Annotated in this window: 48 protein-coding genes (1 of these 48 only partly in view); 20 read left to right on the forward strand and 28 right to left on the reverse strand. The window is 65.8% G+C overall.

All coding sequences use genetic code 11. From position 1 onward, the window contains the following. The first annotated feature begins 48 nt into the window (after window positions 1-48). From EPB08_RS12650 to EPB08_RS12665, 4 genes are all read left to right on the forward strand, one after another. Window positions 49-579, forward strand: coding sequence for a (2Fe-2S)-binding protein (locus tag EPB08_RS12650; RefSeq protein ID WP_130619475.1), 531 nt, complete (start codon window positions 49-51; stop codon window positions 577-579). Beyond that, window positions 576-2,840, forward strand: coding sequence for a xanthine dehydrogenase family protein molybdopterin-binding subunit (locus EPB08_RS12655; protein ID WP_130619476.1), 2,265 nt, complete (start codon window positions 576-578; stop codon window positions 2,838-2,840). The genes EPB08_RS12650 and EPB08_RS12655 overlap by 4 nt, the downstream gene beginning before the upstream one ends. Window positions 2,841-3,018: 178 nt before the next feature. Then, entirely contained in the window at window positions 3,019-5,262 is a 2,244-nt protein-coding gene (locus tag EPB08_RS12660; protein WP_165418498.1) for a patatin-like phospholipase family protein, read from the forward strand. Window positions 5,263-5,398: 136 nt separating this feature from the next. Continuing rightward, window positions 5,399-5,980: a DUF4136 domain-containing protein gene (locus EPB08_RS12665; protein WP_130619478.1), complete on the forward strand. Its 582-nt coding sequence runs from the start codon at window positions 5,399-5,401 to the stop codon at window positions 5,978-5,980. A gap of 31 nt (window positions 5,981-6,011) precedes the next feature. Here the strand turns inward: EPB08_RS12665 and EPB08_RS12670 are convergent, their stop codons facing one another. The 3 genes from EPB08_RS12670 to EPB08_RS12680 all read right to left on the reverse strand — a co-directional run bounded on the left by EPB08_RS12670 (window position 6,012) and on the right by EPB08_RS12680 (window position 11,564). Continuing rightward, complete coding sequence (locus EPB08_RS12670) at window positions 6,012-8,570, reverse strand: hypothetical protein (RefSeq protein WP_130619479.1); 2,559 nt, start codon at window positions 8,568-8,570, stop codon at window positions 6,012-6,014. Between the two features lie 128 nt (window positions 8,571-8,698). Beyond that, on the reverse strand, window positions 8,699-10,600 hold the full coding sequence (locus tag EPB08_RS12675) for a hypothetical protein (RefSeq protein WP_229238324.1): 1,902 nt from the start codon (window positions 10,598-10,600) through the stop codon (window positions 8,699-8,701). Between the two features lie 79 nt (window positions 10,601-10,679). After that, complete coding sequence (locus tag EPB08_RS12680) at window positions 10,680-11,564, reverse strand: hypothetical protein (protein ID WP_130619481.1); 885 nt, start codon at window positions 11,562-11,564, stop codon at window positions 10,680-10,682. Between the two features lie 414 nt (window positions 11,565-11,978). On the opposite strand from EPB08_RS12680, the gene fusA reads away from it, so the two are divergent. Both fusA and EPB08_RS12690 read left to right on the forward strand, forming a co-directional pair. Then, window positions 11,979-14,018: an elongation factor G gene (gene fusA, locus EPB08_RS12685; RefSeq protein ID WP_130619482.1), complete on the forward strand. Its 2,040-nt coding sequence runs from the start codon at window positions 11,979-11,981 to the stop codon at window positions 14,016-14,018. A 137-nt stretch (window positions 14,019-14,155) separates the two neighbouring features. After that, on the forward strand, window positions 14,156-14,680 hold the full coding sequence (locus EPB08_RS12690; protein WP_130619483.1) for a GreA/GreB family elongation factor: 525 nt from the start codon (window positions 14,156-14,158) through the stop codon (window positions 14,678-14,680). Between the two features lie 941 nt (window positions 14,681-15,621). On the opposite strand, the gene EPB08_RS12695 is transcribed toward EPB08_RS12690, so the two are convergent. Next, window positions 15,622-16,089 carry an SET domain-containing protein gene (locus EPB08_RS12695; RefSeq protein WP_130619484.1) on the reverse strand — a complete coding sequence of 156 codons (468 nt, stop codon included), beginning with the start codon at window positions 16,087-16,089 and terminating at the stop codon, window positions 15,622-15,624. Between the two features lie 193 nt (window positions 16,090-16,282). Between EPB08_RS12695 and EPB08_RS12700 the strand changes: the two genes are divergently transcribed. The 4 genes from EPB08_RS12700 (at window position 16,283) to EPB08_RS12715 (ending at window position 20,119) form a co-directional block, all read left to right on the forward strand. Further along, window positions 16,283-16,765, forward strand: a complete 483-nt coding sequence (locus EPB08_RS12700) for a hypothetical protein (RefSeq protein WP_130619485.1) — start codon at window positions 16,283-16,285, stop codon at window positions 16,763-16,765. A 36-nt stretch (window positions 16,766-16,801) separates the two neighbouring features. Then, window positions 16,802-18,577: an acyl-CoA dehydrogenase C-terminal domain-containing protein gene (locus EPB08_RS12705; RefSeq protein ID WP_130619486.1), complete on the forward strand. Its 1,776-nt coding sequence runs from the start codon at window positions 16,802-16,804 to the stop codon at window positions 18,575-18,577. A 288-nt stretch (window positions 18,578-18,865) separates the two neighbouring features. Further along, window positions 18,866-19,339, forward strand: a complete 474-nt coding sequence (locus EPB08_RS12710; RefSeq protein WP_130619487.1) for a GNAT family N-acetyltransferase — start codon at window positions 18,866-18,868, stop codon at window positions 19,337-19,339. 66 nt (window positions 19,340-19,405) lie between these two features. Then, window positions 19,406-20,119, forward strand: coding sequence for a DUF899 family protein (locus tag EPB08_RS12715; protein WP_130619488.1), 714 nt, complete (start codon window positions 19,406-19,408; stop codon window positions 20,117-20,119). An 8-nt stretch (window positions 20,120-20,127) separates the two neighbouring features. Here the strand turns inward: EPB08_RS12715 and EPB08_RS12720 are convergent, their stop codons facing one another. Both EPB08_RS12720 and EPB08_RS12725 read right to left on the reverse strand, forming a co-directional pair. Next, the gene (locus EPB08_RS12720; protein ID WP_130619489.1) at window positions 20,128-20,529 is read right to left on the reverse strand and encodes an ester cyclase; all 402 of its coding nucleotides are present in this window, start codon (window positions 20,527-20,529) and stop codon (window positions 20,128-20,130) included. 199 nt (window positions 20,530-20,728) lie between these two features. After that, window positions 20,729-21,493 carry a SapC family protein gene (locus EPB08_RS12725; RefSeq protein WP_130619490.1) on the reverse strand — a complete coding sequence of 255 codons (765 nt, stop codon included), beginning with the start codon at window positions 21,491-21,493 and terminating at the stop codon, window positions 20,729-20,731. Window positions 21,494-21,746: 253 nt separating this feature from the next. Between EPB08_RS12725 and EPB08_RS12730 the strand changes: the two genes are divergently transcribed. Next, window positions 21,747-22,349, forward strand: coding sequence for an HNH endonuclease (locus EPB08_RS12730; RefSeq protein WP_130619491.1), 603 nt, complete (start codon window positions 21,747-21,749; stop codon window positions 22,347-22,349). A gap of 15 nt (window positions 22,350-22,364) precedes the next feature. On the opposite strand, the gene EPB08_RS12735 is transcribed toward EPB08_RS12730, so the two are convergent. Next, window positions 22,365-22,787 (reverse strand): low affinity iron permease family protein, encoded by a 423-nt coding sequence (locus EPB08_RS12735; protein WP_130619492.1) that lies wholly within the window; start codon window positions 22,785-22,787, stop codon window positions 22,365-22,367. A 131-nt stretch (window positions 22,788-22,918) separates the two neighbouring features. Between EPB08_RS12735 and dxs the strand changes: the two genes are divergently transcribed. Continuing rightward, window positions 22,919-24,811: a 1-deoxy-D-xylulose-5-phosphate synthase gene (gene dxs, locus EPB08_RS12740; protein WP_130619493.1), complete on the forward strand. Its 1,893-nt coding sequence runs from the start codon at window positions 22,919-22,921 to the stop codon at window positions 24,809-24,811. Window positions 24,812-24,913: 102 nt separating this feature from the next. On the opposite strand, the gene prmC is transcribed toward dxs, so the two are convergent. From prmC to EPB08_RS12755, 3 genes are all read right to left on the reverse strand, one after another. After that, on the reverse strand, window positions 24,914-25,744 hold the full coding sequence (gene prmC / locus EPB08_RS12745; RefSeq protein ID WP_130619494.1) for a peptide chain release factor N(5)-glutamine methyltransferase: 831 nt from the start codon (window positions 25,742-25,744) through the stop codon (window positions 24,914-24,916). A 100-nt stretch (window positions 25,745-25,844) separates the two neighbouring features. Beyond that, entirely contained in the window at window positions 25,845-27,518 is a 1,674-nt protein-coding gene (locus tag EPB08_RS12750) for an FAD-dependent oxidoreductase (protein WP_130619495.1), read from the reverse strand. A gap of 129 nt (window positions 27,519-27,647) precedes the next feature. Then, window positions 27,648-28,595 carry a LysR family transcriptional regulator gene (locus EPB08_RS12755; RefSeq protein ID WP_229238325.1) on the reverse strand — a complete coding sequence of 316 codons (948 nt, stop codon included), beginning with the start codon at window positions 28,593-28,595 and terminating at the stop codon, window positions 27,648-27,650. Between the two features lie 66 nt (window positions 28,596-28,661). Between EPB08_RS12755 and EPB08_RS12760 the strand changes: the two genes are divergently transcribed. From EPB08_RS12760 to EPB08_RS12785, 6 genes are all read left to right on the forward strand, one after another. Next, window positions 28,662-29,891 carry an acyl-CoA dehydrogenase family protein gene (locus EPB08_RS12760; protein ID WP_130619496.1) on the forward strand — a complete coding sequence of 410 codons (1,230 nt, stop codon included), beginning with the start codon at window positions 28,662-28,664 and terminating at the stop codon, window positions 29,889-29,891. After that, a complete protein-coding gene (locus tag EPB08_RS12765; protein WP_130619497.1) occupies window positions 29,888-30,955 on the forward strand; it encodes a phosphotransferase family protein in 1,068 nt (355 codons plus the stop codon). The genes EPB08_RS12760 and EPB08_RS12765 overlap by 4 nt, the downstream gene beginning before the upstream one ends. Window positions 30,956-30,958: 3 nt before the next feature. Continuing rightward, the gene (locus tag EPB08_RS12770) at window positions 30,959-31,648 is read left to right on the forward strand and encodes a histidine phosphatase family protein (RefSeq protein WP_130619498.1); all 690 of its coding nucleotides are present in this window, start codon (window positions 30,959-30,961) and stop codon (window positions 31,646-31,648) included. A gap of 194 nt (window positions 31,649-31,842) precedes the next feature. Further along, the gene (locus EPB08_RS12775; protein WP_130619499.1) at window positions 31,843-32,613 is read left to right on the forward strand and encodes an SDR family oxidoreductase; all 771 of its coding nucleotides are present in this window, start codon (window positions 31,843-31,845) and stop codon (window positions 32,611-32,613) included. A gap of 16 nt (window positions 32,614-32,629) precedes the next feature. Further along, a complete protein-coding gene (locus EPB08_RS12780) occupies window positions 32,630-33,418 on the forward strand; it encodes an SDR family oxidoreductase (protein ID WP_130619500.1) in 789 nt (262 codons plus the stop codon). A gap of 17 nt (window positions 33,419-33,435) precedes the next feature. After that, complete coding sequence (locus EPB08_RS12785; RefSeq protein ID WP_130619501.1) at window positions 33,436-34,452, forward strand: NADP-dependent oxidoreductase; 1,017 nt, start codon at window positions 33,436-33,438, stop codon at window positions 34,450-34,452. 91 nt (window positions 34,453-34,543) lie between these two features. Here the strand turns inward: EPB08_RS12785 and EPB08_RS12790 are convergent, their stop codons facing one another. Continuing rightward, complete coding sequence (locus EPB08_RS12790) at window positions 34,544-35,056, reverse strand: lipocalin family protein (RefSeq protein ID WP_130619502.1); 513 nt, start codon at window positions 35,054-35,056, stop codon at window positions 34,544-34,546. A 141-nt stretch (window positions 35,057-35,197) separates the two neighbouring features. Next, entirely contained in the window at window positions 35,198-37,882 is a 2,685-nt protein-coding gene (locus EPB08_RS12795) for a M1 family metallopeptidase (protein WP_130619503.1), read from the reverse strand. A gap of 227 nt (window positions 37,883-38,109) precedes the next feature. Here EPB08_RS12795 and oxyR point away from each other — a divergent pair, with 227 nt between their 5' ends. After that, a complete protein-coding gene (oxyR, locus tag EPB08_RS12800; RefSeq protein WP_130619504.1) occupies window positions 38,110-39,054 on the forward strand; it encodes a DNA-binding transcriptional regulator OxyR in 945 nt (314 codons plus the stop codon). 6 nt (window positions 39,055-39,060) lie between these two features. After that, window positions 39,061-39,660 (forward strand): hypothetical protein, encoded by a 600-nt coding sequence (locus EPB08_RS12805; protein ID WP_130619505.1) that lies wholly within the window; start codon window positions 39,061-39,063, stop codon window positions 39,658-39,660. 207 nt (window positions 39,661-39,867) lie between these two features. On the opposite strand, the gene EPB08_RS12810 is transcribed toward EPB08_RS12805, so the two are convergent. From EPB08_RS12810 to EPB08_RS12885, 16 genes are all read right to left on the reverse strand, one after another. Further along, window positions 39,868-40,398, reverse strand: a complete 531-nt coding sequence (locus EPB08_RS12810) for an adenine phosphoribosyltransferase (RefSeq protein WP_425598256.1) — start codon at window positions 40,396-40,398, stop codon at window positions 39,868-39,870. Window positions 40,399-40,468: 70 nt separating this feature from the next. Continuing rightward, entirely contained in the window at window positions 40,469-40,747 is a 279-nt protein-coding gene (locus EPB08_RS12815; RefSeq protein WP_130619506.1) for a putative signal transducing protein, read from the reverse strand. A 182-nt stretch (window positions 40,748-40,929) separates the two neighbouring features. Next, entirely contained in the window at window positions 40,930-41,376 is a 447-nt protein-coding gene (locus tag EPB08_RS12820) for an NfeD family protein (RefSeq protein ID WP_130619507.1), read from the reverse strand. Window positions 41,377-41,389: 13 nt separating this feature from the next. Further along, window positions 41,390-42,337, reverse strand: a complete 948-nt coding sequence (locus EPB08_RS12825) for an SPFH domain-containing protein (RefSeq protein ID WP_130619508.1) — start codon at window positions 42,335-42,337, stop codon at window positions 41,390-41,392. 67 nt (window positions 42,338-42,404) lie between these two features. Further along, window positions 42,405-43,787: a sensor histidine kinase gene (locus tag EPB08_RS12830; protein WP_130619509.1), complete on the reverse strand. Its 1,383-nt coding sequence runs from the start codon at window positions 43,785-43,787 to the stop codon at window positions 42,405-42,407. A 28-nt stretch (window positions 43,788-43,815) separates the two neighbouring features. Then, window positions 43,816-44,112 (reverse strand): hypothetical protein, encoded by a 297-nt coding sequence (locus tag EPB08_RS12835; RefSeq protein WP_130619510.1) that lies wholly within the window; start codon window positions 44,110-44,112, stop codon window positions 43,816-43,818. 213 nt (window positions 44,113-44,325) lie between these two features. Next, window positions 44,326-45,663, reverse strand: a complete 1,338-nt coding sequence (locus EPB08_RS12840; protein WP_130619511.1) for a sigma-54-dependent transcriptional regulator — start codon at window positions 45,661-45,663, stop codon at window positions 44,326-44,328. Window positions 45,664-45,918: 255 nt separating this feature from the next. Then, complete coding sequence (locus tag EPB08_RS12845) at window positions 45,919-47,721, reverse strand: DUF885 domain-containing protein (RefSeq protein ID WP_130619512.1); 1,803 nt, start codon at window positions 47,719-47,721, stop codon at window positions 45,919-45,921. A 356-nt stretch (window positions 47,722-48,077) separates the two neighbouring features. Then, window positions 48,078-49,289: an ABC transporter permease gene (locus EPB08_RS12850; RefSeq protein ID WP_130619513.1), complete on the reverse strand. Its 1,212-nt coding sequence runs from the start codon at window positions 49,287-49,289 to the stop codon at window positions 48,078-48,080. A gap of 10 nt (window positions 49,290-49,299) precedes the next feature. Then, entirely contained in the window at window positions 49,300-50,622 is a 1,323-nt protein-coding gene (locus EPB08_RS12855; RefSeq protein WP_130619514.1) for an ABC transporter permease, read from the reverse strand. 41 nt (window positions 50,623-50,663) lie between these two features. Next, window positions 50,664-51,887, reverse strand: coding sequence for an ABC transporter permease (locus EPB08_RS12860; protein WP_130619515.1), 1,224 nt, complete (start codon window positions 51,885-51,887; stop codon window positions 50,664-50,666). Between the two features lie 11 nt (window positions 51,888-51,898). Further along, entirely contained in the window at window positions 51,899-53,203 is a 1,305-nt protein-coding gene (locus tag EPB08_RS12865; RefSeq protein WP_130619516.1) for an ABC transporter permease, read from the reverse strand. Between the two features lie 33 nt (window positions 53,204-53,236). Further along, entirely contained in the window at window positions 53,237-54,466 is a 1,230-nt protein-coding gene (locus EPB08_RS12870) for an ABC transporter permease (protein ID WP_130619517.1), read from the reverse strand. A 305-nt stretch (window positions 54,467-54,771) separates the two neighbouring features. Further along, window positions 54,772-56,085 (reverse strand): ABC transporter permease, encoded by a 1,314-nt coding sequence (locus EPB08_RS12875; RefSeq protein WP_130619882.1) that lies wholly within the window; start codon window positions 56,083-56,085, stop codon window positions 54,772-54,774. Between the two features lie 75 nt (window positions 56,086-56,160). After that, the gene (locus EPB08_RS12880; protein ID WP_130619518.1) at window positions 56,161-57,393 is read right to left on the reverse strand and encodes an ABC transporter permease; all 1,233 of its coding nucleotides are present in this window, start codon (window positions 57,391-57,393) and stop codon (window positions 56,161-56,163) included. A 276-nt stretch (window positions 57,394-57,669) separates the two neighbouring features. After that, window positions 57,670-57,671, reverse strand: partial view of an ABC transporter permease gene (locus EPB08_RS12885; RefSeq protein WP_130619519.1) — a 2-nt sliver only. The gene runs 1,312 nt beyond the window's last position; only 2 of the gene's 1,314 nt are visible here; its start codon lies off the right edge, out of view; its stop codon straddles the right edge of the window (only 2 of its three bases are visible, at window positions 57,670-57,671).

Below are 57,671 nucleotides of genomic sequence, written 5' to 3' on the forward strand. Positions count from 1 at the left end.
GCAGCCAGCAATGCGACAATCAGGGGATCACGAGGGAGAGCTTTACTGATGGCGCACGCGCAAGACCAGATCCTCACGCCCAATCCCACCGGCACTATCGTGCCGGAGAAGATTCGCGAAGGGATCGATCTGGAGATCAACGGCCGGTCCTACCGTCACACCGGCGACGACCAGATGCCGCTGCTGTGGTACCTGCGTGACGTGTTGCGCCTGACCGGCACCAAGTACAGCGGCGAGCATGGCGAAGGCGGCTACGACCTGGTGCTGGTGGACGGCAAGCTCGCCTCGGCCACGTCCCTGCCGATGCTCCATGTCGCCGGCAAGTCGGTCACCACGGTGGAAGGCCTGGCTGGCGCCGACGGCAAGCTGCATCCGCTGCAGCAGGCCTTCATCGACGAGAACGCCATCGGCTGCGGCTATTGCACGCCCGGCTGGCTGATGGCCTCGCTGGATCTGCTCAACCGCCACCCGCAACCCAGCGACAACGAGATCGACCAGTTGCCCAATCTCTGCCGCTGCGGCTGCCAGACGCGCGTACGTCGCGCGATCAAGCGCGTTGCCAACGGAGCACGCGCATGAGCCAGCAACGCGACAACACCATGCAGCCCTCGCGCCGTCGTTTCCTTCAGGTGCTGGCCGGTACGGCCGGCGCGCTCGTCGTCGGCATCCGTATGGCTGAAGCCGCGGACCTGCCGGTACCTCCGTCATTCCTCGGCGACACACTGTATGGCCTGGGTGCCTACGTGCGCATCGACGCCGATGGCAACGTGATCATCGGCGCACGCGATCCTGATACGGGCACGGGCACCGCTACCGCCGTGCCGCGCATCATCGCCGACGAACTCGATGCGGACTGGAGTCGCGTCAGCGTGGTGCCGATGGGCCTGGGCGTGGAAGACGACAACGGCAAGCCGCGCTGGATCTACGGCCACCAGACCAGCGGCCTCGGCGACTCGATTCCGGCAGCCTGGGCCGACCTGCGCCAGATCGGCGCCACGGCTCGCTGGCTGCTGCTGCAGGCCGCGGCGCCGCGCCTTGGCGTGCCGTCGGATCGCCTGCGTTGCGAAGCCGGCCATGTGATCGCGCCGGACGGCCGCAAGCTCGGCTATGGCGAGCTCGCCGAAGCGGCCGCGAAGGTCGCCCCGCCGACCTCGCCCGTACCGCTCAAGACACCCGACCGCTACACCCTGATCGGTCAACCGGCCGGCGACGTCGACGCCCGTGCCATCGTCACCGGCCAGGCCGTGTACGCGCTGGACAGCTACGCCAGCGACACCCTGGTCGCCGTGCTCAGCCACTGCCCGTGGATCGACGGCAGCGTGGAGAGCCTGGACGTGACCGACGCCACTTCCGTGAAGGGCGTGGTGAAGGTCATCCAGCTCAAGCCCGAAGCGGGCATTGCGCTGGGACAGACCGTGCGCGCACCCGCCGTGGCGGTGATCGCCGAGAACACCTGGGCAGCCCTGCAGGGACGCGCCAAGCTCAAGCTGAAGTGGAAGGCCGGTACCCAGAGTGAAAACAGTGCCTGGTTCGAACAGCAGGCGACCGATCTGGTCAATGACAAGAACGCCGCACCCACCACGCGCGTGCGCAACGACGGTGACGTCGATGCCGCCGGCAAGAAAGCCGCGCGCCGCGTCGAGGCCACCTATGTGCAGCCCTGGCTGGCACACGCCACCGCCGAGCCGATGAACTGCCTCGTGCGCGTGGACAAGGACGGCGCCACGCTGGTGGTGCCCACCCAGGCGCCGCAGCAAGCGTGGCAGGTGGTGCAGCGACTCACCGGCCTCTCGCCCTCGCAGATCACCATCAACGTGCCGCGCGTCGGCGGTGGCTACGGCCGTCGCTTTGACCACGACTATGTGGCCGAAGCGGTGATGCTGGCCAAGGAAGTCGACAAGCCGGTCAAACTGATGTGGACGCGCGACGAAGACCTCGCGCAGGACTATTACCGCTCCGCCTGCGTGCACAAGTTCTCCGCCACGCTCGACGGCAAGCGTCAGGTCGTCACCTGGAACCAGCGCATGGCGAGCGCGTCCGCACTCGCGCAGCGCGGCCTGCCGGACAACCGCCTGTGGGTATCCGAGGTCGACGCGCACCAGCTGCCCGCGGGCCTGGTGCCCAACCTGCGCAATGACTGGTATGGCCTGCCCTCGGTGATGCCGCGCGGCTTTGCACGTGGCATGCCGCACGTAAGCAACGCCTTCGCCGTCGAAAGCTTCGTCGACGAAATCGCGCACTCGCTGAAGGAAGACCCGCTGGTCACCCGCCTGCGCATGATCGGCGAGCCGCGACAGATTCCGCTCCGCAACGACCGCGTGCTCGATACGGGACGCCTCGCCAACGTGCTCAAGCTGGTCGCCGACCGCATCGAGTGGAAGAACTGGCTGCGCACCGTGAACGGCCTGGGTATCGCCTGCTGGTACGTGGACGGCGCCTATGTCGCCCACGCCATCGAGACCTCGCTGCAGGGCGATCGCCTCAATATCGAACGCGTGGTGTGCGCGGTCGACGTGGGCCGCGTGATCAATCCGGCAGGGCTGGAAGGCCAGGTCATTGGCGCCACGCTCGATGCGCTGTCCAACGCGCTCAATTTGCAGATCACTTACAAGGACAGCCAGGTCCAGCAGCACAACTGGAAGGACTATCCGCTGGCCAGCATGGCTCAGCTGCCCGACACCACCGAGGTGATCATCGTGCCCGGTGACGGCAATCCTGCCGGAGCCAGCTTCCTCGGCATGCCATCGGCCGCTCCGGCGCTGGCGAACGCCGTGTTCCGCGTCAGCGCGGTGCGCGTGCGTCGATTGCCGCTGCTGAAGGAAATGCTGCGCATGCTGTGATGCGATCGCGGCGTTTCACCGCCGCGATCCGCAGACAGTTTTGTGACGAAAATGTGTAGCGTCTTGCGCACTGCATGACGCTTGTGTGCATGCACACACGTTGCATTCGATATGTCTTACGATGCCGTGCCCGCAGCGAAGTTGGGGTCGCTGCCACCACGCACCCGAAGGACCGTCAATGCGTCTCCGCCTCGCACTGATCGCCTTGCTGTTGCTGTGTACGCCGCTTGTCGTTTCGGCGCAGGCGTCCAGTACCGCCGCGACGACGCCCTGCATCGGCGTGGTGCTCGGTGGTGGCGGTGCACGCGGCGCCGCGCACATTGGCGTGCTCGAAGTGCTGGAGCGCGAACACATCCCGGTCTGCCGCGTAGCCGGCACCAGCATGGGCTCGATCGTCGGCGGACTCTACGCGGCGGGTTACACGCCCGCGGAGATGCACAGCATCATCACCTCGCTGGACTGGAACGACCTGTTCTCGGACGACCCCGCGCGCATGGAAATGCCCATGCGCCGCAAGGACGCCGACTACCGTTACCTGCTCAACTTCGAAGTCGGCTACAAGAACGGCCACATCATCACGCCCGCCGGTGTGGTGCAGGGACAGAAGCTGCTGCTGTTGCTGCGCCGCCTGCTGATCTCCACGTGGAACGTGCACGACTTCGACAACCTGTCCATTCCGTTCCGCGCGGTGGCAACCGACATCGTCGCAGGCAAACCGGTGGTGTTCGGCTCGGGTGACCTGGCGCTCGCCATCCGCTCCAGCATGTCGGTACCAGGTGCGTTCGCGCCCACCAATGTCGACGACCAACTGCTCGTCGATGGCGGTCTGATGGACAACGTGCCCATCGACGTGATGCGCAAGATGGGGGCGCAGAAACTCATCGTCGTCGATGTGGGTTCGCCGCTGCTCAAGCGCGAACAGCTCAGTAATCCCGTGGCGGTGCTCAACCAGATGGTCAGCGCCCTCATGGATGAGAAGACGCAGCGCCAGCTCAACACGCTGGGCCCCAACGACATCCTGATCAAGCCCGAGCTTGGCGACATGAGCGCCAGCGAATTCAATCGCGGCGAGCAAGCGATCGCCATCGGTCGCGCCGCTGCGGAGGCCGCGTTGCCTCGCCTGCGCGAACTGGCGGTCGGCCCGGAGCAATGGCAGCAGTTCGTTGCCAGCCATCGCCAGCGCCAGTTCGATCCCGCACTGATCGCGTTCCTCAAGGTCGATGCCACGCACACGGACACCTCCAAATACGTGGAAGAGCGCCTTGCCAAGGATGTCGGCAAACCGTTCGATCCCGCCAAGCTGGAAGAACAGATCGGCACCATCTATGGCCGCGGCAACTACCAGCAGATCGACTACCACCTGCAGCAGGATGGCGACCAGCAGGGCCTGCTGATCGTGCCGCGCGACAAGCCGTGGGGACCGATCTACGGCAAGGTCGGTTTCCAGCTCGACGACGACTTCCAGGGTCGCAGCGAGTACCTGATCTCCGGCGAGATCAACGCCACCAACATCAACCGCTACGGCGGCGAGTGGCGCAGCACGCTATGGGCCGGTCGCATTGGCGGCCTCGCCAGCGAGTTCTACCAACCGTTCGGACAGGGCGCATCGGCCTACATCATGCCCTCGCTGCTGTTGCGCAACGAGGACTTTCCCCTGTTCGACGACAACGGTGACAAGCAGCTCGCCGAATACCAGATCAAGCGCCGCAGCCTTGGATTGGAAGCGGGCTGGACGCCCACCAGCACATGGCGATGGCTGACGTCGGTCAGCCGCGGCAAGGACAGCGGCGACCTGCGCATCGGCTCGCCCACCGATTTCCCGCCGAGCCAGGCCAGCAACTACAGCGTCATCCGCGTCGGCACTGATTGGGACAGCCTGGACAACGCGCAATTTCCCACCCGCGGCGCACACATCAACCTCTACTACGACATGTACCGCCCCTTCCTGGGCGGCCAGGTGACGGATGACGTTGCGCGACTGGTGGCCGACTGGGTGCCCGACCTGTGGCCCACCGATGGCCGCTATCGCTTGCTGCTGGGCGTGCGCGCGAGCAGCTCGCTCGACAACAAGCCCTACTTCGAGAGCCAGGGTTTCCTCGGCGGATTTCTCAACCTGTCCGGCTATTCGGAACGCTCGCTCTACGGCAATCAGACCGCACTGGCGCGCGCCGTGATCTATCGGCGTACGGGCCAGATGGATGCCCTGTTCTCCACGCCCATCTACATCGGCGCCAGCCTGGAAGCAGGCAATACCTGGCACGACAAGAGCGATGTGCGGCTCGACTCGCTGATCTACGCCGGCAGCATGTTCCTGGGCATCCAGACGCCGCTGGGGCCGCTGTTCCTCGGTTATGGCTACGCCCAGGGCGGACACAACTCGATCTACCTCACGTTCGGTTCGCTGTTGCGTCCGCAGCAGTAACCGATGGCGATGCAGCCAGCACTTACTTAAGTAAGTCAACCTGCCGGTTCGCAATCGCGTGGCCTCCACAAAAGGCCACGCACAATCCGGCGGCCGCCCACCGTTTCGCGTGGGCTATTTGCCATGGAGCCATGCCATGAAACCCCTGCGTCTGTTCGTCATTGCCGTCAGCCTGGTGCTTTGTGCGTGCTCGACCGTCAGCGTCACCAACCAGTGGCGTGATCCCTCGTGGGCCGGGCCGCCGGCATCCAATGTGGTGGTCGTCGGCATCTCGCGCAGCGACACCATGCGGCGCGTGTTCGAGGACACCTTCGCCCAGCAGCTGCAGGCTGCCGGTGTACAGGCTGCCGCCAGCTACACGCAGATTCCGTCCGGCAATGGCGGCGCCGTGCGGCTGCGTGACCTTGTGAAGGGCACGGGAGCGCAGGCTGTGCTGGTGACGCGTGTTGAACGCGTGCAGCAGAAGGTCAGCGTCACCCCGAGCGGCCCGTACTACGGCGGCTTCTACGGTTGGTACGGCGGCGCGTGGGCATCCACGCCCGACATCAACCAGTACGAAGTGGTCACGCTGGAAACCAGCGTGTGGGATGCGCGCAACGAGAAGCTGATCTGGACGGTGACCACCGAGAACGTCGCGACCAACGACATTCCCAAGACCTCCACGCAGCTCGCCCAGACGCTGATTCCGAAGATGAAGGCCGACGGCATCCTGCGTTGATGCTGTAGCGCAAGTCCGGCGGGTTCCCGGCCTAGCGCCGGAACCCGCCACCCATCCGCCCACCGCCGAAGCGCCCGCCACCCGCCGATCCGCGGAACCCGCCCATCTGGCCCTGATAGCGGCTGTTGTAATTGCTGCGTTCGAACTGCTGACGTTGCTGGCGCTGCTGGGGCGGGGCGCTGTCCGCACTGCGGTCACGCGCCATGCGATCACGGTTCGTATCGGCGCTGTCCGGACCATTCACGCGATTGAACTCACCCTTGTTGTCGACCTTCTGCCAACCCTGGTCTTTGTCGTAGCTGTAGACATTGCCATCCTTGCCCGCATAGACCTTGTCGTTGATGTCCACCACGCCGCCGCGGCTGACCTCACCGGTCGCCTTGTCGTAGTGCACGTAGCCGGCGCCGCGCGCATCGCCATTGGCACCTTTTGAATTGAACGCACCCGCGGCACCCGCACCCTGATCGGTGCGACCGGCAACACCCGCCTGTTGCGTGACGCGGCCTGTCTCGGTGTTGGCCACCGTGCGCGTGCCGCCTGCCACGGCATTGCCCGTATACGGATTCACCGCCGCACCGCCCTGCCCGCCGACGACGCGACCGGTCTGCGGGTTATAGCGGATGCCACCTGCCGCAGCCGTCGTGGTGCCGGTGTAGATGTTGGTGTTGCGTCCCGCATAGCCCACGCCGCGTCCGCCGGTGGCTTCGTTGTAATAGCCACCGCGACCTGCGCGGCCGACGTTGCCGGTCCAGGGATTGGCCCAGCCGGCGACCTGCCCCGACACCACCGCGTTGCCCCAGCGTCCATACACGTTCGCTGCGGCGATCGCGCCGCCCCAGTAGCCGGGGTAATAGCCGGGGTAGTAACCCCAATAACCCCACGGCCCCCACCACGGTCCGTACCACGCCGACGCCCATGCCCAGCCCCAGGCATAGCCGAAGCCCCAGCCTGCCCACGGCGTCCAGCCGAACGACACGCCAAAACCATACGTCGCCGGGCAGCCATACCAGATGTCGTTGCCCACCCAGGGATCGCACGCGTAGCCCGTGCCGTAGACCACCACGCCATCACTCACCACGGTGCCGTAATAGCCCGGCGAATAACCCACGTAGACGTCGTTGCCTTCATGCCCGTACACGTACACGTAGGTGACGTAATGCAGCGGCGAGCTGGGCGGAATCGAATAGATCACCGACGGCACTTCCAGCGCCACCGACCACGGTCCATTGGGACTGCCCGCGGTGAACCACACGCCGTTCTGCACGGCGTAGTAGGCGGCGTTGTCCACGCGGATCACCGGGACTTGCGTGTTCCATGCATACGACAGCGACGTGCCCTCGATGGGACGGAACTGCGGTGCACCGTCATAGTCGAGATGAAGCACCACGGTGTGGCTGTCCACGGTCGCCGTCTGCGGGATGCTGTTGGCGATCAGCGCTTCGCGTGCTTCGGGCGTACCTGGAATCGACGCAAGCACGGCACTCTTGGGGCTGTCCGACGGAATGTTGGCGAAATCGGCAGGCAAGGATTCACCGGGCACGTAGCGCCACGGACCATTGGTCGATTCTGCGGTGAACCATCGACCGGAAATCAGCGCGTACCAGGTGAGGCCGTGCGCCTGGTCCACGAACACGTCGGACGCCGTGTTGTCCACATAGGCCAGCTGCGTACCCGGAATGGAGGCGAACTGCGGCTCCCCATCCACCATGATCAATTCCGACGGCTGCGATCGAACGATGATCTCGGGCAGTTGCCCGGAGTCGAGCACTTTCTTCAATGCCTCGGAAGGATTCTCCAGCGTGTCCACCTGCTTGGCATTCACTGGCGCATGCGCGGCCTGGGTAACGGCCGGAGGCGGCGCCTTGGTCAGCGTCCACGGGCCATCCAGCGATGACGCCCGCACCCATCGACCCGCGAACGTGAGGTAGTACTGCGAGCCCACCTGCAGCAGCAGCGAGCGCGTGTTGACGATGCGATTGACGCCGGTCGTCCCCGACGGCTTGCTGGCCGGCGCGCCATCGATCAGCACCAGCAAGGCGGGCTTGAACGAGAAGATGATCTGCGGCGGATCGTTGCGCACCGCCTCGTTCTTCACGTTGCTCTCCTGCTGACTGATCGCCAGCGAAGCTTCCAGCGTGTCGAGATTGGCCACCTGGTGGCTGCGCGCGGCGATCTTGCGCAACACATCGAGATAGCGCGACTGCTCCGCGGCCTGGGTGGGAAACGACACCTTGTCGACCGTGACCTGGGAGAGCGTCACCTGGCGCAGCACCTTGTCCGTCTCGGTGCGCGCGGTCACCCACGCCACGCCATAGGCCATCACGTCATGCGATTTGCCGTCGCTGCCAACCTGCGTGCCGGTCTTCACCGCCACGGCGATGCGCGCCTTGAGCTGGCTGTTCACCCAGCTGTCGATCTGGGGATGGTGCAGCACCATGTGCAGGCCATCGACATCGAAGGTATGCGGCCACTCACGGAAATCGGAGTTGCCCTGGGGTGTCGTCGCCTTGCCACTCTGTTGCGAATAGACCGGAATGCCCGCCAGCAGGGCGAGCGCCAGCATCAGGCCAAGCCAACGCATTGAGCGCATGCTGCACCTCACGGCTGATTGCCATTGTGATGCGCACGAGCATGAACCCCGGACATGGCGCCCGATAGCGCAAAACTTCGCAGCGGCTGCCGCGTAAATTTACCTAAGCGCCTCCGCGCGGCGCGGCGTCAGTGGAACTGGTCGCTCGCCGGCACCCACCCTGTGCTGCTGGAGCGTGCGGGCCCGGTCGGCACGGTTACCGGGTCTAGGTTGGTGCAACCCGGCGGCAGCGGTCCGCCAGCGACGCGAGCGGCGGCGCACTGCGCGCTGTTGTCCAGCTTCACCGTAGCCATGGTCGGCGCACCTGCCGTGGACGGCGCGGGCGGCACCAGCGGATTGGTGGGTGCCAGCTTCATCTTGTCGTAGACCACGTCATCCACCGGCTTGGGCGGCGGGTTGCCGTCGCCGCAGCCAAACAGCGCCACCGGGAACAACGGCATCACCACGCACTCGACGCGTACGCCACGCGGAAGGTTGAAGGTGTGGCGCAATGTGGTCTTCTCCACCGCATGACGCAACGCAGTGTCGATCGAGCTCTCGCCTTCCGGTGTCCAGTCTTTCTCGAAGCGCGTGGCCTGGTAACCGATGTTGGGCGTGCCGTGCGACATGATTTCGGTATTGCCGTGAGGCTTCAGCTGCACATAAGTGCCGGACGCACCCTGCTCGCCCTGGCCTTGCTGCCCGCCCTGGCCATGGCCCTGTCCCGGCGGTATCGAGAGATTGAGTCCATTGCCCTGCGTGGTCGCGGTCGACTGGCTGGAGCCGTTGGGTTGGCCGGGCGTTCCCGAGCTGCTGCCTTGTGGTGTTGCATTGGGCGCACTGCTCACGCCCTGCTCGCCGGCCGACGGGCTGGCCTCGCTGCCGGTGGCGCTGGCTTGTGCGCTGGCCGCGTTCTGCGTTTGCGACGAGGACGGCGACGAGGCCGCGCTCGGTTGGTTCGCGGCTTCCGAAGGCGGCTCGACGGAAATCTGCGGGCGCGCGATGGACGGCTTGCTGTCCACCGCAATGGCCGTAGGCGCGACTGCCTGCAGGCGTGGCGCCTGCGGACGCTCCAGGCTGGGCTGCGGGTTCGGCGGCAGCGGCACCGCTTCCAGCTCGACCTCCGCGACGCGTATGGAGGGTGACTCGACCTTGGGCTGTTCGCGCGGCACCACGGCCGACAACGTGCTCGGCTGCGGCTGCAGGTTCACCGTCGGTGCGGCCTGCGCGGGCAACGGCACGGCCTGCATCTCCGGCTCCGGCGGGGCGACGGGCTCTTCCGCACGAGTCACCGGCGTGATGCTGGGACGCGTGTTGGCTGGCACCGCCTTCTCCATCGCGATCGTGGGCGGCGTGACCACCGGCGCCGACTGCGGCGGCAACTCCTCGATCGCCATCGAGGCCGGCGGCGGCATGGCTTCGCTGCCTTCCACCTGCGGCTTGCGTACGGGCTCGGGCTGGAACTTCGGCGGCGCCGGCTTGGGCGTGGGCGGTGTTTCCAGCGTGACCTGGGGCGGCTCGGGCGCCGCGGGCACCGGCTGCAGCGTTTCCGTGGGTGCGGGCTTGGGCACGCTCACCGGCGGCAGCGGTGCCGCCGTGATGGTCGGCTTGGGCGCGCTGGCCTTGGGTGCCTCCGCGATGACCGGCGTCTGCAGCGCCGGCACCGGCACCGGCACGAGTTCGCTGTTGGTGCGCGTGGACGAACTGCTCTGCTTCGCCGTGCGCGGTGCATTGCTGGCATTGCCACGATGCACGGGCCCCACCTGCCTGGGCGGCGTGCCGCGCACGGGCGGTGGCGGCGGCGGTTCCTCTTTCGGTTTCTCGATCAGGCGCACGACCAGCGGCGTACTCGACTCCTCGCTCTCTTCCATTTCGTACGCTGATCCGAGAACCGCGCCGAAGAGAAACACCAGGTGCACGATCAACGCGCTGACCAAGGCGAGGATGCGCAGCCAGCGTTCACGTGGCTGCTCCGCGCGGCGGCGACGATAGACGAACGCACTCTCCGCCGCCGACTTCGGCGATGGCAGCGTCACAGTCAGCCGGCTCACGGATTCCCTCTCCATGCGCGCAGTGTAGCGGGCACGGCCATTCTGACCACCCCGGGCCGGTGACAGTGGCGTGTCGGCATTAGTGGCCTGCCGGGTTTTCCGGCTGCGGCGATCGTTCGCGCATCTCCGCATCCACCGAGCGTGCGGCCGTATCGACCGGGCATCCCTGCGGCAGCGGCTTGTTGGCGCGATAGATCGCGATGCAATCGTTCACGCTGGGCGGCTTGGGTTCCGGCATGTCGGGGGCAAGCGTGCTGGCTGGCGCCATGTTCAGTCGCATGTCGCCACTGCGCCCGGATGGCCCCCGGGGGGGATTGCCACTACCGCAACCGCCCGCCAGCGCGGCCAGTACGACCGTGCACTTCACCCGCACGCCGGGCGCCACATGGAACGTATGGGAAACGGTGGTCTTGTCGACCGCCCGCTTGAGCGCATCGTCCACGGAGCTGTTGCCGCGCACCGGCGTCCAGTCGTTGTCGAAGCGCGTCGCCTGGTAAGTCACCGGGCTGTCGTGCTTCATCACCTGGCTGTCACCTTGCGGCATGCGCTGAACGTAATCGGGCGCGGGCGCTGCGGACGCACTCGACGAAGAAGTGGGAAGGTGCGGCTGGCCCGTGGCGTCAAACAGCTGCGGCGGCGGTGCCACGGTCGAAGGCGGTGCCGGCGCCGGCTCGGGCAAGGTCACCGTCATCGCCTGTTTCGCCGGTGGCTCGCGCACCACCGGCCTGGGCGGCGGAGGTGGCGGAGGCGGCGCCAGCTCCGGCGGCGCCGAGGGAGCGGCCCGCGGGGCGGCCGGAATCAGGCGTACTTGCAGCGCGTCGCGGCGCCCGTGCCGTGCTTCCTCCAACGCACGCAGGCGCAGCTCATGCCAGGTAAGCACACCGAACAACACGTGCAGCACCAGCACCAGGCCGAGCGCCACCCACCGGCGCCCCCGATCGGGCGGCGCCTGACGCCAGCGCATCTGATGCAACAGCGCGCGTGTGGAGCCATCGAGGGGCGCCAGTCCACGAGCCTGGGGCTCGGGCGGCGTCCAGCGATGGTGTTCGACCTGCTCGGTACGTTCGATGGGGATTCCCTTCTCAGCGACGGGACAACCGCATGGCCAGGCTCCGTCCGGCCACGCGAGGGGGAGACTTCAGGTGACAAGCGGGAGGCGCTCGGGTTCCCCTTCCCCGCACTGCAACTTGACCCCGCCGTGCAATGGGGAAACCCTAGTGCGACGGCCTCCCCGGCCGTATCCGCCATGACCGCCCCCGCGTCCTGCACGCCTGGACGACCATGACGGCCCGCCATCGTCAGCCGCTTGCGCGGCTTCGTGCGGCGCCGCAGGTCATCGTCGGCACGAGCCCGCGCCTCGTCAGAGGAGGGTCGCATCGTGTCGTACAACACGGAAAACATCCGCAACATCGCCCTTGCCGGACATTCCAGCTCAGGCAAGACCACGCTGTTCGAAGCGCTGCTGCATGCCGGTGGCGTCATCCAGGCCCAGGGATCGGTGGAACGCGGCACCACGCAGTCCGATACCGACGTACAGGAAAAATCGCGCGGCCACTCCATCGACTCGGCCATCGCCTCCCTCGATGTGAACGGTTGCCACATCAACCTCATCGATACCGCCGGCTATGCGGATTTCCGCGGCCCTACCCTGTCCACCTTTGCGGCAGTGGAAACTGTTGCCGTGGTGGTCAATGCCTGCAACGGCATCGAGTACGGCACGCGTCGCATGATGGAGCGTGCCGGTGAGCGACGTCTCGCCCGCATCCTGGTCGTCAACAAGATCGACTTCGAGGGCGCCCGCCTCAGCGCCTTGGTTGATGCGCTACGCGAGGAGTTCGGCACGCAATGCCTGCCCGTGAACCTGCCCGGGCAAGGCGGCAAGCTGGTGCGCGACTGTTTCTTCCACAGCGAAGGCCAGACCGATTTCTCCTCGTTGGCCGAAGCGCACCAGCGCATCGTCGACCAGGTGGTGGAGATCAACGAATCGGTGATGGGCCACTATCTCGATTCCGGCGAAGACGACCTCAGCCCGCAGGAACTGCACGATGCCTTCGAGCAATGCCTGCGCGAAGGACACCTCATCCCGATCTGCTTCGTCAGCGCGCGCACGGGCGCCGGCGTGAAGGAATTCCTCGAACTCGCCGAGCGCTTGCTGCCCAATCCCTCCGAAGGCAACTCGCCGCCCTTCCTCAATGGCGAGAACGAGGAGATCACCGTCAACGCGGATCCCGAGCAGCACGTGATCGCCGACGTATTCAAGATCGTCAACGACCCCTTCGTGGGCAAGCTGGGCATTTTCCGCGTCTGGCAGGGCACCATTCGCAAGGACACCCAACTGTTCATCGACGACAGCAAGAAAGCCTTCAAGGTGGGCCACCTGTTCCGCCTGCGCGGCAAGACGCATGAGGAAATCGACCACGCCATTCCTGGCGACATCGCCGCCATCGCCAAGGTGGAAGAGATCCATTTCGACGCGGTGCTGCACGACTCCCACGATGAAGACCGCATCCACCTCGCGCCGATACCCGTGCCGCAACCGATGTTCGGCCTGGCGCTGGAACCGAGGCACAAGGGACAGGAGCAGAAGCTCTCGCAGGCGCTCGGAAGGTTGGCCGAAGAGGATCCCTGCTTCCGCGTGGAGCACCACAAGGAGCTCAACGAGACCGTGATTCGCGGCCTCTCGGACCTGCACCTGAAAATCATGCTCGAACGCATGAAAGAGCGCTATGGCGTCGAGGTGAATACGCATCCACCGCGCATCGCCTATCGCGAAACCATCGCGGGCCGTGCGGAAGGCCACCATCGCCACAAGAAGCAGACCGGCGGCGCCGGCCAGTTCGGCGAAGTGTTCCTGCGCGTGGAGCCGCTCGATCGCGGCGCCGGCTTTGAATTCATCGACGCGGTGAAAGGCGGCGTCATTCCCGGCCAGTTCCTGCCCGCCATCGAGAAAGGCGTGCGCCAGGCGCTGGAAAGCGGTGCGGTCGCCGGCTATCCCATCCAGGATCTGCGCGTCACGGTATACGACGGCAAGTATCACCCTGTGGATTCGAAGGAAGTGGCCTTCGTCAGCGCTGGCAAGAAAGCCTTCCTCGACGCGGTGGGTAAGGCGCGGCCGATCGTGCTCGAGCCCATCGTCGATGTCGAAGTGGCCATTCCCGAGGGGAGCGTGGGCGACGTGACCGGCGGACTGGCCGGCAAGCGCGCGCGCATCATGGGCACCGATTCGCTGCGTGGCGGCGAGCTGGTGATCAAGGCGCAGGCACCACTTGCCGAACTCACCGACTATCCCTCGGAACTGAAGGCGATGACCGGCGGCCGGGGCCGCTACAGTCTCGACCTCAGCCATTACGAACCCGTGCCTCCTCCGGTGCAGAAGCAGCTGGCCGAAGCATGGAAGCCGCACGTGGAAGAAGACTGACCCGCACCCACCCGATCGACGTGCGTGGCAGATGCCACGCACCGCCGGGGTGCCTGCGCACCGCTTGATGCGCGGCGACAACGCCGCCATGTCACTCAATGAATGTGCGCCGGAACCTCTGGCGCAGGAGGCACGATATGAGCCGCTCCTTCGTCAAGGACGCGGACGAGTCCGCTGGCGACCGGTTGCCGGACCTCCCGCTCAGCGAACACGCCAACTACGTGACACCACGTGGCATTTCCCAGTTGCGGGCGCGCCTGGTCGCCGCACGCGAGCGGCGCGACGCGTTGCGCGTCGACGCCGAAACACTGCCCCAGCAGAGCGAACTGGCGGCCCTCGAGCGCAAGCTGCGCTGGCTCAACGCGCGTGTGGGCAGCGCCATCGAAGTGGACTTGTCACAGCAGCCGCGCGATCGCGTGGCGTTCGGTGCGCTGGTAACCGTGGACAGCGACGAAGGCGAGGCGCGCTATCGGATCGTGGGCGAGGACGAGGCTGACGTGGAGCACGGACTGGTGAGCTATGTATCGCCGCTGGCGGTGGCCTTGCTCGGTGCCCGAGTGGGTGATGAAGTCGTTTGGCAGCGGCCGGCAGGCGACCTCACGGTGGAGATCGTCGCCATCGAGTATCCCGACGACGAGCGCGACACCCAGGCTCCGTTGTAGGAGCGCACCCTGTGCGCGGGGCCTCTCGCCTCGGTCTGGATTTTTGTGTTTCTTTAGAGAGCAGTGTTTGGCCTTGGGTAGGCACGCTGCCGCCAGCGTGCCACCCACGCGGCGGGCGTTTCGATCTCCTGCCGGCGCTCGAGTCACTTTTCTTTTGCTGGCCCAAAAGAAAAGTAACCCAAAGAAAACGGCCTTTAGAGCCAAGGCTCATAGCGTGGTGTGGGATACAAGCCTGAAGAAGTCCGGAGCCCGGATTGCGACCGCCTTCGCCAATAGCTGGCGGCTACACCGCAACGCGCCAATGCGCTGAGGACTTAAAGCCGCGCCCGCTTCGCTCCCTCTCCCCTCCGGGGAGAGGGCTGGGGTGAGGGGCGGGTGCTAGCCACAACGTCGCCTATGGAACGCCCCTGTAGGAGCGCACCCAGTGCTCGACCGCGGCGTGGGGCATCACCTCTACGGTCGCGCACTGGGTGCGCTCCCACAACGAACGACGACTCCCAAAGTCTCCGCGACGCGATGTGCCGCGCAGTGGCACGAGCCGTCAAACCTCCTCTGTGTGGCGGTGAGGGGTGGACGATCAGGCCCCGCAGGGGTGCCCGACAGGACGTCGGGCACTTTTCGTCCGGGCAGGAGCCCGGTCGAAAAGTCCGACCGCCCCTCACGGACTGGCTGGGCGCAGCCCGGCCAGCGCCACGCGGGGTGCCGTTCTCTTTGGTTACTTTCTGACGCGAAGCTAATCCCTGTGGGACTTGGGCAAGCAAGAGAAAGTGACCCGGGCCGCGGCAGCGGTCCGGAAGCCCGCGGCAGGCGAGCAAGCTCGCGGGAGCGCCAGATCAGGAGCGAAAGTCACTGGACTCCTGCCTTCGCAGGAGTGACGAATCGGAAAGACTGAGGCCAAAGGCAATCGCGCACTGGGTGCGCTCCTACAGGAGCGGTAACGCTCAGCGCTTGGCCTTCAGCAACGTCCCCGTGCAGTTCTTCGAACCGCACAGGCACTTCCACAACTTCTTCAGGCGCGCCGTATGCGGCACATCCAGCGTGATGCCGTAGTCGTAGGTCAGCTCTTCGCCGGGCTTGATGTTGCGGATCGCCTCGATCAGCACGCGATCCTTGCGCGGATCGCCATTCTCGGCCTCTTCGATCAACGCCTGGCAGTTCGGATCGCAGCTGTGGTTGATCCAGCGCGCCGTGTTGCCCTTGCGGTTGGCATCGATCAGGTAATAGTCGTTGAGCGTGAACAGGAAGGTGTGTCCCGTCTCGCCACCGTCGCCGTACAGCACGTCTGCTTCGACGTGGGTCATCAACGTGCCCTTGTACTCGATGATTTCCTCACCCTTCTTGATCGGGGCGACGGCGAACACGCCATTGCCGTGGATGGGAGAGCGGCGGGCAACGATACGTCGGGTCATGAGCAAACCAGATGGTCAGGGGAGCAGGCGATGATGCCTGTTGCGCTGCGCCATGTGAACCTCCCGGCCACCACGGACGTTCGTCACGCGGTCGTGATCGCAGCCAGATTGAGATCACCGGGACGATGACCTACCCCGTGACAGAGGGCTCGGTCATCCTGCTAAGATTCAAACAATCGTTTGAGGTGAATCCATGGGACGACTGCTTCGCTATGTAGCGCTCGGAGCTCTGGTGGCCGGATTGGTGGCTTGCGGGCCGCCAAAGAAAAGCGTGTTTCCGCCCACGGTGAGCATCCAGGAGATGACCACGCGGCCCGACGGCCAGTGGCGCCTCACCGTTCGCATCCAGAACAACAGCTACGGCAGCATGGATTTCAGCTCGCTCGACGGTGAACTGAAGGTCGCGGAGCTGGTGCCGGTGCGCCTGCACAGCCGCTTCGACCTGGACATCCCTCCGTTTGCGGCCGACGTCACCCAGATCGACGTCCTCCCCACCCCGGAAATGACGGCCACGCTGAAGACCGCGGCGGCCAAGGGCAGCGCAGGCAGCGTGCCCTACAGCGTGATCGGCAGTGCGCACGCCAAGCCGGAACAGGAAGACAAGGCGCGCGATTTCTCTTTCCACGGCAACGACTGGCTTTCGCCGGTGCCGGGCATCCCTAACACCTGGCGCTGAACACCGCGCCCGCATCATCAACGAAGGAACTTCGCCATGACGATCTACAAGGCCCCTCTCGACGACCAGCGCTTCACCCTTTTCGACGTGCTCGGTGCCGAAGCCGTTCTCACCAAGCTGCAGGGTGGCGACGGCCACACGCGGGACCTGCTGGACGCCGTGCTGGAGGAAGCCGGTCGACTGAGCGAAGCGGTGCTTGCGCCGTTCAACGCCAGCGGTGACCAGGAAGGCTGCGTCTACGACAAAGCCACGCAGACGGTGACCACGCCCAAGGGCTTCAAGGAAGCGTTCAAGGCCTTCGCCGAAGGTGGCTGGACCGGCCTCACCCAGGGCGAACACTTCGGCGGCCAGGGCCTGCCGAACGTGATGGGCACCGCGACCACCGAGATCTTCCAGTCGGGCAACCTGTCGTGGAGCCTGTACCCGCTGCTGTCCGAAGGCGCCTGCCACGCGATGGAGCTGCACGGCACCGAAGAGCAGCAGCACACCTACCTCAAGCCCATCGTTGAAGGCCGCTGGACCGGCACGATGTGCCTCACCGAGCCGCAGGCCGGTTCGGACCTGGGCCTGCTGAAGACGCGCGCCGAACCCGGCGAGAACGGCAGCTATCAGATCACCGGCACCAAGATCTTCATCAGCGCCGGCGAGCATGACCTGGCCGAAAACATCATCCACCTCGTGCTGGCCCGCCTGCCCGACGCACCGGCCGGCAGTCGCGGCATCTCGATGTTCATCGTGCCGAAGTTCAAGGTGAATGCCGATGGTTCGCTGGGCGAGCGCAACCGCGTCGCCGCCGGCGCCATCGAGCACAAGATGGGCCTGAAGGGCTCGGCCACCTGCGTGATGAACTTCGACGCCGCCGAGGGCTACCTGATCGGCCAGCCGCACAAGGGCCTGGCCGCGATGTTCACCATGATGAATGCCGCGCGCCTCGGCGTGGGCGTGCAGGGCCTGGCGCTGTCCGAGCGTGCGCTGCAGAACAGCCTCAACTATGCACGCGAGCGCCTGCAGGGTCGTTCGCTGTCGGGCGTGAAGTTCCCCGAGAAGCCGGCCGACAACCTGCTGGTGCAGCCGGACGTGCGCCGCATGCTGCTGACCCAGCGCGCCCTGGTGGAAGCTTCGCGCACGCTGCTGCTGTACACCTCGCTGCAGACCGACATCGAAGCGCGCGGCGCCGATGAAGCCACCCGCAAGACGGCCAGCGACCTCGTCGCCTTCCTGATCCCGATCGCCAAGGGCGTGGTGACTGAACTCGCGCAGGAGTGCACCAAGGAAGCGCTGCAGGTGTACGGCGGCCACGGTTACATCGGTGAGAACGGCGTGGAGCAGTTCGTCCGCGACGCCCGCATCATCACGCTGTACGAAGGCACCACCGGCATCCAGGCGGCCGACCTGCTGGGTCGCAAGATCCTCCAGTTGCAGGGCGCGGGCTTCAAGGTGTTCGCCAAGGAAATCCAGGCGTTCTGCCAGCAGCACATGCAGGATCCGGCGCTCGCCGGCCTGATCGCCCCGCTGGCGACCTACACCAAGGAATGGGCGGACCTCACCCTGTCCCTGGCCCAGCGTGTGATGGCCAACCCGGAAGAACTCGGCGCCGCCGCCAGCGACTACCTGTACTACTCCGGCTACATCACGCTCGCCTACATGTGGGCACGCAACGTCGCCGCTCTGGCCAACGGCAGCCAGCAGGAGTCGTTCAAGCAGGCCAAGCGCGACAGCGCGAAGTTCTACTTCGCGCGCATCCTGCCGCGTTGCCTGATGCACAAGGCGGCCATCGAGGCCGGCGTGGACACCCTCCCCGCCATTGCCTGATGACGAGAGGCCCTCTCACCGAGAGGGCCTTTTTTTGAGGCCAAATCTCCTGTAGGAGCGCACCCTGTGCGCGACCGCAGAGGCGGGGCAACCGCCACGCCCGATCGTCGCGGGCGCGAAACAGGTCTGCCGGATCAAGATATGTCGCTTCCTGGCGAGGCAAATCTCCGCCCCAGTCGCGCACAGGGTGCGCTCCCACAGCCTGGGGGAGATGAGCCAGGCACTACCCGCAAGGCCGCGACTGGGTGTAGAAACGGCACACCCTTCTCGCTAGTCCGGGCAGCCCGCATGAGCGACGCCACGTACCTGATTCGTCTCGCCGAGGACGATGACGATTTCATCCTGGGGCTGGTGCCTCGCTTCGTGGATTTCACCCTGCCGCCATGGCGGCGACGCCATGAATGCATCGAGGGCATCCGCAACGATCTGTTGCGCCACCTCGAGGAACAACCGGCGAACAGCTTCCTGTTCGTTGCCGAAGACGACGACGGCGAACCGGTGGGCTTCGTCCACCTGCAGAAGACCCAGGATTACTTCACGGGCCGCAGCAACTGCCACATCTCCGACCTGGCTGTCGAGAAGGACTACGAAGGCCGCGGCGTCGGTCGCGCACTGCTCGAACATGCCGAGGCGTGGGCACGGGAGCACCGCTGCCAACTGGTGACGCTCGCCGTGTTTCCCGGCAATGAAAGGGCACGCGCGATCTACGAGAACGCCGGCTATGCCGCCGACCTGCTGAGGCTGGCCAAACCGGTACGCTGATACGCGTCACCATGTACAGGGGCGCCTGACCGCGGCGCACGCGGCCGCTGCCAGAGGTGGAGTGCCATGAGCCAGCCTTTGCATGCCGTCCGATTCCCCGCCGAAAGCGCTGCCTACCGCAGCGCGCGTGACCGCCTGCTGCTCGCCGAGATGGCCCTGCGCCGCCAGATGGAAGACGTCGCCGCCTTGAGGCGCGCGTTGCCCCTGGGTGGCCCGGTGCCGGTGGACTACTTCTTCGACGACGAAGGCGACACGCCGATCGATGCCGACGTCGAGCGCCAACGGCGGCTCTCCGATCTGTTCGCGGACGGCAAGGACAGCCTGGTCGTCTACAGCTTCATGTTCGGCCCGACGATGGCGCAGCCCTGCCCCTCGTGTTCGTCCATCCTCGATGCGCTCGACGGCGAAATGCCCCACCTGCGCCAGCGCACCAACGTGGCGGTGGTGGCCAAATCGCCCGTATCACGCATCAGGCATTTCGCACGCGAACGCGGCTGGCGCCACCTGCACCTGCTGTCATCCGCGCACAACACGTACAACGCCGACTACCACGGCGAAACCGCCGATGGCCGACAGATACCTGCGCTCAACGTGTTCGTGAGGCGCGATGGGCAGATCCACCACACCTGGTGCAGCGAACTGATGTTCGTGGCATGCGAACCCGGCCAGGATCCACGCCATGTCGACGTCATCTGGCCGCTGTGGAACCTGCTCGACTGCACTCCGGAAGGACGCGGCGCCGACTGGCGGCCCAGCCTGCGGTACGACAGGGCAGCCTGAACTGCCGGCTAGGCGGGCGGCAACCCCAGCTGATGGAACATCAGGGCGGCATCGCGAGCGCCCCAACGACGCTCGATGTGGCCTTCCTTCACCACGAACCACTCCATGGCGACCATCTCGTAGTCGCGCCCGGTCACCGGGCCACCGCGAAACGAGCCCACCGACCGGCCACGCTCGGTGTAGCGCACGGCCACCGTGTCGCCTTCGGCCACCACGCCATCCACTTCCAGGCTCGTCTGGAAGCAGCGCATGAGGTCATTCCATATGGGTCTTGCCACATCCAGCCCACCCCAGCCCAGCGCACCGTGAATCAGGGCATCCGCGGCAAACAGCTCGCACACCGCGTCCAGGTCGGCGCGGTTGAACGCATCCACATAGTCCAGAACGACCCGCTTGTTCTGCTCCGACATACCGTTGCCCCATAGGGAAACCGCGGATGCACTGCACGCGCCCAGGGTGAAGACGCCGAGGTCCCGCGAGGGATCAGCATATCGCCTGAGCATGCTTGGAGGATGTGAGGACGGCCTCATCGAGGCGGTCCGCCAGCACGGCGCCTTGCGCGCCATGGGGTAGCGCCGCGGCATCGATCGATGCCGCGGCGCCGGAACATCAGTTCTTGAGCGCGGAGGTCGCTTCTTCGGCCTGCTCACGCTGGCTGAGGCGCATCGACACGCGATCGATGTTGCTCAGCGACAGCAGGTGGGCGTAGATCCAGCCGAACACGCCTTCCTTCAGGAACTCCTGCGTGGTCTTCTCGTCGAGCTGGCGCAGCTTTTCTTCGCTGACCACGAACAGGCCGTTGAGGTTGATGGCCTTGCCATCCTTCTCCAGGCGGATGTTGCGCGGCTCGAGCAGGTCGTGCTTGCGCAGCTGCTCCATGAACCACTGCGTGCGCGACACGTGCTGCTGGAATTCGCCGAGGAAACGCACGGCGTTGGCCAGCATGTCGGAATCGCTGCCGTCTTCCTTGAAGAGACGGTCGCCCTCGGAGGTGCCGAAACCTTCATAGGCTTCGTCGAGGAACACGGTGAAGTCGTCGCCTTCCGCACCGGCCGGCTTCTCGGCCAGCACAAACGGATAGCGGCGCACGAACGCCGGGATGTAGATGTTCTGTTCCCACACGCCATCGGCGTCGACGAACAGGTTTTCGTTCTGGCGCAGACCCAGCAGGGCCATCGGACCTGCGTCGGCCACCGACTGGCCACCGAACAGGATCGGCAGGTCGCGCGCGGCAGCGGCGAATTCCACGCCGGTCAGCGGCACCGAGTGCACGGTCCGGGCGAACTTCAGGTTCGGGATCGGCTTGATGCGCAGATCCTTGTGGTCATTGCGGTTGAGCGGAACGGGACGCTCGTAGAAAAGAACTTCAGCCACGATTACTACCTCTCCCTGCCGTGCCGGGGTCGCCACCCAGGCTCCCCCTCCCAAACCCGGCCCCGGGTCTACAGATGAACAAACACTATATCAGCGCCTGAGGCCCGGAGAACACCCTTGCTCAGGATCGGTTCTCCCTGCCCGGACAACCATTTGCGTGTGTTCTGTAACGAAATTGGTCTATGCTGGACTCGTTACGAGCATCGTTGCAGCGCCTGAACGTTCATTCCCCTGGGTTGAAGGACGGTTTTGCATGCTGATGGAAGTACCTGGCCGCGTCGTCGATCTTCATTCGACCCGCGTGCTTTCGCTGGATGCCGCCGGCCGGATTCTGGACTGGATTAGCTGGCAGGAGGCGGTCTGCCTTTATGTTCGCGACGCCGTAGCCTGGACCCTGGGCGATCCCTGCCTCACCGTCCATGGCGGCCACAATCGCGCCACCGGACTGCAAAGCCAGCTTTCCCTGCACCCCATCATCGCCAGCACCGGGCACTGCCGTGAGCACGCCATCGATCCGGCGCCGGCACTGACCAATACCGCCCTGTTCGCCCGCGACCGCTACCTCTGCCTGTATTGCGGCGACCGCTTCAGCCGCGGCGAACTGACTCGCGACCATGTGCTGCCGATCTCCAAGCGCGGCAAGGACACCTGGGAAAACGTGGTCAGCGCCTGCCTGGCCTGCAACCTCAAGAAGGCCAACCGCACCCCGCAGCAGGCCAACATGCCGCTGCTGGCCGTTCCCTACCGGCCGAGCTGGGTGGAGCACCTGATCCTGTCCAACCGCAATATCCTGGTCGACCAGATGGAGTTTCTGGTGAGCCACCTGCCGCGCGACCGTCGGGAGCACATGGCCTGACCACGCCATGCGGGTTCAGGACCGGGCCCGTTGTTCCGCCCCCTCAAGCTCCCGCTCGATGTCATCGGCCACGGTCGAGGCAGCTTCATGGGCCAACCGGCAGTAATGGCGCCGGATGCGGTCCAGCGCGACATCGTCCAACTCTTCCAGGTTCAGCAAGGCGTTATGCGCGGACGAGCTGCGGATCAGCTCGTCCAGCTTGATCTGAAGGGCCACGGAATCCCGGTTCTGGGTGTTCTGGATCAGGAACACCATCAGGAAGGTGACGATGGTGGTGCCTGTATTGATCACCAGCTGCCAGGTATCGCCGAAGTGGAACATGGGGCCGGTGACCGCCCAGGCCACCACGACCAGCACCGCCAGCACGAACGCCGTCGGCCGGCCCGACCAGCGGGCCACGGCTTCGGCAAAGCGCGGGAACAGCCTGTGCGCACTCATGTGACGAACCCTCGGCGGACAACCCTCGGGCAGCCTCGCGTCCCCCATGTCTGCGCCATGTGCATGGATCAACAGCAAGTTTTCACTTGATCGCCCTTGCCCCGCCCTCCCTCAGGGCCAACAATATGCCGATGACCGACCTGTCCCGCTTCCCCCATCTGGCGACCATTGAGACGCCGGCAGACCTGCGACGCATCTCCGACGAGGAGCTGCCTGCCGTCGCCGACGAGCTGCGCCAGTACCTGATCGAAGCCGTGGCCAGCTCCGGTGGCCATTTCGGCGCCGGCCTGGGCGTGGTGGAGCTGACGGTGGCCTTGCACCACGTGTTCGACACGCCGAACGATCGCCTGGTCTGGGACGTGGGCCACCAGTGCTACCCGCACAAGATCCTGACCGGTCGCCGGGACCGCATCACCACGATCAAGAAGAAGGACGGCCTGGCGCCCTTCCCGCGGCGCGAGGAAAGCGAGTACGACACCTTTGGCGTCGGCCACTCCTCCACCTCGATCTCGGCCGCGCTGGGCATGGCCATCGCCGCGCAGCGCAAGGGCGACCCGCGCAAGTTCGTGGCGGTGATCGGCGACGGCGCGATGACCGCCGGGATGGCGTTCGAGGCGCTGAACCATGGCGGCGACGTGGAGCCGAACATGCTGGTCGTGTTTAACGACAACGGCATGTCGATCAGCGAGAACGTGGGCGCGCTGACCAAGATGGCCGCGCGCGCCATGTCCAGCCGCCGCCTCAACGCGCTGCGCGAACGCGCCAAGCGTGCGATCCCCAAGCAGTCGCTGTTCGGCCGCTTCTTCAAGCGCTGGGAAGAACACGCCAAGGGCATGTTCGTGCCGAGCACGCTGTTCGAGGAACTGGGCTTCCACTACACCGGGCCGATCGACGGCCACAACGTCCCGCAACTGCTGGCCGCGCTGCGCACGGTGAAGGACCTGCCCGGCCCGCAGCTGCTGCACGTCATCACCACCAAGGGCAAGGGCTACGCGCCCGCCGAGCAGGCGCAGATCGAATACCACGCGGTGGGCCCATTCGATCCGCAGGCCGGCCTGGTGAAGAAGTCCGGCCCGTCCAAGCCGACCTATACCGACATCTTCAGCGACTGGCTGTGCGACCAGGCGGCCGCCGACGAGCGCCTGCTGGGCATCACGCCCGCCATGCGCGAAGGCTCCGGCCTGGTTCGATTCTCCAAGGAATACCCGCAGCGCTACTTCGACGTGGCGATCGCCGAGCAGCACGCGGTGACGCTGGCGGCCGGCATGGCCTGCGAGGGCGCCAAGCCGGTGGTGGCGATCTACTCCACCTTCCTGCAGCGCGCCTATGACCAGGCGATCCACGACGTGGCGTTGCAGAACCTCGACGTCACCTTCGCCATCGACCGCGCTGGCGTGGTCGGTCCGGACGGCGCGACGCATGCGGGCAGCTTCGACCTGACCTTCATGCGTTGCCTGCCGAACATGATGATCATGGCGCCGGCGGACGAAAACGAGTGCCGCATGATGTTGAGCACCGGCTTCCAGTTCAACGGACCGGCCGCCGTGCGTTATCCGCGCGGCACCGGCATGGGCGTGCCGCTCGGCAAGGGCCTGGAAACGCTGCCGATCGGCAAGGCCGAAATGCGTCGCCGCGGTCGCGGCCTCGCGCTGCTGAGCTTCGGCGCGATGCTGGCGCCGGCCGCCGAGATCGCTGCCGAATTCGACGCCACGCTGGTCAACATGCGTTTCGTGAAGCCGCTGGACGAGGCGATGATTCTCGAGCTGGCGAAGACGCACGACGCCTTCGTCACCCTGGAAGACAACGCCATCGCCGGTGGCGCGGGCAGTGGCGTGGCCGAGTGCCTCGCGGCGCACGGCATCGTCAAGCCGATCCTTCACCTGGGCCTGCCCGACGCGTACCTCGAACACGGCAGCCGCGAGGAAGTGCTGACCATGGCAGGCCTGGACCTGCCCAGCATCCGCAATGCGATCCGCGCGCGATTTCCCCAGCTGACGATGGCGAGCGTCGCCAGCGCGAGCTGACGCTACCCGGCTGCGCTCCCGGCTGTAGGAGCGCACCCTGTGCACGACCGCAACACAGGGCATCCTCTTTGAGGTCGCGCACTGGGTGCGCTCCTGCAACGATCAATCAAGGGGGCGGCGGCCACCGGAAACGCGATCGCGCTGTTCCAGGTCCTGCGCAGTGAAGACCTCCCGATAACCCGCCTGCTCCAGCAGCGCGCGCACCGCCGCGCCCTGGTTCCAGCCATGCTCCATCAGCAGCCAGCCATCCGGCTTGAGATGCGTCACCGCGTCACCGACGATGCGGCGAATGTCATCCAATCCGTCGTCGCCCGATGCCAACGCGCTGGCGGGTTCGAAACGCAGGTCACCCTGACCGAGATGCGGATCGTCCGCTTCGATGTAGGGCGGATTCGACGCGATCACATCGAACACCTGGCCGTGCAACGGCGATAACCAATCGCCCTGCGCGAACGCGACGTTGGCAATACCCAGCCTCGCGGCATTGCGTTGCGCCACGGCCAGTGCTGCCTCGCTGGCATCGGTGGCCAGCACCTGTGCGCTCTTGCACTCATGGGCGACGGCGAGTGCGATGGCACCGCTGCCGGTGCCCAGGTCAGCTACGCGTACCGGCACGGAGACAGGCAGACGGTCCAGCGCCAGTTCCACCAGCAACTCGGTTTCAGGCCGGGGAATCAGCGTCGCGGGCGTCACTTCCAGGTCGAGCGACCAGAAACCACGATGGCCCGTGATATAGGCCACCGGTTCGCCACCGGCGCGACGTTGCACCAGCGCATCGAACGCCGTCGCATGCGCGGCTTCCAGCTCGTCGTCCGCATGCGCGATCAGCCAGCTGCGGGGCTTGCCAAGCACGTGCACCAGCAACAGTTCCGCCTCGAGTCGATCGCCAAGCGCAGCCGCCGCACTGGCGAGAGCGTGGCGCACCTCAGCCACGACGCGACACCTGATGGACGGTGCTGAATCGATATGAGGTGGGCGACATGACGGCTTCCCGGGTCGAAAGGCCGACAGTGTAGTGCCTGCGCACGTGCGCTCAGACAGCTTCCGGATGCAGGTAGTGGTGCACCGCCTGGATCACCACCGAACCCTCGCCGACCCCGGAGGCCACGCGCTTGACCGAGCCGGCGCGCACGTCGCCCACGGCGTAGATGCCCGGCCGGGTGGTGGCATACGGCGATTCGAGCAGATGTCCTTCGGCGCAACGACCGGTCAGCACGAAACCCTTCTCGTCCAGCGCAAGGCAGTCCCTCAGCCAGTCGGTGTTCGGCTCCGCGCCGATCATCACGAACATGTTGCCCGCCTCGCACGCCGTGAGCTCACCGCTGTCGCGGTTGCGCCAGACGATCTGCTGCAGGCGGGGATCGCCGTTGAGCCCCACCACTTCGCTGCGCGCATGCAGCGTGATGGAAGGCGACTGCGCGATGCGCTGCACGAGGTAGTCGGACATGGTGGCTGCCAGACCGTTGGCACGCACCAGCACATGGACGTGCCTGGCGATGCGCGACAGGAAGACCGCCGCCTGCCCCGCCGAATTGCCGCCACCTACCACCACGACTTCTTCGTTCGCGCACAACTGCCCTTCCATCGCCGTCGCCGCGTAGTGGATGCCTTCGCCTTCGAAGCGCGCATAGCCGGGCACATCCAGTTTGCGGTAGCGCGCGCCAGTGGCGACGATGACGACCCGCGCAGTGACCATCTGCCCATCGTCCAGCCGCAACCGGTAGGGCTGCGCGCTGCAGTCGACACTCGCCGCCTGCCGGGACACGGCCAGACGCGCACCGAACTTCTGCGCCTGCGCCTGCGCGCGCCCCGCCAGTGCCTGGCCTGAGATGCCGGTGGGAAAGCCCAGGTAGTTTTCGATCTTCGACGACGTACCGGCCTGCCCGCCCGGCGCCATGCCTTCGAGCACGATGGTTGAGAGTCCCTCGGATGCCGCATACACGGCCGCGGCAAGGCCCGCCGGCCCGGCGCCCACGACGGCCACGTCGTATATGTGATCCGCGTCGATGACTTCGGTGAGCCCGAGTTCATCCGCCAGCTCGGCCGTGCTGGGGTTCTGCAGGAAGCATCGCTCGGGACAGATCACCACGGGCAACTGCTCGCGACGAAGCTGGAAGCATTCGATGAAACCTTCGGCATCGGGATCGAGCTCGGTATCGATCAACCGATGCGGATAGCCATTGCGCACGAGGAAGCGCTCGATGCGCAGCGTGTCCGCGCTATGCCCCGGCCCCACCACCACGACGCCGCCATAACCCATGCGGATCAGGCCCACGCGCCGCAGGATGAAGGCACGCATGATGATCTCGCTGATATCCGCCTCGGCGGCCACCATGCGGTGGAAATCCGCGGCGTGCACGCGGATCACGCGGCTGTCCATCGCAGCGCGCGCCGATGCCATGACGGCTCGACGATTGAACATGTTCATCTCGCCGCTGAACTGGCGCGCGGAGTACATGGTGAAGACGTTGGGATGACCATGCTTGTCGAGATCGAAAATCTCGACGAGGCCATCCAGCACCAGGAAAAAATCCACGCCACGTTCGCCGCGCTGGAACAGCACGGTGCCTGCCGCCACATGCTCCTCATGCCCGTACGGGGCGATGCGTTGCACCATGGACGGATCCAGGCGCGGAAACATCTGCTCCTTGCGGTTCATCGGATCCGTCGGGTCGTAGACGACCTCGGGCGCAGACTGCTCGGACATGCGAAACCTCGTCATGGCATCGGCCCGGCGTGGCGCTGCCAGGCGCTTCCTGGAGTCATCTCGGCGCGTGCAGCGGGGCTGCGCACGGCGCTCTTCGCATCGTGCGCCCGCTGGCGTGTCGCTCGCAAGTCAGGTCGAAGACGCCTGCATGGCACCCGTAATCGACTTGACGAGGCGTTCACGAAACCAGGCATGCGCCGGGTCGTCGTCCTTGGATTCGTGCCAGTAGGCCAGGATCGGTATCGCCCTGATGCGTATCGGCAGCGGTTGCAACGCCATGGGCAGCACGGGCTTCAGATGCTCGGCATAAGCCTTCGGCACGGTCAGCAGGAGATCGCTGGCGACGACGATCTGGCATGCCGCGAAATAGTGCTGCGCCACCATGCGGATCTCGCGGAACAGGCCGTTTTGGCCGAGCAGGGTATCCAGCGCGTTTGCCTCGCCCAGCGGCGAGACGATGACGTGTTGCGCGACGAGGTAGTCCGCCCGCGACAGTTGCCGGGCGAACGGGTGATCCCGACGCATCGCCACCACCAGCGTGTCGTCGAGCAGATGCTGGTGCGCGATGCGCGGACCGGCACGCAGGGGGCGATCGACCATGAAATCCAGCGAGCCGCCGCTCAACTCACGTTCCATCTCGTCGGCTGCCACGCGGCGGCTGACCAGGCGTACGCCGGGCGCCTCGCGACCGATCTCCGCCACCAGCCGCGGCAGGGCGATGGACTCCAGGATGTCGCGAAAGCCGATCGCGAATTCCATCTGCAGGCTTGCCGGAGTGAACGTGGCCTGCGTGTGCGCGCTGGCCAGCAGTCCCTTCAGGTGCGACTGCACCGCGGGCATCATCGCGCGCACCTTGTCGGTGGGCAGCAGCCGGTTGCCCTGCCGCACGAACAGAGGGTCTCCCAGCTGATCGCGCAGTCGCCCCAATGCGTGGGTGACCGCCGGCTGGGTCAGGTGCAGGGCGCGTGCCGCGGCACTCACGCCGCCATGGGTATAGATGGCGTCGAGCACGCGGAACAGGTTGAGATCGATGCGGTCCATATCGGCAAGGCATTCATGGAATTGATGACCTGCCATAAAGCATATTCATTTCAATCATTGGATGTCACCGGCGTAGGCTGCGACGGAATCAGGAGAACCGTTATGGACTTCACCGTTTCCGATCGCACCCAGGCATTGGCCGAACGCCTCAACCGCTTCATGCGCGAGGAGATCGCCCCCGCCGAGGCCGTCTATGCCGCCCAGCTCAGCGGCAGCGCCGACCACCGCGACTGGCGCCAGCCCGTGGTGATGGAGCAGCTGAAGGCCAAGGCACGCGCCGCTGGCCTGTGGAACCTGTTCCTGCCGGATCTCGAAGGCGGGCCGTGCCTGAGCAATCTCGAGTACGCGCCGCTGGCCGAGATCATGGGCCACTCGTTCATCGCGCCCGAGGTGTTCAATTGCAGCGCGCCGGACACCGGCAACATGGAAGTGCTGCATCGCTACGGCTCTCGCGCACAGCGCGAACGCTGGCTGCAACCGCTGCTCGACGGCGAGATCCGCTCCGGCTTCGCGATGACCGAGCCGGACGTGGCCTCCTCCGACGCCACCAACATGCAGGCCACCGCGCGCATCGAAGGCGACGAGGTAGTGCTCGATGGCCGCAAGTGGTGGACCACCGGACTCGGCCATCCGCACTGCCGCTTCGTGATCTTCATGGGCCTGAGCGACGCGGAGGCCGAACCGCATCGCCGCCACAGCATGGTGATCTGTCCGCTGGACGCACCGGGCGTGCATATCGAGCGCATGCTGCCGGTGTTCCACGATTACGACGAACCCTCGGGCCACGGCGAACTCAGCTTCAGCCATGTGCGCCTGCCGGTGGAGAACATCATCCTCGGCCCGGGACGCGGCTTCGAGATCGCGCAGGGTCGCCTCGGTCCCGGTCGCGTGCATCACTGCATGCGCGCCCTGGGCGCAGCGGAACGCGCCTTGTCCCTGCTCTGCCAGCGTGCGCAATCGCGCGTCGCGTTCGGCAAGCCCTTGCTCAAGCTCGGCGGCAACGCGGACATCGTCGCGAACCTGCGCATGGCGATCGAGCAGGCGCGGTTGCTCACGTTGAAGACGGCGTGGACGCTCGACACCCAGGGCCCGAAGGCGGCGCTCAGCCTGATCTCCCAGATCAAGGTGGTGGTACCCGCCGTGGCGCAACAGGCCGCCGATGCAGCCATCCAGATCCACGGCGGCGCCGGCCTCAGTGACGATTTCCCGCTGACCCAGCTGTTTGCCTACGCACGCGTGCTGCGCCTCGCGGACGGCCCCGACGAAGTGCATCGCGCCGTCATCGCCAAGCTCGAAGCCAAGGCGCAGCTCGCACGGGAGCACCACGCATGACCGCCATCCCCGACCAGGCCCGCGCGGTACGCGAAGAGGATGCGTTCGACGTCGCGCGCGTCGACGCGTTCCTCAAGCAACACATCGATGGCCTCGACGGGGTGCCGACGGTGAAGCAGTTTCCCGGCGGCGCCTCCAACCTCACCTATTTGCTCAGCTACGCGAACCGCGAACTGGTGCTGCGTCGCCCGCCGCGCGGTGCGAAGGCCAAATCCGCGCACGACATGCTGCGCGAGGCGCGCGTGATGGACGCGCTGAAGCCGAGCTATCCCTACGTGCCAGCGATCCTCGCGCGTTGCGACGACGCGGAAGTGATCGGCCAGGATTTCTATGTGATGGAGCGCCTCAATGGCACCATCCTGCGCCGCGACCTGCCGCCCGAACTGGGGCTGGACCACGACGGCGTGCACCAGCTCTGCCTCGGCTTCGTGGATCGGTTGATCGACCTGCATCGCGTCGATACGCAGCAACCGGCCTTGCGCGAACTCGGCAAGGGCGAGGGTTACATCGCGCGCCAGGTGGCCGGCTGGAACGAACGCTGGCGACAGGCGGCGACTGATGGCTCCGACCCCTGTGAGGATGTGATGGCCTGGCTGGCCGCAAGCCAGCCGCCTCATGACAACGCGAGCTGCGTGATCCACAACGACTACCGCTTCGACAACGTCGTGCTGGCACCGGACAACCCGCTGGACATCATCGGCGTGCTGGACTGGGAAATGGCTACCATCGGCGATCCGTTGATGGATCTCGGCGGCTCGCTGGCCTATTGGGTGCAGGCGGACGACGACAAGGTGTTCCAGTCGTTTCGTCGCCAGCCCACGCATGAGGCCGGCACGCTCACTCGCGCGGAAGTCGTTGCGTATTACGGCGAGCGCAGCGGCCTGGATGTCTCGCGCTTCGGCTTCTACGAAGTGTTCGGCCTGTTCCGCCTGATGGTGATCATCCAGCAGATCTACCGACGCTACGCGCTGGGCCAGACCACCAATCCGCAATTCGCCGGCTTTGGCGACGCCGCGCGTTACATGGGCATGCGCTGCCGTCGCCTGATTGCGGCCGAAGGCTGAGCCATGGCTGAGCTGTTGTTGATACGCCACGGCCAGGCCAGCTTCAGCGCCGAGGACTATGACCAGCTGTCGCCGGTGGGCGAACGGCAATCCGTACTGCTGGGCGAGTGGCTGGCCGAGTGCGGGCCGATGCCGGAGCAGATCGCGATCGGGCCACGTGTGCGGCACCGCGATACCGCCGAGCATTGCCTGCGCGCCGCGGGCGTGTCACCGCCTTCACTGCTGCTGCAAGGACTGGACGAAGTCGACCACCACGAGCTGCTTGCACGCCTGCGCCCGGACCTCGCCGCGCCGGGCGCACTGCGCGCCGCCGTGAAGCAGAGCGACGATCCGCACCGCGCCTTCCAGCGCCTGTTCGTCGAAGCACTCGATCGCTGGTCGAGCGGCGAATACGACGCCGAGTACAGCTGCAGCTGGGCCACGTTTCGCACTAACGTACTCGCCGCGTTGCAGACCCTGGCCGAGCATCCGGCCCGGACCATCTGGGCGTTCACCTCCGGCGGCCCTATCGCCGTGATCGCCAGCGCCCTGCTGGATACGCCGCCGGCGCAGGCGTTCCGCCTGAGCTGGCCGCTGGTGAACACCGGCGTGACGCGGGTTCGGCTAGGTTCGCGCACATCGACGCTGGTGACCTACAACGCGTGGCCACACCTGGAACGCACAGGCGAGGCCGGGCTGATGACATTGCGATGAGCCTCACCTTTCCTCCTCGCCCAACCTCCCGTCATTCCCGCGAAAGCCGGAGGCGCTTTATAACAGCCGAAGGCTGGTCATCCAGTGTCTTTCCCGTCACAACGGTCGGCAAGGGCGCGCGCCAAGTCGCTGGATTCCGGCTTTCGCCGGAATGACGACTCACCAATCTTTAGCAGTTCCAAGGAAACTCACCCATGACCGCACCGAATCCGTTCGACCTCACCGGCAAGATCGCCATCGTCACCGGCGCGAGCCGCGGCATCGGCGAGGAAATCGCAAAACTGCTGGCCGCACAGGGTGCGCACGTGGTCGTCTCTAGCCGCAAGCAGGCCGACTGCCAGGCAGTGGTCGACGCGATCGCGGCCGCGGGCGGCTCCGCCGAAGCCATCGCCTGCCATATCGGCGAGATGGAGCAGATCGCATCGCTGTACGAACAGGTGGAAAGCAGGCATGGGCGCCTCGACATCCTCGTCAACAACGCCGCCACCAATCCGTTCTTCGGTCACATCCTCGACACCGAGCCGTCGGTGTTCCAGAAGACGATCGACGTCAACATCCGCGGTTACTTCTACATGTCCACGCATGGCGCGCGCCTGATGGTGAAGAACGGTGGCGGCTCGATAATCAACGTCGCCTCGGTGAACGGTGTGGTGCCCGGTTTCCAGCAGGCCATCTATTCGATCACCAAGGCCGCCGTCATCTCGATGACCAAGGCGTTTGCGGTGGAATGTGCCGAACAGGGCGTGCGCTGCAACGCGCTGCTGCCGGGCCTGACCGACACCAAGTTCGCCTCGGTACTGGTGAACACACCGGCCATCCTCAAGCAGGCGCTGGCACACGTGCCGATGCGCCGCGTGGCCCAGCCGTCCGAGATGGCCGGCGCCGCGTTGTATCTCGCCTCCGATGCCGCTTCGTACACCACCGGCTCGGTGTTGAACGTCGATGGCGGCTATCTCAGCGTTTGAACCCAGGGGAACAGGCATGACTTCACCGCAACACCTGCGCGCTGCCGGCAAGCGCGCCTTCATCACCGGTGCCGCGGGCGGCCTGGGTTCGGCCATGGCGCGCATGCTGGCCCGCCACGGCGCCAAGGTGTTCCTCACTGACCTCGACGGCGATGCTGCTTCGGCGCTGGCCGACGAGATCAACCGCGAGGCGGGCAGCCAGGTCGCCTGGTCCGCACCGCAGGATGTCCGCGACGAATCGAACTGGGAACGCCTGCTGGCGGAGGCTGCGCTGGCGATGGGTGGCATCTCGGTACTGGTGAACAACGCCGGCATCGGCTCGCTGGGCGCGATCGGTGCCATCGAGCTGAAGGAGTGGCGTCGCGTGATGGGCGTCAACGTGGAAAGCGTGATGCTTGGCTGCAAGCATGCGATGCCCTATCTGCGCGACGCGCAGCCCGCCTCCATCATCAACATCTCCTCGCTGGCCGCCTTCAAGGTTGATCCGGATTACACGGCCTACAACACCTCCAAGGCGGCGGTCGCAATGCTCACCAAGTCCGTGGCCGTGGACTGCGCGCGGCAGAAGATCGACGTGCGCTGCAATTCGATCCACCCCGCGTTCATTCGCACCGGCATCATTACGCCCTTCTTCGACGCCCTTGGCGAAGACGAAGCCACGCGCAAGCTGGTGCGCGGCATTCCCCTGCGTCGACTCGGCGATCCCGACGATGTCGCCTACGCGGTCCTTTATCTCGCTTCCGACGAAAGCCGCTACGTCACTGCCGCCGAGCTGGTGCTCGATGGCGGCGCGTGCGCTGTCTGATCCACGGAGTTATCGCCATGACTTACACGAACCGCCAACTGCTGTTGAAGACCCGCCCGGAAGGCCTCGTCAGCCAGGACAACTTCGAGCTGCGCGAAACGGCCACGCCTGAACTCCAGGACGGCCAGGCGCTGGTGCGCGTGCTGTACCTGTCGATGGATCCCACCAACCGGGTGTGGATGAGCGACGTGCCCCAGTACATGCCGCCGGTCGCCATCGGCGAAGTGATGCGCGGCATCGGCATCGGCCGTGTCGTCGCCTCCAAGGCCAGCCACTACGCCGTGGGCGATCTCGTGCAGGGCCTCGTCGGCTGGCAGGACTACGCCGTGCTGGACGAAGGCAAGAAGGACTACTGGGCGAAACTGCCGCCCAAGCCGCCGGTCGCATTGCCCACCCTGCTCGGCGCCTGCGGCTTCAGCGGCATCACCGCGCATTACGGCCTCACCGAGATCGCACCGGTGCAGGCCGGCGAAACCCTGGTGGTGTCGGCCGCAGCCGGCTCGGTGGGTTCCATCGCCGGCCAGATCGGCAAGCTGCGCGGTGCGCGCGTGGTCGGCATCGCCGGTGGCGCGGAGAAGTGCCGCCACCTGGTCGATGACCTCGGCTTCGATGCCGCTGTCGACTACAAGGCTGAGGACTTCAAGCAGCAACTCGCGGCAGCCACGCCTGACGGCGTGCACGTGAACTTCGAAAACGTCGGTGGCCCGGTGATGCGCGCGGTGCTTTCGCGCATGGTCAACGGCGGTCGCGTCGCGTTGTGCGGACTCATCGCCAACTACGCCAGCGGCGGCAAACCTTCCGACGACTACAGCGTCATCATCGTCAAGCGCCTCACCGTCCGCGGCTTCCTCGCCTTCGATTACAAGAACCAGCAAGGTGCCGTGCAGGACCTGGTCGGCTGGGTGATGAGCGGGAAGATCAAGGCAGGCGAAACCGTCGCCGATGGCCTGGAAAACGCACCTACCGTGCTCAATCGGCTGTTCGATGGCAGCCACACGGGCAAGCTGGTGTTGCGCGTGAGCGAAGACGGCTGAGCTACGGCGCGACGCGTGACCCGGAGCATGAAGTCGCCTCCGGGTTACGCAAGCATTCGACTCGGCGTCCGCCCCGCTTGCGCGGGCACGATCAGCTCACCCGACCTGTCATGACCAGCTTGTCGACCGTATAGCCGCGCAGCACCGCGCGGTCGCACAGCTCGTCGAACAATGACTTTTCCATGCGCGGCGTGCGCGAGAGTATCCAGAGGTATTTCCGGCTTGGACTGCCGACCACGGCCCAGCCGTAGTCGGGATCGAGGTCGATCACCCAGTAGTCGGCCCACACGAACGGCACCCAGGCGAGCCAGGCCGGCGCGAAGCGCACCTCCAGCGATCCCGCCCCACTCTTTCCCGGGCGTGCCAGGCCTTCGGCGACATCGGCGACGTCGCGGCGCGTGCGGCATACGTTGCGTACATCGAGCTTGCCATCGGTGCGCAGCGTGTAATCGGCGGTCACGTGATCGATGCATTGCCGCTGGAAATACATCGGCAAATGCGCGATCTCGTGCCAGTGTCCGGCGTAGCGCGCGAGATCGATCTGCGCGATCGGCTGGTTGACCAGGCCGCGGGCCAGCGAAGGTACGGTCGTTGCAGCGGACATGCATCGGCTCCCGAGCGTCGGCAAGCTTCGATATAGGGGACCCACGGTCGGCACGGCGTGACGGCCACACCAGCACGCAGGCTTGCCCATAAAAAAACGCCGGACGATTCGCATCGCCCGGCGTTTCGTTTCAGCAGCGCATCAGCGCAGGATCGATGCGGCGTCCTGCTTCTGCACCAGCGAGTGGCACAGCACGGTCGACTCGGTGGTCTGGGCCAGGCCGCGTTCGGCACCGCTCACCTGCTTGGCGCGATCCTTGAAGAACGCCTGCAGGCGATCCGCCTCGTCCTGCGAGCAGCCACCGCCGCCCACGAGTTCCGGCAGACGGCCACCGGAGAAGCTGCCCGTGCGCTCCACGATCTTGTCGTAGTTGGTGGTCGCCCACTGCCACGAGTCGTCGCGCTCCTTGCGGGTATCGCGGCCGCCGCGCAGCAGCATGCCCATCTCGCCCACCTTCACCTTCTTGTCGAGGGCGAAGTCACGCACCTGGTTGGCCTGCGACGCATCGTTCACTTCGCTCAGGCCAGCGAGCATGGCATTGCGCAGCGCCGGATCGCTGGTCTGCGGCAGTTCGGCGATCAGGGCATCCACGGCGGGCTTGCCGCGTTCCTGCACGGCAACGCCGAGTGCGGCGCCGAGCAGATCCGAATCGGCCGCGGCGAGGTCGAGGCGACCATCGGCCTTGCGCTTGAGCGCGGCGTCGCCCTGCTTGAGCAGTTCGGCGCGCACTTCCGGCAGCTTCACCGTCAGCGCGAGTTCGTCGGCCAGCGTGCTACGCATCAGCGAGTCGGTGTCCGCCTCGTTCGCCTTGCGGTGGTAGCCCAGCTGCTGCATGCGCGGCAGGTAGGCGGCCTTGGCCCACGCGGCAAGCTTGGCGCGCTGTGCGTCGGTCTGCGCCAGGTTGCGGTTGATCCAGTTGAAGCTGGTCAGCGGCGCGGTGGCCACCTCGCGCGTCTTGGACGAGGTCAGCGGCTTGAGCGCGGCGAGCACGTCGCCGGCATCGAGATCGCCGTGCTTGAAGCTGGCGTACACCGCATCGGCGTAAGCGAGCTGCTCGGCATCGTCGAGCTTGTTGATCTGCTTGCCGAGGTTGGCCAGGTCGTTCTTGGCCATCGCGAAGCGGTAGTAGCCGCTGCCATTGGCATTCGGCAGCACCCACGTACCCTTGCTCGCGCCTTCGAGCACCATGCTGCCCTCGGCCTTGTCGAACAGTTCGCAGCTCACCTTGGTGCCGCTGGCGGTAGCGAAGCGCACGCACATCGGCACGCCCCACACCTGCTTGTCGTCACCCTTGCTGCCTACCGGCAGGTAGCGGTTCTGGGTGAGGTGCAGCACGGTCTTGCCGTTTTCCTCGGTCAGCTTGGTCTGCACATAGGGCACGCCCGGCTGGTTGAGGAAGCTCTTGAACGCCTGCTTGAAGTCGTTGCCCTTGTCGGCAGCCTTGGCGATGGCGTCGATCAGGTCGTCGGCGGTGGCGTTGCCGTACTTGTGATCCTGGATGTAGGCGCGCATGCCCTTCTGGAACACGGGCTCGCTCACATAGCCTTCGAACATGCCCAGCACCGCGGCACCCTTCTGGTAGGTGATGCCGTCGAACGCGGTCTCGATGTCGCCGTTGCCGGTGATCGGCTGGCGGATCTTGCGCGTGGTGACCAGGCTGTCGCCGTTCATCGCGCCCTGCGCGCCACGCACGCGGTCGAGGTCGGCGCGGTATTCCGGGTGCACCTTCTGCGTCACCTTCTGCTGCATCCAGGTGGCGAAGGCTTCGTTGAGCCACAGGTCGTCCCACCAGGCCAGCGTCACGGTGTCGCCGGTCCACTGGTGGGCCAGCTCATGCGCGGTGACGTTGAACGAACCGCGCACGTAGTTGGCCGGGGAATCCGGATCGAGCAGCAGCAGCCAGTCGCGGAAGGTGACCAGGCCCGGGTTCTCCATCGCACCCGCGGAGAAGTCCGGCGCAGCGAGCAGGTCGAGCTTGTCCCACGGATAGCCGAAGCCGTAGTAGTCCTCGAGCGTGTGGATGATGCTCGGCGTTTCGCCCAGCACGTGCTGCATGCGATGGCCTTCGCCCTGCGCGGCAATGCCACGCAGTTCCAGGTTGCCTTCGCGATAGGCGGTGGCCGAGATGTCCGGACCCTTCACCACGTCCCACGGACCCACGCCGAACGCGACGAGGTAGGTCGGCAGCGGCTTGGTGGTGGAGAAGGTCAGCTTCTTCCAGCCGTCGCCGGCCTTCTCTTCCTTCACCTGCTTGGTGTTGGCCACGCCCACTTCATCGTTGGGGATGGTCAGGCGGATGTCGAACGGCGTCTTGAAGCCGGGTTCGTCGAAACCGGGGAACGCGAAGCGCGCGCTGATCGGCTCCATCTGCGTCATCGCATACGGCTGGCCCTTGTGGCTGACCTTGTACAGGCCCTGCAGCTGCTGGTTGAGCGGCGCGGTGTATTCGAACGCCAGCGTCAGCTCCTGCGCCTTCAGCGTGCTGCCGAAGTCGATGCGCACCACGCCTTCCTGCGGCGCCACTTCCACGTACTTGGCCGCGTGCTTCTTGCCGGCGGCGTCGGTCACGGTCACCTTGCTGACCTTCAGCTCACGGCCGTGCAGCCACAGGTGGTCGGACGCCTGGTCCAGCTTCACCTTGATGGTGGTGGTGCCGGAAAAATCCTGCTGGCGCGGGTCGACCTTGAAATCGAGCTGGTACGACTCCGGCTGGGCCCAGCCCGGCAGCTTGCCATGCGGCTGGTCATCGGCGCCCGGCGCGGCCAGGGCGGCGGCACAACAGGTCGCGAGAGCGGTGAGGACAAAAGGACGAACGAGACGACGCATGCGGGTACTCCCCTGGGACAGACATAAACGTTGACGCTAGGCTGAGCCATGACGAACGACCCAGTGCCAGAAGGCATGGTGTCCCAGCCTTCACCCCAGAACGAGACGCATCTCACCAGCGAAAGCATCAAGGCCGGGCAAGCCTGACCGGGAACAGCACTATTGCCCAAGACGATGGATGACACCAAAATCATAGGCACCACCTATGAAATACGTGGACGTCCGACATGAACCTGCGTGACCTGCATTACCTCGTGGCCCTGGCCGAGCATCGCCACTTCGGCCGCGCGGCCGAAGCGAGCTTCGTGAGCCAGCCCACGCTGTCCACGCAGATCAAGAAACTGGAGGACGAGCTGGGCGTCGCGCTGGTCGAGCGCACGCCGCGCAAGGTGCTGCTGACCGAGACCGGCCGTGAGATCGCCCGCCGCGCGCGTGGCGTACTGTCGGAGATCGACGAGATCAAGGCGATCGCGCAGCGCACGCGCGATCCGGAGTCGGGCACGCTGCGCCTGGGCATCTTTCCCACGCTCGGCCCCTACCTGCTGCCGCACCTCGTGCCGCTGGTCCGCAAGCATTTCCCCCGGCTGGAGCTGCTGCTGGTCGAGGAGAAGACCGAGCAGGTGATACGCATGCTGCGCGAAGGGTCGCTCGACGTGGGCATCCTCGCCCTGCCCCTGCACGAAGACAGCCTGCATGCGGAATTCCTGTTCGAGGAGCCCTTCGTGCTCGCCGTGCCCGAGGATCATCCGTTGGCGCACAAGCAGAAGCGCCTGAAGCTGGACGACCTCGAAGACGAAAGCCTGCTGTTGCTGGAAGACGGCCACTGCATGCGCGACCAGGCGCTGGAGGTATGCCAGCTGGCCGGCGCCGGCGAGCGCTCGGGCTTTCGCGCCACCAGCCTGGAAACGTTGCGACAGATGGTGGCGGCGAACGTCGGCATCACCTTGCTGCCGACGCTGGCGATCAAGCCGCCGGTGGCGCGCACCGACAACGTGCACCTGCTGGAATTCGCCGGTCATCCGCCGAGCCGGCGGATCGCGCTGGTGTGGCGCAAGAGTTCGTCGATGGCGACCTTCCTCAAGCGCTTTGCCGACGTGATCCACGCGTTGCCCGCCGACCTGCTGCAGCCAAACGTGGCGGATGCGCAGCCCGCCAGGCGCAGCGGGAAATAGCGAGGCATGCAGCGCTTCCTGCTGATCGCCGTAATGGTGATCGTGGCCATGGGTGCGGCGCACTGGTGGCGCCATCGCCCGCTCGCGACTTCACCCGGCGTGCTCGCGCCCGATACTCCCGAACAGATCGACCTCGACGACGGTGCAACGCTGCAGCGCGGCGACATCACGCTGAAGACGCGGGCCCATTTCGCGCTCACCGCGCGCGTGCTGTCACGCGAGGACTATCGACTCGATGCCGGCGCCAGCCTCGCACCGGTCGATCTCGCGCTGGGCTGGGGCCGCATGTCGGATACTCAGGTGCTGCACGACATCACGATCAGCCAGGAAAACCGCTACTATCACTGGCATGTCGAGCACTTTCCGATTCCGCAGCGAGAGATCGAGACCTCCAGCGCCAACATGCACATGATCCCCGCTGACGATGTGGTGCGACAGGAACTGGAACGCGTCCGCACCGGCGAGATCGTGCACCTCGAAGGTTTCCTCGTCGACGCCAGCCGTCCCGACGGCTGGCACTGGCGTACATCCATGACACGCGAAGACACCGGCAACGGTGCGTGCGAACTGGTCTACGTCGAAAGCCTGGAACCCGTAACGCCCTGATCGCCCTTCCTGTAGGAGCGCACCCAGTGCGCGAAAAGCCTACGAAGCCATGATCCCAGCGACGCGATGACAACCGTCGGCGACAACACCACGGTCCGCTTTTCCTGTGGGAGCGCACCCTGTGCGCGACAAGCCTTCGGAGCGGTGACACCGATGCGCTGCGGTCGCGCACAGGGTGCGCTCCCACAACGAAGATCGAAGCCGCTCTCAGTAACGCAACAAAGCCTCCAACGGCGCACCATCCCGCCAACGCGCCCTGCCCTGCAGTGCCGCCAGTTCGATCACCACGCTGGCACCGACCAGCTGCGCACCGAGCTTTTCCACCAACGCGCGCGCCGCGGCAAGCGTGCCACCCGTGGCCAGCACGTCGTCGACCAGCAGAACGCGTTCATTCGCATGCAAGGCATCGTTGCGCGCTTCCAGGCGATCCACGCCGTATTCCAGTTCGTAGTCGACCGCAACCACCGGAGGCGGCAGCTTGCCGGGCTTGCGCAGCGGCACGAAGCCGGCGTGCAGCTTCTGCGCCAGCGCGGCGCCGAAGATGAAACCGCGCGATTCGATGCCGCATACCGCCTGCACGCCACTGCCCAGCCAGGGTTCGGCCAAAGCGTCGATACAACGGGCGAAACCACCGGCGTCGGCCAACAGCGGCGTGATATCGCGAAACACCACGCCCGGTTTCGGGAAATCCGGCACGGCGCGGATCAGTGATTCGATCTGTTGCAGGGAAATGTCCAAGGACGGCTCCGATGTCCGCGCGCCACGGCGCTGTTCATCGCTCACGATACCGCCCGCGACGACGAAAGACTCAGCCGAAGGCCGGCTGTGGCGCGTCCGGATCCTGGTCGGGATCGCTCAGTGCAAGCCGCGCCTCGACCAGGTCGCGTTCCACTTCGCGCACCACCCGTTCTGCCGCCGCAAGGCTCGCCTCGGGCACCAGCACGGCGACGTAATCCAATGCCGGCAGCTGGCCCACTGCACCGGTGAGGTATTCGCCGGAAACGAAGGCGGGGATCTCCGCGCGCTCCAGCGCGTCCTTCATCAGGTGGGCGTCGATGAGGCTTTCGGCTCGGTAGGCGATGCGCATGGGGCCACGCTAGCGCTGAAGGGTACGAGGAGCAAGTTCAGGCGTAGGGCGTGTCGGGCAGGTGAAGACACGAAGACCGTCTCCTGTAGGAGCGCACCCAGCGCGCGATAAGCCGACGGAACGGTGAAGACGAACCGCCACGGTCGCGCACTGGGTGCGCTCCTACAGTGATCTGAGGTGGCTCAGTCGATCGCCCGCACCAGCAAGGTGGTGCCATCGACACCCACGACCTCCACCATGCTGCCCACGGGCAAATCCGGGCCACTCACCAGCCACAGGCTGTCGCCCACCTTGGCCTTGCCGCGTCCGTTGACGATCGGCTCGGCCAGCACGTAGCGGTGGCCGATCTTCTGCTCGCCGCGGCGATTGAGCTGTGCGTTGCCCGGCTCGTCGTGCATGAACCGCGGGCGCAGCCAGTACCAGTAGGCGGCACAGGAGAGGAAGGCCAGCACGGCGAACGACACCGCCTGCGCCAGTGCGGACAGCCCCGGCAGCGCCAGCACGACCACCCCGGTCACACCGGCCGCGACGCCTATCCACAGCATGAAGTAACCCGGCAGGATCACCTCGACGGCGATCAGCACCAGGGCGAGGATCCACCACCAGTAGTGCAATGCGACCTGCTCCATCGCGCGGCTCCGCTCAACGCACCGGCGGCGGCACGCGGCGCGTGTCGCCCTGCTGCTGGCCCAGCGATTCCTTCGCCAGTTCGGCGATGCCCGCCAGCGAACCGAGGATGCCGGTGGCTTCCATCGGCAGCAGCAGCATCTTCTGGTTGGGCGAGTTGGCCATTTCCTTCAGCGCCTCGACGTACTTGTTGGCGACGAAGTAGTTCAGCGCATTGATGTTGCCGTTGGCGATCGCGTCCGACACCAGCTTGGTCGCCTGCGCCTCGGCCTCGGCCAGGCGGATGCGTGCCTCGGCTTCGCGGAACGCGGCTTCCTTCTTGCCTTCGGCCGCCAGGATCGCCGACTGCTTTTCGCCGTCGGCCTTGAGCACGGCGGCCTGGCGGAAGCCTTCGGCTTCGAGGATGTTGGCGCGCTTCTCACGCTCGGCCTTCATCTGGCGGGCCATCGAATCGACCAGGTCGCGCGGCGGAGCGATGTCCTTGATCTCGATGCGGTTGACCTTCACGCCCCACGGATGCGTGGCTTCATCCACCACGGTCAGCAGCTTGGCATTGATGGCGTCGCGCTGACTCAGCGATTCGTCCAGATCCATCGAGCCGAGCACGGTACGGATATTGGTCATCACCAGTGCCAGCGCGGCCTGTTCGAGGTTTGCCACCTCGTACGCGGCCTTGGCGGCATCGAGCACCTGGTAGAACACCACGCCGTCCACGCGAACCACGGCGTTGTCCTTGGTGATGACGTCCTGGGACGGCACGTCCAGGACCTGCTCCATCATGTTCATCTTGCGGCCGATGCCGTAGATGAAGGGCATCAGGAAATGCAGGCCCGGCGTCAGCGTGCGCGTGTAGCGGCCGAAGCGCTCCACGGTCCATTCGTAACCCTGCGGCACGATGCGCACCAGTTTGGCGAGCACGATCACCGCAACAACAACGACGACTAAAGCGAAAAGCTGACCCACGGCCCTGTCTCCTGATCCATGAAAACTTGCTGGAGTATAGGCGAGCAGCGTCGCCCGGGATAACGGCTCAGCGCGGTCCCAATGGCAGCATCAGGCTGACGCGCAATCCGCCGTCCTCGCGATTGGCCAGCGCGATGCGGCCGCCATGCGCTTCCACGATCTCGCGCGCCAGCGCCAGGCCCAGGCCGGTGCCGGAACGCTTGGTGGAATAAAACGGCAGCAGCGCCTGGGCCAGCACGGTCTCGCTCATGCCGGGGCCGCGGTCAGCCACCTCGATGCGCATGTCGCGACCGATCGCGTGCAGCGACAACGAGACGCCGTCATCCGCACTACCCGACTCGTGTGCGTTCTTGATCAGGTTGATCAGCACCTGCTCGATCTGACCGGCATCGAACCAGCCCGGCTGCTCGGGGAGGGAGCCATGCAGCTCGAACTTGCAGTGCAGCGACAGGCCGTCGAGGAACGGCTTCCATTGAATCGCCACCGGCTGCGGCGCGGGCAGCTTGGCGAAGCTGGCATAGCCGGCGATGAAGCCGTGCAGGTGACGGGCACGCTCGCCGATGGTGGCGAACACGCCCGGCAGGCGGGTGGTGTCGCCGCGGCGCGCCAGCTCGGCGCCCGAGTGCGCCAGCGAGGAAATCGGCGCCAGCGAATTGTTGAGCTCGTGGCTGATCACGCGGATCACGCGCTTCCACGTCGCCACTTCCTGGCGCGACAGTTCGCGCGTCATGCGGCGGAACAACTGCAGGCGGTGCGGACGCCCCTGCAGGCGGAAACTGCGTTGCGACAGATGGAAGGTTTCTTCGCCGCCATCCATTTCCACGGTGAGCAACGCATCCTCGCCACCCTCGACGGCGCGGCGCAGCGCTTCCGGGCTGCCGCTCAGTAGCTCGATGAAACTCAGCCCATGCAGCGTGCGGCCTTCGTTGAACAGATGGCGTGCCGCGATATTGGCGTAGGTCACGCGCCCGCTCGCATCGGTAAGCACCAGTGCGACCGGTGTGTTCTGCACCACCGTGTCCAGCAGCAGCTCGCGTTGCGCCAGGTTCTGCCGCTGCTCGCGCAGGGTCTGGCCCAGCGCGTTGTGCATGCGGATCAGCTCGCCCAGTTCGTCGCGCCGCGTGGCCGCGATGGAGAAGCTGAAGTCGCCGTCGCGATAGCTTGCCACCGCGCCTTCCAGCGCACGCAGCAGCTTGGTGATCGGGGCCATCACGTAATGGCCCAGCCACAGCGACAGCGGCAGCAGCAAGGCGACCGAAATGATCAGCGCGCTGTAGAAGCCGAAATGCGCCGGGGCGCCGAGGTTGATGCTGAGGTCATGCTTCATCCAGACCAGCAGCTGGGGCAGCGGCCATTCCGTGACGCCGGCATAGACCAGCGCGCCGGACAGTCCGGCGAGGCCAAGCAGCAGAACCATGCGCGACTCGAGCGATCCCAGGCCACGCAGCATCAACAGGCTTCCTTGAGGTCAATCAGCATCAATGACACGTACCGGCTCCCATGGGCGCGCAATTGACGTTGGGTCCGTGGCCATTGTTGATGATCACCCGGATCGGTGACTGGTCCGGCGGAGCCTTGTCCCTGGCGGGCTGATCGTTGAAGTTGAAACGCTGGGCGTCGCTGGCGGCGGTGCTCAGGGCATCGTGGTAGGCGCCTGGCGTGCTGCTCGCGGTGGCCGGAAGCGTGCTCCAGCGATCGCTTGGCGGTGCAACGCCCTGCGCCGCCGCGCTGGCGCACAGCAGGCTGGTCACGAGCAACAGATGTCGATAGCGCATGGTGCGGACTCCATCGGCATACGCCACATCATCCTCGGCCTGCAGCCCCACGGCAATCGTGACGGATGGCGACTGCGCCGAGACCTGTGGGAGCGCACCCTGTGCGCGACAGCAGCGCTGAGGCGCATCCATTTGCCCGGCTAGCGCAACGGCCGCTTCGCTCCGTCGGCTGTCGCGCACAGGGTGCGCTCCCACAACGGGACGGGGCGGGTGCTACGCCTGTGCCAGGCCGTAACGCTCCATGCGGCGGTACAGCGCCTGCCGCGACAGCCCCAGGGCCTGCGCGGCACGGCTGACCACACCGCCGGCCTGCTCCAGCGCGGCCTCCACCGACTCGCGGGTGGGCTCATCGAGGTTGCGGTTGGCGGCCGGGGCGAGCTGCGGCAGATTGAGTTGTTCGGGCGTGATGCGGCCGTCGCCCGCCAGCAGCGCGGCGCGCTCGATGGCGTTCTTCAGCTCGCGCACGTTGCCGGGCCAGGAATAGGCCAGCAGCGATTCGCGCGCGGGTTCGGTGAGTTCGGCGCGGCCACCCAGGAAGAAGTCGGCCAGCGGCAGGATGTCGTCCACGCGCTCGGCGAGCGGCGGCAGGTTCACTTCGATGACGTTGAGGCGGTAATACAGGTCTTCGCGGAACGTGCCCGCGCGGATCATCGCCTTGAGGTCGGCATTGGTGGCGCTGAGCACGCGCACCTTCACGTGACGCGTACGGCCCGAACCCAGGCGCTCGAATTGCCCGGTCTCCAGCACACGCAGCAGCTTCACCTGGCCGGACAGCGGCAGGTTGCCGATCTCGTCCAGGAACAGCGTGCCGCCATCGGCCAGTTCGAAGCGTCCTTCGCGCGCCTTGTTGGCGCCGGTATAAGCACCGGCCTCGGCACCGAACAGCTCGGCTTCGATCAATTCACCCGGCAACGCGCCGCAGTTCACCGCGATGAACGCACCACGCTTCACCGCCGAGTTCGCGTGCACGATGGCCGCGATACGCTCCTTGCCGGCGCCGTTGGGGCCGGTGATGAGCACGGGGACATCCGAACGCGCCACCTGGCAGGCCAGGTCCAGCGTACGGGCCATGGCCTCGGAGGCGAACACGAGGCTGTCGAGATCGTAGCGACGCTGCAGGTCCTCGCGGCGCTTGCGGCGCTCGTTGCGGGCGCGCGTGACCTCGCGGGTAGACTCGGACAGCTCCAGCAGGTTCTCCACGGTGGCCAGCAGCTTGGCGTCGTCCCACGGCTTGGCGAGATAGTCGGCGGCGCCGGCCTTCACCAGTTCCACCGCCGTCTCCAGGTGCGTCCATGCCGTGAGCAGGATCACCGGGAGGTCGGTATGGCGCTGGCGCATGGCGCGGAACAGCGCGATGCCCTCCTCGCCCGAGGTGGTGTCGGCGGTGAAGTTCATGTCCTGGATCACCACGTCGATCCGCTCGCGCTCAAGCATCGCCAGGCCTTCCTCAGGCGTCAGCGCGATCAGCGGGCGGATTTCGTGCAGGGACAGCGCCAGCGAGAGCGCCTCGCCCACGGCCGGGTTGTCGTCGATGATCAGTACGGTTCGCATTCGTCGCTTGCACATGTAGGCGTGGATGCAGCTCCACGCCAAAAGGTTGCCATCTTTCGATGAATTCGTCTCGAAAGCCCGAATACCCCCTCTCCCCTTCGGGGAGAGGGCTGGGGTGAGGGGCCAATCTTGCGGGAACGCAGGATCAAAGCGCGCTCCGGCTTATCACCATCGCGAGCACCCGCCCCTCACCTCGATCCTCTCTCCCACGGGACTACCTTCGGGTCGCCCAAAGGGGAGAGGAAGCAGAGCGCGTCAGCTCTTGGCCGGGTGCGCCGGCGCCTTGCCGGCCTTCACGTCGGCAATCCAGGCGTCAGTACGCGCTTCCAGCACGTCCAGCGGCAGCGCGCCGCCGTTGAGGATCTCGTCGTGGAAGGAGCGGATGTCGAACTTGTCGCCCAGCTCCTTCTTGGCGCGCTCACGCAGCTCCAGGATCTTCAGCTGGCCCATCTTGTAGGCCAGCGCCTGGCCCGGCCAGGTGATGTAACGGTCGGTTTCAGCCTGCACGTCCGGCTCGTCCTCGCTGGAGTGCTGGTGGAAGAAGTCCACCATCTGCTGGCGCGACCAGTGCTTGTAGTGCACGCCGGTGTCGAGCACGAGGCGGTCGGCGCGCAGCAGTTCGTCGGACAGGCGGCCGTAGTCGGACAGCGGATCCTTGTAGAAGCCGATGTCCTTGCCCAGGCGCTCGGCATACAGCGCCCAGCCCTCGATGTAGGCGTTGTAGCCCGCCTGCTGGCGGAACGGCGGCAGGCCCGGCAGCGTCTGCGCGATCGAAATCTGCATGTGATGGCCCGGCACACCTTCGTGATAGGAGGTGGACTCGATGGTCAGCACACTGCGGTTGGCGAAGTCGCTCGTATTGACGAACACCTTGCCCGGACGCGAACCGTCCGGCGTGCCCTGCTGGTATTCGGCGGCAGCGGCTTCCTTCTCGCGGAAGGCTTCCACCGGCACCACTTCCACCTTGGTCTTGGGCAGCAGGCCGAACAGCTTGGGCAGCTCCGGCTGCATGCCGGCGATGTAGCCGCGATAACGGTTGAGGATGTCCTCGCGCGAGGTCGCGTGGGTCTTCGGGTTGGTCTTCAGCGATTCGCGGAAGCTGGCCAGGTCCTTGAAGCCCTGCGACTTGGCGATCGCGGTCATCTCGTCCTCGATGCGCTTCACTTCGGACAGGCCGATCTCGTGGATGCGCTCCGGGCTTTCCTTGGTGGTGGTCATCTGCTCCGCCTGGAAGCGATAGATCGCCTCGCCGTTGGGCAGCTGCCACACGCCGGGTTCGCTACGGCCGTGCGGCGCGTAATCCTTCGCCACGAACTGGCTGAGCTTCTGGTAGGCCGGACGCACCTGCTGGTCGATCGTCGCCAGGATGGCGTCATGCAGGCGCTTCTGGTCGGCCGCGGACACCGTCTTCGGGAAGTGCTTCAGCGGCTCGGCGAACACGTTGTCCATGCCGGCGGGCTTTGCGATGCTGTCGATCTGCACCACCACCTTATCCAGCAGGTATTTGGGCGGCATCATGCCGTCCTTCAGGCCCTGGCGTGCCACGTCGGTGACCTGGTCCAGCAGCTTGGGCATGGCCTTCAGGCGGGCCAGGTAGTCGTCGTATTCCTTGGCGTTGTCGAACGGGATCGAGCTCACGAAGCCGGCCAGGCGCAGGTGGACACCGCTCATCTGTTCCAGCGGCATCTCGTCGATCTTCAGCTCATGCGCCTTCAGCGCGTCCTGCAGCTGGCGGACCATCAGCTGCTGGTTGAGCTTGTCCTCTTCCGAGAAGCCGGTGGTGTCGATGGCCTGGAAGCGGGTGAGGAAATCCTTGGTCTTGACGTACTCGGCCTGCTGGTTGGCCAGCGAGGCATCGCTCCAGCGATCGTTGTAGCGCAGGTCGCCCAGGATCGTGGCGAATTCCGGCGAGGTCTCCAGCGAGTGCTGCCACTGCTCGGCCAGCAGCGCATTGAGTGCCTTCACGCGGGTGGGCACATCCGCCGTAGCGGCGTGGACTGACGCCACACAGGCCACCGACAGCAGGCCTGACACGAGCATTCGCGGTCCGATCTTCATGGATTGATCCTTAGAGCCTGTTTAATGTCTCCGCGTGGCCCGCGCCGGGAGCTGTTTGCGCGCAGACCAAGGAAGAACGATGGAGTGTACGTCCGTACACGACTGAGTGATGACGCCGGACTGTGGGCAAACAGACCCGGCCCGACAGGGTTGTCCAACCCGCGCCCCCAGCGAGTGGCTCGCGGCTTGACCTGACCACCAGTCAGGCGCGGCGCCACAAACCACTCGCTGGGGGCGCAGGGTGAACAACGCGGGCTACGTGGAGACATTAAACAGGCTCTTAGGGTGGAGAGGCGTCTATTCTGCACGGGTCCGGGCACGGTGCCCGTGCCGGACCGCATGGATAGGCGTTCAGGCTAGACCGAGCGGGTGGCTACCACCGGGGGAACCGAGGCCGCGCGCAGGGCGGGCCCCAGCACCGCCGCCTGCCCCAGCAGCCACAGCACGACGGCGCCCACCGGCAGGTAGAACATCGGCAAACGCGGCAGCTCGTAGAACTTCATCAACGCCAGGTTGAGCGCGATGGCCAGCAGCATGCCGATCACGATGCCGCCACTGACGATGAGGAAATTCTCGGTCTGGAAGTAACGCAGGATATCGTGCTTCGTGGCGCCGATGGCCCGGCGGATGCCGATCTGCTTGCGTCGCTGCTGCACCCAGAAGCTGGCGAGGCCGACGATGCCCATCGCCGTCACCAGCAGCAGCGCGACGATCACGCCCACCAGCATGCCGGCCATGATTCGGCTGGGGCGGAAAAAGTCGTCACGCAGGTCCGACACCGCACGACTCTGCTTGAGGTCGAGCACCGCCTCAGGCGCAGCGCTTTGCGCCGCCGCCCGCGCATCGCGCACCACGCGCGCCAGATCGGCGGGAGCCGCACGCAACACATAAGTGCCCTTCAACACCTTGCCGGGTGCCATCGGTGCGAACACCGACCACTCCGCCGCACCGGCGCCGCGATAACCGCCGGGATCAGGCCGGGCCAGATGCGCCAGCACGCCGACCACCCTGAAGTGGAACTTGTCGGTCACCCAGAATTCCTTGCCCAGTGCCGGTTCACCCGGCCACAACTTGTCGGCCAGTGCGCGGGTGATCCATACCGGCGTGTCCGGCATGACCCAGACCTCGCCCGCCTGGAAATCCTCGGGCTGGAAGGGGCGGCCTTCGGCAAGCCTGAGGCCGAGCGTCTCGGCGGAACCGGGACCGCCCAGGTAGAAGTGCGGCACCGCCACGTAATGCTCGCGATCGAGGCTGACGCCGTTGTCGCCGGCGCGATCGGAGAACGGCACCGTGTTCACCACGGCGACCGATTGCACGCCGGGCACGGCACGCAATGCCGCCATCATGCGCGCGTTGAGATCGGTGCTGTTGCAGTCGTCGCAATCGAGCTTGATGAGGGCCAGCGAGGATTCGTCCACGCCGCTATCGATGTGCATCAGGCTCATGCGCGCGGCGATCAGGAAGCAGGCGTTGCACAGCACCGCGCACGCGAGCGCGATCTCCATCGCGATGAGCAAGGTGGCAAGGCGATGGCGGCGCAGCGCAGCAAGAATGGGAGCAAAGTGCATCGTCATCGCCTCACAGGGTCTTCAGCTGCCAGGCCGGTGCCACGCGGCACGCCCGATAGGCCGGCAACACGCCGGCAAGCAGGCTCACGACTAGCGACGCCAGGAACGTGAGAAGGAACATCGGCACGTCGAGGCGCGCCAGATCCGCATACGCCACGGGTTGCTGCCGAATGAGCCACAGTCCCAGCAGGGTGAGCAGCAGGCCAAACAGGCCACCGACCAGGCCGATCACGCCCGACTCCACCATGCACTGCGCGAACACCGCGGCGCGGCTGGCGCCGAGTGCGCGACGCACGCCGATCTCGCCGCTGCGGCGCAGGAACTTCGCCAGCAGCAGGCCAACCGTGTTGAACAGGCAGATGGCGAGGAAGGCGAACGACAACCAGGTCTGCAGGCGCACGTCGGCGGGCACCACGCCATTGAAATCGAGCCACTCCATCAGGCTGCGCATGCGCGTGTTCCCCGCATGCGTGAAACGCCCCATCGCTTTCTGCTGGGCGGCGTAGTCGGCCACGAAACGACGGTAGTCGGCGACCTTGGCCGGACTGTCGATCTGCACCCACAGCGACAGCCACACGCAGGGCGCATTCTGCAAATGGCCCATGCGTTCGGGCAGGCTCCAGCAGGTGAACTGCCAGAAGCTGCCGTCGTTGATCTCCAGGCCCGTGAAGAACGGCGTGATGACATCCTGCGGCTTGCCGTAGAAATCGGCGGTGTCGCCATTGGAGAAGCGCCCGCCGGCTACCGTGTAGAACTGCGGCGAAGGACGCCACGGCTTGAGCACGCCGACGATGCGCACGTCGGTATTGCGCAGGCGCAACGTCCGGCCGACGCTGTTGGCGCCGGCAAACAGCTTCTGGTTGAGATCGTCGGTGATCACCGCGACGCGCGCCCGCGACTCATCCTCCTGCGCACTCCACCCGCCGCCGTACTGGAACGGCACGTCGAACATCGGGAAGAAGTCCGCCGTGGTCGACAGCATCATGCTCATGACCGGTGGCGTGCCGCTCGCGGGGTCGCTGAGCTTCAGCTGGCTTTCCACCACCAGCGCCTGGCGATCGGCGCGATGCGCGCGCCACATGTCCACCGCCGACTGGTAGTCGAGCTTGTCGACCGGCTCCTTGTCGTCCGTGTTCTTGGGGATGGCATCCACCTGCGGGTAGTAGATGTGCTGGCTGCGGCCCGGCAACGGATCGCCGGACAGCAGGTGCGTGACCGTCAGCGTCGTCATGCTCGCGCCGATGCCCACGGCGATGGCCAGCACCATCAGCGAGGTAAGAACCCTGTTGCGCGCCAGGCTACGAAACGCCAGGTCGAGGTAGTACCCAAACATCCACTGCACTCCTTGTGTCATCCCCATCAGGGGTTGCCGGGTCACACCGACCGCGTTGCCACCACCGGCGGCACCGCTGCCGCACGCATCGCCGGCCCGAGCACGGCCAGCTGGCCGATCACCCACAGCGACAACGCGCCCACCGGGAAATAGATCGCCGGCAACCGCGGCAATTCGTAATGCACCATCAGCGCCAGGTTGATGCCGTAGGCCAGCACCATGCCGACCGCGATGCCGATGGTGGCGAGCAGGAAGTTCTCGGTCTGGAAGTAGTTGAGGATGTTGCGGCGCGTGGCACCCAGCGCGCGCCGCACGCCGATCTGCCGGCGACGCTGCGCCACCCAGAAGCTGCCCAGGCCGACGATGCCCAGGGCGGTCACCACCAGCAGCGCCAGGCACACGCCCACCAGCAGGCCGGCCATCGCGCGATCGTCCTGGAAGAACTCGTGGCGTACGTCATCCATCGTGCGCTTCTTGAGCACGACGCGATGCGGGTTGATTTCCTTGAGCTTGGCCAATGCCGCGGCCAGCACGCGATCACGGTCCTGCGGCGTGGCGGTGCGTATCACGTATTCGCCGTGTGCCATGCGCATCGGCAGGATCATGCTGTAGCTCTTGGCCGATTCATCCCAGATGGACGGCCGTATCAACTCCTTGACCACACCGACCACGGTCAGCGGGTAATCCGAGATATAGAACTGCTTGCCCAGCGCCTGCTGCCCCGGCCACAGGCGCTCCGCCATCTTCTGCGTGATCAGCACGACGTGCGGCATCGACTTTGCGTCCTTGGCCGCCGCGGCACGCACCACCTGGTCGAAGTCCAGGTATTCGTCAGGCAGCAGGTCACGCCCCGCGATCAGCTGCACGCCGAACGTGGGCACGATGTTTTCGCCGGAGTACAGGGTGGCGCTGAGCGTCTCGGACTTCTGCGTGGTATCGAGCTTGATGCCCGAATTGGACGACGAGTTGCCGAAGGGCACCTGCCTCACCGAAGCCACCTGGGAGACGCCGGGAATCTGGCGCAAGGCAGCGAGGTCGGTCAGCGTCCGCGACTTCTGGTCGCTGGTCGCACCGATATCGGCCAGCTGGATGTCCAGCAAACGGTGCTCATCGACGCCGCTGGGCATGTTCATGCGGTCCAGTCGCTGGCTGATGATGAATACCGCGTTGCACACGATCGCACAGGTCAGTGCGATCTCGATGATCACCAGGAAGGCGGTGATCTTGTGCCGACGCAGGGTCGAGAGAATCGGAAGAATGTCCATGGTGATCGTCCTCACTGACTCTTCAGCTGCAGCGCGGGGGTGATCTGGCAGGCGCGCCAGGCTGGCAACAGACCTGCCAGCAAGGTCGAACCGATGGCCAGCAGGAACGTGGTCAGCAACATCGAAACGTCCAGGTGTGCGAGCGCCGCGTATTCGGACGGTTCCCGACGCACCAGCCACAGGCCGATCATGGCGAGCAGCAAGCCGCCGATGCCGCCGGCAAGCCCTATCACGCCCGACTCCACCAGCAACTGCGCGAACACTTCGCGCTTGGACGCACCCAGTGCGCGACGCACGCCGAGCTCTCCCGCGCGGCGCAGGAACTTCGCCAGCATCAGGCCCACCGTGTTGACCAGGCACACGAGCAGGAAGCCGAACGCCAGCCAGGTCTGCAGGCGCACGTCGCCCGGCACCACCTTGTTGATGTCCAGCCACTCCATCAGGCCGGGCAGGCGCACGTTCACCGGGCGCAGGAAGCGGCCAAGCTGCTTCTGCTCCTGCGAGTAGTGCGTGAGGTATTCCTTGTATGCGGCCACCTTGCCGGCGTCGCCCAACTGCACCCAGAACTGCAGCCACACACACGGCTGCGTTTCCGCGTGTTCCTCGTCACCACCGCCCGTGCCCCAGCAATCGGTCGAGCCGTTGTGGTCGAAGCGCAGGTCACGCGAGGTGGTCAGCGGCACGAACACCTCTTCGGTGTTGGCGTAGTCGTCCATGTTGAGGTCGTAGAAGTGCGGGCTGGGGCGCCAGCTGTCGAGCACGCCGATCACGCGGAAGGGGGTGTCCTTCATGCGCAGGGTCTGGCCGGTGCTGTCCTTGCCACCGAACAGCTTGTCGTTGAGCGTGCGCGAGATCACCACCACGCGTGCGCGTGCATCGTCGTCTGCCTCACTCCAGCCACGGCCATACTTGAACGGCGTCTGGAACATCGCGAAGAAATCGCTGCTGGTATAGCGCGCATCGCTGTAGAACGGGTCGAGGCTCGACTGGGCCGGCTGCACGGGCACCGCGCCACCGGTCATCAAGGCCTGCCGGTCCCCGCGCTTGGCGTGGAGCAGGTTCATGCCATCGATCCAGGTGACCTGGCGGGGCGGCTCCTTGCCCTCCTGGTAGCTGTCCATGTCGCGCGGATCGAGCTGCGGATAGAAAAGCGTGCCGCTGCTGCCCGGCATCGGATCACCCGACAGCACGTGCAACACGGTCAGCGTCGTCATGCTGGCGCCGATGCCCAGGGCGATGGCCAGCACCATCAGCGCCGTCAGGGCCCTGTTGCGTCGCAGGCTGCGTAGCGCGAGATCCAGGTAGTAACTGAACATGGCCTTCCCCTCTTTCCTTCGTATTCCACGCGGTCACACCGACCGCGTGGCCTCCACGGGCGGCACGCGCGAGGCGCGCATCGCCGGCGCCAGCACGGCCCCTTGTCCCAACAACAGCAGGATCACCACGCCCGTCAGCAGATAGAACAGCGACAGGCGGTGCATCTCGAAACGGGTGACCAGCCACAGGTTGATCGCGATGGCGAGCAAGGCGCCCACCAGCACGCCACCGCAGCTGATCAGGAAGTTCTCGGTCATGAAGTAATGCAGGATGTCCTGCCGTGTGGCGCCGAGCGCACGCCGCACGCCGATCTGCTTGCGACGCTGGCCCACCCAGAAGCTGGTGAGGCCCACGATGCCCGCCGCGGTAATCGCCAGCAGCACCACGCAGATCACCCCCATGAGGATCGCCATGCCTCGATCGCGCTCATAGGCGCGCGAGCGCACCTCGCGAAAGCTGAGCAGGCCATCCTCGTCGTTGATGACGCGGCGCGGGTTGTGCTCGAACAGCGCCTTGGGTGCGGCGCGCATGGCCGCATCGAGCTGGCCCGGGCGCGCGCGCACGATGTACCAGCCACCCAGCGAGATCGCCAGGCGCCGCGGCACGATCACCGAGCGATAGGCGAACGCCGACGCCCAACGATCTACGCTCTGCGCCTGCAGCAGCTTCACTACGCCGACGATGGTGGTGGGACCACCGACGAGGTAGATGGTCTTGCCCACCGCATCGCCATCGGGGAACAGCTTGTCGGCCAGCGCCTTGGTCACGATCACCACCGGCGGCCCCAGGCGGTCGCGCACATCCATGGCGGTGATCTCTTCGGGACGGAAATTGCGTCCCGCGATCAGCTGGAGGCCCAGCGTGTCGATGAAGTGGTCGTCGCCGAAGTAGATCGTCGAGCCGGTGGTGTCCTGCAGCTGGTCGGGCTTGAGCTTCACGCTGTCATCCCAGCCACCGCCGCGCAGCGGATAGGAATTGCTCGGCGTCACGTCCTGCACGCCGGGCAGCGCACGCAGCACGGCCAGGTCTTCGCGCATCTTCGCGTCCACCTGCTCCGCCGTGCCCTTGCCCACCCATTCGTTCTGGATGATGAAGATGTTCGGCTCGTCGATGCCGGTCGGTTCCGACAGGTGGGTCAGCCGCTGCTGGATGATGAACAGCGCGTTGCAAACGATGGCCAGCGTCAGCGCGATCTGCATCGCGATCAGGAACGTACCGGCCTTGTGTCGGCGCAGCGCGGAAAGAATCGGCTTGATCTGCACGGTTCGCTCCTCGCCTTAAGGCCACACGGAATGAGTATCGCCGTCGTCACCCGCCCTGTCTGTTCGCAGGGCACAGGGTCGTTGGCGAAGGCAGACTGGCTGTCTGTCGAGACAACGGACCGAAGCCGTGCGGGCAGACAGGGCGGGCCCCAACGTATTGAATGTGAAGTGTTGGGGTGATGTCTGGAAGGCCCGCCGGCCGCGCCGCGCGGCTTGGCAAGACGGCCAGTCTTCCCGGCGCCACGCGACACACCCGGCGGGCCTTCCAGACATCATGACGACGGCGATACTCATTCCGTGTGGCCTTAATTGGACTTCAGTTGCCAGGCGGGCTGGATCTGCGCCGCCCGCCAGGTGGGATAGAACGCCGCCAGCACCGTCGCGGTCACCGCCAGCAGCAGGGTCAGCAGCACCAGCGAGAAGTCGAGGTGCGCCAGCTTCGCGATCTGCGGCTCGAACACCAGCCCGATGCCGAGCATGCCCAGCCCCGTCAGCACCAGGCCAAGGCAGCCACCTGCCAGGCCCACCATGCCGGCCTCGGCGAGGAACTGGCGGTAGATCGCGCCGCGCGATGCCCCCAGTGCACGGCGCACGCCGATCTCCGGCGCACGGCGCATGAACTTGGCCAATAGCAGGCCGATCGTGTTGACCAGGCAGATCACCAGGAAGCCCAGTGCCAGTGAAAGCGAGATGCGGCTTTCGGGCGGAACGGCGTGCTCGTAGTCCAGCCATTCGTGCACGTCGCGCAGGCGGTTGTTCGGCGCCCAGTTGAAGCGACCGCCGCGGCGCTGCTCTTCCGCGTAGCCGTTGAGGAACTGCTTATAAGCCTGTACCTGCTCGGCCGTATCCAGCTCGACCCACGGGCTGATCCACACGCATTCGCCACGCAGCCAGCTGTCCCAGTCGTCGCCACGCTTGCCGTCACTGCCGCAGTTGTTGTTGCCGTAGGTGTCGATGCGCTGATCGATCGCATAGGTGAAGGGCACATAGATCTGCGACGGTTCGGCATAGGCGTTGCCGCTGAACATGTCGAAGAAGCGCGGCTTCGGATCCCAGTTCTCGGTAACACCTACGATGCGGTACTGGCGGTCGTCGAGCGTGATGCGGCGACCCACGCTGTTCTCGCCGCCGAACAGCTTCTGGTTGAGCGTACGGCTGATCACCGCAACAGGCTCGCGCGCCTCGTCCTGCTCCGTGCCCCAGGCGCTGCCGTACTGGAACGGCACGTCGAACATGGTGAAGAAGTCGCCGTAGGTGGCATACCCCAATGCCTTGAACGGCATGCGGTGCGAGTCCTCCGGCATCACCGACAGACCCACCTGGAACAGCAGGGTCTGGTGCACGGCCTTGTGCGCACGCATCAGCGCCATGGCATCGGTGTAGTTGAGCGCGTCGGGCGGCTCGCCATGGCGGTTGTATTGCGGACCGCGGTTATCGATCTGCGGCACGAACAGCTGCGACGACTTCTGCGGGATCGGATCGCCCGACACCGCACGGAACACGGCGTACGTCACCATCGATGCCGCTACGCCGAACCCGATCGACATGATCATCAGCACCGTCAGCAGCGGATTGCGCCGCAGGCTGCCGGTGCCGAGTCGCAGGTTATGGACAAACATGCCGCTCATGAAAACCTCATTCCGCTTGCGGACTCCGCCGATGACATTCTTCCGTGACTTGCCCGCGACGCCTCGTCACACCGAGCGCGTCGCCTCCACCGGCGACACGCGCGAGGCACGCATGGCCGGTGCCAGCGTGGCGCCCTGTCCGAGCAGCAGCAGGGCCACGATGCCGACCATCACATACGGCAGGGACAGGCGAGCCATCTCGTACTGCGTCACCAGCCACAGGTTCATGGCGATGGCGAGCAGCGCGCCGATCACCACGCCGGCCACGCCGATCATGAGGTTTTCGGTGAGGAAGTAACTCAGGATGTCGTGCTTGGTGGCACCCAGCGCGCGGCGCACGCCGATCTGCTTGCGGCGCTGCCCGACCCAGAAGCTGGTGAGGCCCACGATGCCCGCGGCGGTGATGCCCAGCAGCACCAGGCACACCACGCCCATCAGGATCGCCATGCCACGGTCGCCCTTGTAGGCGTGCTCACGCACCTCGGCGAAGCTGCGCACGCCGCGCTCGCTCGGGATCACGCGCATGCGGTTCACCTTCACCAGCGCCGCCGGGGCCGCCTTCAGCACATCGGGCAGCTGGCCGGGCTTGGCACGGATCAGGTAGTTGGTGAACGAGCTGACCAGCTGCACCGGCTGGATCAGCGAGTTTTCGTAGAACGAGTCGGACCAGGTGCCATTCCACGGCACCTCCAGGCGTTCCACGATGCCGACGATGGTGCTCGGTTTCTTGGAGTCGCCGATATAGACCACCTTGCCCAGCGCGTGGCCATCGGGATACATCTTGTCGGCCAGCGCCTTGCTCACGATGATCACGGCCGGATCGGGGACGGCCTGCGGATCGGCTTCCACGATTTCGTCAGCGCGGAAGTTGCGCCCTTCGACGAGGCGAACGCCCATCGTCGCCAGCGCATGTTCGTCCGAGAAGTACTGCGTGGTGTGCGCCTTGGAGTCCTTCGCGTCCACGTCGGTGCGCACGCCGGTCGACCAGCCACCGCCACGCAAGGGATAGGAGTTGATGGCTACCACGTCCTGCACACCGGGCAGCTGGCGCAGCGCCACGAGGTCTGCCTTGGTCAACGGCGCGGCGGCGCTTTCATCGATACCGACGAAGCGGTTCTGTATCGCCATCAGATCGCTCTCCACCAGGCCAGTGGGCCGCTGCACGCGATCCAGGCGCTGACTGATGATGAAGAGCGCGTTGCACACGATCGCCAGCGTCAGCGCGATCTGCAGGGCGATCAGGATGGTGCCGGCCTTGTGTCGCTTGAGGGCGGCGAGAATGGGCTTGATCTGCAACATGGTCATTAGAGCCTGTTCAATGTCTCCGCGTGGCTCGCGCAGGGAGCTGTTTGCGCGCCAGCCAAGGAAGAACGAGGGAATGTATGTCGATACATGACTGAGTGATGACGCCGGCCGGCGGGCAAACAGCCCCTGCCCGGAGGGTTGGCCACCGATGGCTGCCAGGGAACGGCCCGCGTCTTGGCCTGACGGCCAGTCAGGCGCGGCAACGCGGTCCGCTCCCTGGCAGCCATCGGTGACCAACGCGAGCTACGCGGAGACATTGAACAGGCTCTCCT

The sequence above is a fragment of the Dyella amyloliquefaciens genome (assembly GCF_004296575.1).
Classification (GTDB): Bacteria; Pseudomonadota; Gammaproteobacteria; order Xanthomonadales; family Rhodanobacteraceae; genus Dyella; species Dyella amyloliquefaciens.

Excerpts from the sequence above, each read along its gene's own strand:
- EPB08_RS12695 (WP_130619484.1), bottom strand. The coding sequence starts at position 16,089 with ATGACCCGACGTATCGTTGCCCGCCGCTCTCCCATCCACGGCAATGGC.
- EPB08_RS12730 (WP_130619491.1), top strand. The coding sequence starts at position 21,747 with ATGCTGATGGAAGTACCTGGCCGCGTCGTCGATCTTCATTCGACCCGC.
- dxs (WP_130619493.1), top strand. The coding sequence starts at position 22,919 with ATGACCGACCTGTCCCGCTTCCCCCATCTGGCGACCATTGAGACGCCG.
- EPB08_RS12705 (WP_130619486.1), top strand. The coding sequence starts at position 16,802 with ATGACGATCTACAAGGCCCCTCTCGACGACCAGCGCTTCACCCTTTTC.
- EPB08_RS12720 (WP_130619489.1), bottom strand. The coding sequence starts at position 20,529 with ATGTCGGAGCAGAACAAGCGGGTCGTTCTGGACTATGTGGATGCGTTC.
- EPB08_RS12700 (WP_130619485.1), top strand. The coding sequence starts at position 16,283 with ATGGGACGACTGCTTCGCTATGTAGCGCTCGGAGCTCTGGTGGCCGGA.
- EPB08_RS12840 (WP_130619511.1), bottom strand. The coding sequence starts at position 45,663 with ATGCGAACCGTACTGATCATCGACGACAACCCGGCCGTGGGCGAGGCG.
- EPB08_RS12795 (WP_130619503.1), bottom strand. The coding sequence starts at position 37,882 with ATGCGTCGTCTCGTTCGTCCTTTTGTCCTCACCGCTCTCGCGACCTGT.
- EPB08_RS12715 (WP_130619488.1), top strand. The coding sequence starts at position 19,406 with ATGAGCCAGCCTTTGCATGCCGTCCGATTCCCCGCCGAAAGCGCTGCC.
- EPB08_RS12855 (WP_130619514.1), bottom strand. The coding sequence starts at position 50,622 with ATGTTTGGGTACTACCTCGACCTGGCGTTTCGTAGCCTGGCGCGCAAC.
- EPB08_RS12655 (WP_130619476.1), top strand. The coding sequence starts at position 576 with ATGAGCCAGCAACGCGACAACACCATGCAGCCCTCGCGCCGTCGTTTC.
- EPB08_RS12875 (WP_130619882.1), bottom strand. The coding sequence starts at position 56,085 with ATGTTTGTCCATAACCTGCGACTCGGCACCGGCAGCCTGCGGCGCAAT.
- EPB08_RS12755 (WP_229238325.1), bottom strand. The coding sequence starts at position 28,595 with ATGGCAGGTCATCAATTCCATGAATGCCTTGCCGATATGGACCGCATC.
- EPB08_RS12845 (WP_130619512.1), bottom strand. The coding sequence starts at position 47,721 with ATGAAGATCGGACCGCGAATGCTCGTGTCAGGCCTGCTGTCGGTGGCC.
- EPB08_RS12780 (WP_130619500.1), top strand. The coding sequence starts at position 32,630 with ATGACTTCACCGCAACACCTGCGCGCTGCCGGCAAGCGCGCCTTCATC.
- EPB08_RS12765 (WP_130619497.1), top strand. The coding sequence starts at position 29,888 with ATGACCGCCATCCCCGACCAGGCCCGCGCGGTACGCGAAGAGGATGCG.
- EPB08_RS12830 (WP_130619509.1), bottom strand. The coding sequence starts at position 43,787 with ATGCTGCGTGGCCTGGGATCGCTCGAGTCGCGCATGGTTCTGCTGCTT.
- EPB08_RS12665 (WP_130619478.1), top strand. The coding sequence starts at position 5,399 with ATGAAACCCCTGCGTCTGTTCGTCATTGCCGTCAGCCTGGTGCTTTGT.
- EPB08_RS12690 (WP_130619483.1), top strand. The coding sequence starts at position 14,156 with ATGAGCCGCTCCTTCGTCAAGGACGCGGACGAGTCCGCTGGCGACCGG.
- EPB08_RS12710 (WP_130619487.1), top strand. The coding sequence starts at position 18,866 with ATGAGCGACGCCACGTACCTGATTCGTCTCGCCGAGGACGATGACGAT.
- EPB08_RS12835 (WP_130619510.1), bottom strand. The coding sequence starts at position 44,112 with ATGCGCTATCGACATCTGTTGCTCGTGACCAGCCTGCTGTGCGCCAGC.
- EPB08_RS12750 (WP_130619495.1), bottom strand. The coding sequence starts at position 27,518 with ATGTCCGAGCAGTCTGCGCCCGAGGTCGTCTACGACCCGACGGATCCG.
- EPB08_RS12850 (WP_130619513.1), bottom strand. The coding sequence starts at position 49,289 with ATGCACTTTGCTCCCATTCTTGCTGCGCTGCGCCGCCATCGCCTTGCC.
- EPB08_RS12775 (WP_130619499.1), top strand. The coding sequence starts at position 31,843 with ATGACCGCACCGAATCCGTTCGACCTCACCGGCAAGATCGCCATCGTC.
- EPB08_RS12860 (WP_130619515.1), bottom strand. The coding sequence starts at position 51,887 with ATGGACATTCTTCCGATTCTCTCGACCCTGCGTCGGCACAAGATCACC.
- EPB08_RS12760 (WP_130619496.1), top strand. The coding sequence starts at position 28,662 with ATGGACTTCACCGTTTCCGATCGCACCCAGGCATTGGCCGAACGCCTC.
- EPB08_RS12790 (WP_130619502.1), bottom strand. The coding sequence starts at position 35,056 with ATGTCCGCTGCAACGACCGTACCTTCGCTGGCCCGCGGCCTGGTCAAC.
- EPB08_RS12815 (WP_130619506.1), bottom strand. The coding sequence starts at position 40,747 with ATGCGCATCGCCTACCGAGCCGAAAGCCTCATCGACGCCCACCTGATG.
- EPB08_RS12785 (WP_130619501.1), top strand. The coding sequence starts at position 33,436 with ATGACTTACACGAACCGCCAACTGCTGTTGAAGACCCGCCCGGAAGGC.
- EPB08_RS12735 (WP_130619492.1), bottom strand. The coding sequence starts at position 22,787 with ATGAGTGCGCACAGGCTGTTCCCGCGCTTTGCCGAAGCCGTGGCCCGC.
- EPB08_RS12670 (WP_130619479.1), bottom strand. The coding sequence starts at position 8,570 with ATGCGCTCAATGCGTTGGCTTGGCCTGATGCTGGCGCTCGCCCTGCTG.
- EPB08_RS12650 (WP_130619475.1), top strand. The coding sequence starts at position 49 with ATGGCGCACGCGCAAGACCAGATCCTCACGCCCAATCCCACCGGCACT.
- EPB08_RS12820 (WP_130619507.1), bottom strand. The coding sequence starts at position 41,376 with ATGGAGCAGGTCGCATTGCACTACTGGTGGTGGATCCTCGCCCTGGTG.
- EPB08_RS12880 (WP_130619518.1), bottom strand. The coding sequence starts at position 57,393 with ATGTTGCAGATCAAGCCCATTCTCGCCGCCCTCAAGCGACACAAGGCC.
- EPB08_RS12865 (WP_130619516.1), bottom strand. The coding sequence starts at position 53,203 with ATGTTCAGTTACTACCTGGATCTCGCGCTACGCAGCCTGCGACGCAAC.
- EPB08_RS12680 (WP_130619481.1), bottom strand. The coding sequence starts at position 11,564 with ATGCGCTGGCGTCAGGCGCCGCCCGATCGGGGGCGCCGGTGGGTGGCG.
- EPB08_RS12805 (WP_130619505.1), top strand. The coding sequence starts at position 39,061 with ATGCAGCGCTTCCTGCTGATCGCCGTAATGGTGATCGTGGCCATGGGT.
- EPB08_RS12660 (WP_165418498.1), top strand. The coding sequence starts at position 3,019 with ATGCGTCTCCGCCTCGCACTGATCGCCTTGCTGTTGCTGTGTACGCCG.
- EPB08_RS12770 (WP_130619498.1), top strand. The coding sequence starts at position 30,959 with ATGGCTGAGCTGTTGTTGATACGCCACGGCCAGGCCAGCTTCAGCGCC.
- oxyR (WP_130619504.1), top strand. The coding sequence starts at position 38,110 with ATGAACCTGCGTGACCTGCATTACCTCGTGGCCCTGGCCGAGCATCGC.